Below are 54,350 nucleotides of genomic sequence, written 5' to 3'. Positions count from 1 at the left end.
TTGATGGCGGGCTTGGACTTCGGCAGCGGGGTCTCGATCCGGTCCAGCCGGCTGATCACTCGCTCCACATTACCGTCCACCACGCTGGCGGGCTCGTCAAACGCGATCGCGCGGATGGCGTTGGAGGTGTACTCGCCAATGCCCGGCAAGGCGCGCAGGGCCTCAAGATCGCTGGGAAACACGCCGCCCAGATCATCGGCCACCACTTGCGCGCATTTATGAAGATTGCGCGCCCGGGCGTAATAGCCAAGGCCCGCCCAGGCCGCGAGCACATCGCCGCGCGGCGCGGCCGCGAGATCGCCCACGCCTGGCCAGCGCGCCAGAAACCGCTCCCAGAAGGGCGCGGCGTGGGGGGCGGTGGTCTGCTGCAGCATGATTTCGGACAACCAGACCGCATAGGGATCGGCGCTGCGCCCCGCGCTGCGGTCTTCCGGGCGCACCCGCCAGGGCAATGTGCGCCCCGTGCGGTCGTACCAGGCCAGCAGCGCGGCGCGCAGCTTTGCGGTCTCACGGGAGTTTGACAGGGCATTCTTCCTTGCATGCTTGCGCCGGGGCCATCCGCGCGCGATCCTTGAAAGCATGAGCCGATCACGCCCGCCTTCAAGTCCGACGTCACGCCCCGGCGCAGCTTCGCTACGCCGCCGGGTCGCGCGCGTCGAGGCGGGATCGGAGGACGACGCCTGGGCCTGGGCCCAGACCCACCGGGCGCGGCCCGCCGCCAAAGCGCCGCCGAGCATAGGCCGCGCCGCGGTGAAAGTCGTGCGTCCGCTGGAAAAACAGCTGAGCCCCGCTATGGCGGAGCTGGAGGCCAACTGGGCCGAAATCGTCGGTGCGGCGCTCGCTCAGTACACCCGGCCGGAGAAATATCATTCCGGCGCAGGCGGGCTGACCTTGCGTATCCGGGCCAAAGGCCCGGCGGCGGCGCTGGCCGAGGCTCAGGCGCCGCGAATCCTCGAACGCGCCGCGCGCTACTCGGGCAAGCCGGCGAAAAAGCTGAAGATCGTGCAGGGGCCCATCACCGAGTCCTTTGCGCCCAAGCCGGTGCGCCAGCCGCGCATCACCAAAGTGGCCAGCCTTGACGGCGGCCGTAAAAGCCTTGAGGCCTTGCTTGAAGACTGGGCCGAAGCGGTCGCGCGGCGCGAAGGCGCCCCGGTCGCCGGCCTGCGTCCGCCTCGCCTTGATGATGAAAACGGGAAGACCTGACATGATGACAAACCGCATCGCCGCTCTCGCCGCCACCGGCTTCGCCGCCCTCGCCCTCATTGCGTGCGGCGACGGATCGGCCGCCTCGGACGGGCGCAGCCAGTATGAAGTGGCGGGCGACCACGCCAAGGGGGCGCCCGATGCGCCCGTGACGTTGATTGAGTACGCCTCGGTGGCCTGCGGCGGGTGCGCCGCCTGGCATGAAGCGGCCATGCCGACCGTCCAGGAGTATGTGGACAGCGGCGATGTGCGCTATGTCTTCCGCGAAATGGTCACCGGCCAGCCCCAGCTCGCCTTCGCTGGCTTCATGCTGGCGCGGTGTGCGCCGGAAGAGCAGTATTTCGACGTCGTCGACGTGCTTTTCGAACAGCAGCGCGCCCTGTTCACGGCGATGCAGCAAGGCCAGGCCCAGACCCAGTTCCAGCAGATCGCCCGCACGCTGGGCTTCTCCAACGACGAATTTCGCGCCTGCATGGCCAATGAAGAGCTGCTGAGCCAGGTTCAGGCCGCCAACGAGGCCGCAGTGGCAGCGGGTGTGGGCGCCACGCCGACCTTCTTCGTCAACGGCCGGCTTCTCGAAGCGGTGTCCAACCCGGACGGGTCCGGCCAGGCCTATGGCGTCAACGGCCAGGCGCTGGTGGACGATCAGGGCGCCATTCCCGCCACGTTCGAGGGCGAGACTTTTGAGCGAATCATTCTTTACTTCAAAGCTCGCGCCGAAGAGTAGGCGCGGATGGATGGTGGCGCGGGTCACGACCGGAAAACCGGCGGCCGGCGCCCGTGGAGGCGCTGATTGAAGTTCACCCAGCTCAGACTGGCCGGCTTCAAGTCGTTCGTGGACCCGGCCGAATTGCGGATCGATCCCGGCCTGACCGGGGTGATCGGTCCCAACGGGTGCGGCAAATCGAATCTGCTTGAAGCGCTGCGCTGGGTGATGGGCGCCACGTCCGCAAAATCCTTGCGCGGCGGCGGCATGGAAGACGTGATCTTCGCAGGCACAGATAACCGGGCCGCGCGCGAAACCGCGCAAGTGACGCTGACCATCGACAATAGCGACCGCCGCGCCCCGGCCCAGTTCAACGACGCGGAAATGCTGGAGATCGTGCGCCGGATCGCGAGGGGCAAAGGATCTGATTACAAGATCAACGGCGAAGAGGTGCGCGCCAAGGACGTGCAGCTCCTGTTCGCCGACGCCGGCACCGGGGCGAACTCGCCGGCGCTGGTGCGTCAGGGCCAGATCTCCGAACTGATCAGCGCCAAGCCGGAAAACCGCCGGCGGGTGCTGGAGGAAGCCGCCGGCGTCGCAGGCTTGCGCGCCCGCCGGCGCGAGGCGCAGCTGCGCCTCAACGGCGCGGAGACCAATCTGGAGCGCCTGCAGGAGATCGTCACCGATCTGGATAATCGCTTCGCCAGCCTGCAGCGCCAGGCCAGACAGGCCGGACGCTATCGCGAGCTGTCCCAGTCCATTCGTAGCTTTGAGTCGCTGCTCTGGCTGCGCCGCTGGAGCGAAGCGAAAGAGAGCGCACAAACCGCCGAGGCGGCTCTAAAGGACGCCGACGCCGTGGCCGAAAAAGCCATGGTGGAGGCGGCTGTGAAGACTCGCGAGAGCGAAGCGGCCCAGGCGAAGGTCCAGCCGCTGCGCGAGGCCGAGGCCGAAGCCGCCGCCGCCCTGCGCCTGGCCGAGCGCACCCGCGATCAGCTCGACCGCGATCTTGAAGCCGTCCACGAGGCGATCACACGCCTTTCGGGCCGGCTGGGGGAGCTGGCCCAGGGCGAGACCCGGGAAGCCGAGCTCCACGCCGAAGCGGCCCAGGCGCTCGCCCGCCTGAAATCCTCGCTGTCAAAGCTGCGCGACGAAGCGGAAGCCGACGCCGCCGCGCAAGCGCGCGCCGAAGCCGCGCTTGCAAATGCAGACGCGGCGCGCGCCAAGGCGGAAAGCGAGCTGGACGCCGCCGGCGCTGCCAGCGCCGAGATCCGCGCGCGGCGCGAGAGCGCCAGACGGGCCGCGGAAACCGCCCGCCAGCGCGCCGACGCGCTGGCCGGTGAGGCTGAACGCGCCCGCAATTCGCTTGAGACGTTCAACGCCGAATCCCTGCCCGATCTGGACGCCTTGCAGGCCGAAGCCGAAGCCGCCGCCACCGCCCTGGATGACGCCCGCGCCGCGCTGGAAGCCGCCGACGCCGAGCTTGAAACCCGGCGCGCCGAAGTCGGCGAGGCGAGCCAGGCCGCCCGCGAAGCCGACGGTGAGGCTGGCGCCCTGTCGCGCGAGAAGGCGAGTCTTGAGCGCTTCCTCTCCGCCGGCGACGCCGAGGATCAGGCGCTGGAGGCCGTGCGCGCGGAGGCGGGTTATGAAAATGCGCTGGCGGCGGCGCTTGGCGAGGATCTTGAAGCGAGCCTTTCCGCCGCCGCGCCCCGGCGCTGGGCCGGCTCCGGCGCTGGCGGCGGTGCGAGCGCCGGAGCGCTGCCCGAAGGTGCGACACCGCTGTCTGATCTTGTGAGCGCGCCCGACGCGCTGAAACCCCGTCTCGCCGCCATCGGCGTGGTGGAGGACGACCAGCTTGAGGCCCTCGCCAGAACCCTAAAAGCGGGTCAGCGCCTTGTGACGAAGTCCGGCGCCCTGCGGCGCTGGGACGGGTTCGCGGCCGAGGCCGGTGCGCCCTCCCCGGCGGCGGTGCGTCTGGAGACCCGCAACCGGCTCACCGAAATCGAAATCCAGCTGGACGAGGCGAGTCGCGCCGCCAATCAGAAGCGCGACGCGGCGCAGGCGCTCAAAGCCGGGCTCGTCGAGGCTGAAACCACCGCCGAGACCACGCGCACGGTCGCCCGCGACGCCGAACGCAGCCTGCGCGGCGCCGAGCGGACCCTGGCCCAGGCCCAGGCCGAAGCGGCGCGCGCCGAAGCGAAGAAAGCCGGTCTCGTCGACGCTCTGGAGCGCGCCGAGGCGCGGCTTACGGGCGCGCGCGGCGAGTCTGAAATCGCGGAGACCGCCTGGCGCGAGGCCATGGAGGCCGATGACGGCCATGGCGCGCTGGAGGCCGCGCGCACCAAAGCCGAGCGGGCCCGCGGCGCCGCGGCGGATGCGCGCGCCGCGCTGGAGACCGCCAAGCGCGAAGCCCAGGGCCGCCGCCACCGGATCGCGGCGCTGGAGCGCGAACACGCCGACTGGACCCGCCGCGAGGTCAGCGCGCGCGAACGCCTCGATACGCTGAAGAGCCGCAAGGCCGAGACCGAAACAGAGCTGGAGGCCGCAAAGGCGCGCCCCGGCGAGCTGGACGCCCGGCGTCCCGACCTGATCGAAGCGCTGCAAGAGGCGGAGAAACACGCTGAAGACGCCCGCGCGCGCGTCGCCGAGGCTGAAACCGGCCAGCGCGAGTTCGACGCCGCCCTGCGCGCCGCCGAGAAAACCGCCGCCGAGGCCCGCGAATCACGCGCCGCCGCCCATGCCCGGCTGGTGGCGGCCAGAGAGCGTCTGGAAGAAACCGTCGAGCGCCTCACCGACGCCACGGGAGAGCCCCCGGAGACGCTGGCGCAGCGCGGCGTGTCCAGCGAGTTCAAGGATCTGTCCTCCACTGAGCTGGAGCGGCGCGTTGACGAGGCGCGCCTCGCCCGTGAGCGGCTGGGCGCGGTCAATCTGCGCGCCGACGAGGAATCGCGTGAACTGGACGCCGAGCGCGAGCGCCTCAAGCGCGAACGCGACGACCTCACCGAAGCGGTGGCGCGCCTTCGCAAGGCGGTGGACACTTTGTCGCGCGAGGGCCGCGCCCGCCTGCTGGAGGCGTTCGAGACGGTGGACGGCCATTTCCAGAAGCTGTTCTCCACCCTGTTCGGCGGCGGCCACGCCCGCCTGGAGCTCACCGAAAACGATGATCCGCTGGAGGCGGGACTGGAAATCTTCGCATGCCCGCCGGGCAAGAAGATGGCCACCATGAGCCTGATGAGCGGCGGCGAGCAGGCCCTCACCGCCACGGCGTTGATTTTTGCGGTGTTTCTGGTCAATCCGGCGCCGGTCTGCGTTCTGGACGAGGTGGACGCCCCGCTCGACGACGCCAATGTGGACCGCTACTGCACCATGCTTGAAGAGATGCGCTCCATGACCGAAACGCGCTTCCTGGTGATCACTCATAACCCGGTCACCATGAGCCGCATGGACCGGCTCTTCGGCGTCACCATGGGCGAGCGCGGCGTCTCCCAGCTGGTGTCCGTCAATCTGAAGGCCGCCGAAGCGCTCGTCGCCGCCGAGTAAGCGGAAAATATCAATATTTTCAATGCGGAAGCCACGCGCCAAGCTTGCTTGACTTGGTATAGGCCCGCTTATAGGGTGCGCGCGCCTGAAGGGGAGGTCTTCTTCAGGCCGCTGATGATATATGTCCAATAGAGACGATCCGACACAGAACGCATCCGACCGTGACGATTTCGAGCGGCGCCTCGCGGCAAAGCTTGAAAAACGGCGGGCCGAGCAGGCCGAAACGGCTCCGACGAACTGGAGCCAGGGTGTGCGTTACGGCTCGGAGTTCGCGGGAGGGGTTCTCGCGGGGGCCGGTTTGGGTTATCTCGCCGATCGAGTGTTCGGCTGGACACCCTGGGGGCTCCTAATCGGGGTGCTGGCGGGTTTCGCGGCGGGTACGCTGAATGTCGTACGCGCAGCTTCGAATATGAACCGCGACGGTTCGCCCTGACGGGCGCGGCGCGGATGGTGAATGCAGGCTGGCGCACGCGCGCCGTGAAGGAAAGGGCCGGGTGTGGCGGAAGCGACGAACCCGATCAAGCAGTTCGAGATCCATCCGATCGCCCCGTTCAATATCGGCGGCGTGGATCTGTCTTTCACGAACTCCAGCTATTTCATGGTCGTCTCGGCCGTGCTGGTGGCCGGCCTTTTGTGGCTGTCCATGTCCAAGCGCGCCCTGGTGCCAGGCCGCGCCCAGTCGGTCGCGGAAATGACCTACGAGTTCGTCGCCGGCATGATCCGCTCGACCACCGGCGATGCGGGCCTGAAATTCTTCCCCTTCGTGTTCACGTTGTTCACCTTCATCCTGATGGGCAACTTGCTGGGTATGATGCCGTATTTCCCGGCGCCGGAGTTTCACGGCTTCACTTTCACCAGCCACATCATCGTCACCTTCGCCATGGCGCTTCTGGTGATGGGGATCGTGGTGGGTTACGGCGTGTTCAAGAACGGGCTGAAGTTCTTCTCGATCTTCTTCCCCGCCGGCGTGCCGTGGCCGCTCTATATTCTACTGACCCCGATCGAGCTCATCTCCTTCCTGTCACGTCCGGTGACTCTCGGGGTTCGTCTTTTCGCCAACATGCTGGCCGGCCACATTCTTCTGAAAGTGTTCGCCAGCTTCATCGTGATGCTGGGTTCGGTGGGGGCGCTTGGCGTCCTGGGCGCCGTGGCTCCGCTGATCATGGTCGTCGCGTTGACCGCGCTGGAATTCCTGGTGGCTTTCCTCCAGGCCTACGTGTTCGCCGTGCTGACCTGCATCTATCTCTCTGACGCGCTCCATCCTGGACATCACTAGGGCGCGCCGGGCAGATCCATCCTTTCTATCCAACCGCACCGTTCATCTACGAGGAGTATCACCATGGACGCGGAAGCCGCCAAATACATCGGCGCTGGTCTGGCCACCTTTGGCATGCTGGGCGCCGCTCTGGGCGTGGGCAACATCTTTTCCAGCTTCCTGGCTGGCGCCCTGCGCAACCCCTCCGCAGCTCAGGGCCAGTTCGGCAACCTGATCTTCGGTTTCGCCGTGACCGAAGCGCTGGGCATCTTCTCGCTGCTCATCGCGCTTCTCCTGCTCTTCGTCGTCTAACACCTTCGACGAGCGTTGCGGTTTGAGTCCGCCGGGCGGTCTGCAGCAGCAGTCCGTCCGGCGCAAACCGTTCCCGACAAAGCCTTGCTGCTCTTAAGGGAGGCCGCCCGTGACGGCGCCGCAAACACCTGCAGGCGCGGACTACGCCGCTGAAGCTGCGTTCCCGCCCTTCGACCCCACCTATTTTGCGTCGCAGCTTTTCTGGCTGGCGATCAGTTTCGCGCTGCTTTACTTGCTGCTGTCGCGTTTCGTTCTGCCGCGCATCGGCGGAGCCATCGAGGAACGCCGTGATCGCATCGCGGACAATCTCGACGCCGCCGCCGACATGAAGGCCCAGGCCGACGAGACGGTGAAGGCTTACGAAAAAGAACTCGCCGACGCGCGTGCACGCGCCTCGGCCTTCGCCGCCGAGGCCAAGGCCGACGCGGACAAGGACATTGCTGACGCGACCCGCGAAGCCGACGCCGAGCTGGACGCCAAGCTTGAAGACAGCGAAAAGCGCATCAAGGAAAGCCGCGACAAGGCTCTCGCCGAAGTGCGCACCATCGCAGCCGGCGCGGCCGCCGCCGTGGCCAGTCATCTGGCCGGGCTGGACGTCAGTGAAGCCGACGCGGAAAACGCCGTCGATCAGGCGCGGAGCTAGACCATGCAATACATGCTCTCCGACACGACATTCTGGGCCTTTGTGGGCCTGGTGCTCTTCTTCATCGTGCTGTTTATTTTCGGTGCGCCGAAGATGATCGCCAAATCCCTCGACGACCGGTCCGACCGGATTCGCACCGAGCTGGACGAGGCGCGCCGCCTTCGTGAGGAAGCCCAGGAGCTCCTGGCCTCCTACAAGCGCAAGCAGTCCGAAGCGGCCAGGAACGCCGAAGAGATCATCAAACAGGCCAGATCCGAGGCCGAATATCTGCGCGAAAGCGCCCAGAAAGAGATCGCCCAGCGCATCGAGCGCCGCACCGCTCTGGCCGAGCAACGCATCGCCCAGGCTGAGGCGCAGGCCTCCAAAGAGGTGAAGGCCCTGGCCGCCGACCTCGCCGTAGACGCCGCGCGCATGCTGCTCACCGATAAGATGACGAAGACCCAGCGCAACGCGCTGCTGAAGACCGACATCTCCAGCGTCAAGGATCGCCTGAACTAAGGCCCCCTGGCCAAAGATCGGCCTTCATCACTGAACCAAACAAGCCTGGACGCCTGCGCGTCCAGGCTTTTTCTTGGGCGGGCGCCGTGCGTGTCTCTCGATACGCTCAAGACGGGGCCGGGGGTTTGGCTGGCGTGCCGAACGGCCCGAAGCGCCGGATCCGGCTCGGGCGGGATCAAGGTCCGCGCAAGAGCTTTTCAAGCCTGAGCGCCATCACCCTCCTCGTACGACGACGCCGGCCCCCTCCCCCATCGAGGGGAGGACGGAAAAGCCGAGGGCTCTGTCCCTCCCCTGGATGGGGAGGGTGTCAGGCGAAGCCTGACGGGTGGGGTGAGAGGGCGGGCGCAAATTCCGACGAGGTCGGAGCAGCACCTCCTCCCCCGAACTGGCACACGGCCCACGGCCACCTCACCACCACCCATGAAAAAACCCGCCGCAGAAGCTCTGCGGCGGGTTCTTTGTTCGGCGCGGCGTTGAAAGCTTATGCTTCGGGAGCCGGCGGCGGCGCGACGGAGCCGGCGGCGCCGGACCCCTGCTGGCGGCGGGCGGCCTTGAACATCAGCACGTCCCATTGGGACATGGACAGCATCTGGGCGTAGATCGCGCCGAGATAGGTGTTATCGCGCAGCTCGGCCAGGATGTTCGGCTCGAGCTTCTGCAGCTTCTCCCCAGAAATTCCCCAATAGCTGGCCACCACCTGCGGCTCGCCGACCGGCTGGCCCTGAGCGTCGCGCGGCTGGAAGTTCACCTGCTGCTGATCCAGCAGGTCCAGTTCTTTCACACGGTCCATGAAGGTCTGCGTGACAGCCACGTCGGACTCAAACCGGCGCACGAAATCAATGGCGCGGTTGGTGAACTCGGACGGCTGGCCGGCCTCGGTGAAGAAGGGCTCGTCAGGCGTGCTGGAGAACAGAGCCGACCCGGTGTCCACACAGACCGTGAAGCGGTCCTTGCTGTCAGTGTGCGTTGCGGACACGAAAGGATAGCGGCGCACATAGGCCGGCACGTAGACGCCCGCTTCGTAGTGACCGTCCTCGTTCACGAACAGATTGGCGCCCTGCTGCAAGCCCATGGCCGCCACAGGCGTCTTGTTCTCGCCAAGGAAAATGATCGGGAATCGCGCGCAGGCGCTGGAGAATTCACCGAGCGTCAGCGGCACGAAATGGGTTTCGCGCAGGAAGTCGAACGGGCGGTCGCCGTATTTCAGGCCCTTGCCTTTATGCTGGGCGAGATTGAGCGGCTCGGGCTTCTTGTAAAGCGGAAGCGACCCTTGAACGGTCGCCTGGTTTGCGGGCGCGTCGGCCATGATAATTCCCCCTGGCGGATGATCTGGGGTTTGCTAGCGCAGACCGAGCCTTGAGGCAACAAACCGAGGCGCCGTCACGGTAAACGCGGCGGAGGCGTCAGGGCGGCGAGATCAGCCGGCGCTGCAGCTCGGCGTCCGGCATGGCGCAAAGGTAAGCCCGGCCGAACCATTTGATCCGATTGCGCGCCAGGACCCGGTAGACCGGCTCGCGCAATGGTCCTGGAACACAGGCGCCGACCCAGGCCAGCGCCCGCCAGGGCATGGAGAGCCGACGGCCCGCGGCGATCACCGCCCGGGCGCCGGTGAGCGCCTCGCCATCCTTCAGCAAGAGCCAGCTTTCAGGATCGTCGGGATCAAGCCCGTGCGTGATCAGGAGAGACCGGCCAAGCGCTCCCTGAAGCGGGGCGATGCGGAACAGATCCCGGGGGTCGTGGGCCGCAATCGTGCGGGCTCCCCAACTGCACACCGCGCAGCGGCCGTCCATGACCACGACAAGCTTGCCCGCCGGCGCCTCGGTCTCCATCCCGGCCTCCCTTGCGTAATTGAGCACGCTGTAACGCGCGGCGGACACGCAGGGAAAACCATACCAGACGGCGAAGCGATCGGGGCGCGGCCAGATGTCCCGGCTGTTTGTTGCGGCTGTCTATCCCGGCCCGATGACCAGGCCGGGATCACGGAGGCGTTCAGCCGCCGAAGCGATAGCCCAGGCGCACGCCGAACTCGTCCAGCGCCTGATTGCGGCCCGAAGCGAGGATCTGACCGTGGGAGAAGTGTTCGTAATAGGCGCCGACGGCCCATGTCTCGGTGAGCGCGTAATCGAGACCAAGGCGCGAATGGAACAGCCAGTCCGATCCCAGAAGGGCGCGGGTGCGCGCGGTTTCGATACGCACGGGATCGTCAGGCGGCAGATCGACAATGTCGTCGACGCCGTCATTATAGCTGATCCCGAAGGCGCCCTCGATGGACCAGCGGTCAGAGAACCGCCCGGTCCAGTTCAGGCCCGTGGCCACCAGATTGGTGTAGCCCTGGGTGCTGATGGATGCATAGACGTAGGGCCTCGGCGCGCCGATCGGGGCCAGGAAATCAGGGCTTTTAAACAGCGCCTCAAGGCCGATCTGAGGCCCGTCCTCAGCGTGATCGACCACGTCGTGGGCGACCAGGGCGACGCGGACTTCTTCAACGAGCTGAGCGTGGACAGGTGCGGCGGCGAGCGCGGCGAACGCTCCGGCGACAAGCAAAGCTTTCATGGTGTCATCCCCCAGAGACTACGTGGTTTGCGCGCACCATACGCCGGTGCGCGCCCCCGGCAAAGCGCCTAAAAGCCCTCGGCCTCAAGCGCTTCAGCGTAGGCCCAGTCGAGCCACGGCCCCAGGGCGGCGACATCGTCGGCGTCCACCGTCGGGCCGCACCAGATGCGAAGCCCTGCGGGCGCCTTGGGGTGCGGGGCGATGTCATAGGCCGCGCCTTCGCGGTCCAGCAATGCGGCCATGCGCCGGCTCACCGCCCAGCGCTCGCTTTCCGACTTGCCTTCAAGCTCGGCGCCGGAGAATTTCAGCGTCACCGAAGTGGTGGAACGCGTGGCCGGATTCTGGGCCAGATAGTCAATCCACGAACAGCCCTCCACCCAGTCGGCGAGCGCGGCCGCGTTGGCTTCGGTGCGCGCCACAAGACCACTGAGCCCGCCTTCCTTGGCGGCCCATTTCAGGGCGTCGATATAATCTTCGGTGGCCAAGAGCGAGGGCGTGTTGATGGTGGAGCCCTCATAGAGCTGCGCGTCTTCCTCGCCGGCTTCAAACAGCTGCAGGATGCGCGGCACCGGCCAGCTGGGACGGAAGGTGCGCAGGCGCTCGCGGGCCCGCGGCGAGAATACGGCGATGCCGTGCTGGGCCTCGCCGCCCATGCATTTCTGCCAGCTGAACGTGGTCACATCCAGCTTCTCCCAGGGCATGTGCATGGCGAAGGCGGAGCTGGTGGCGTCGCAGATCGTCACGCCCTTGCGGTCATCGGGAATCCAGTCCGCGTCGGGCATGCGCACGCCGGCCGAGGTGGCGTTCCAGGTGAAGACCTGATCGTTATTGAGCGCATCGGCCTTTGAGTAATCCGGCGCGAGCCCGAACGGCGCCTCATAGGTGGACAGCCCGGCGGGTTTCAGCTCGTCACGCAGATCCACCGTCCAGCGCCGGCCGAATTCGTCGCACGAGAAGACGTCCACGCCCCGTGCGCCGATCATCGACCAGAGCGCGCCTTCCATGGCCCCGGTGTCGGAGGCGGGCAGGATTGCGACCTTGTAGTCGGCCGGCACCTCAAGAACCGCCGCCGTGCGCTCGATCGCCTCGTGCAGGCGCGCCTTGGGCGTTCCGCCGCGATGGGTGCGCCCCAGCGGCGCATTGGCGAGGCAGGCGAGCTCCCAGCCGGGCCGCTTCTTGGTGGGGCCGGAGGAAAAACGCGGATCGGCGGGGCGGGCGGGCGGCTTGGGTCGGCTCATGGACAGGCTCCGGATGGTCGTTTTGAAGCGATACCGGTAGGCGCTTAGACCGCAAGGGTCAAACCTCTTGGCCCCGGTTCCCGCCAAGGCCCGATCAAGGGCGGGGCAAGACCCGGTCAAGGCGATAGTCCGCGTCCGCTTGACCGCCCCGGCGCACCCGCATACCGCTCCTCCCATGATGCTTGACGATCAGCGCGCCCATTTCGACCTGCCCGCGGGCGAGGCCTATTTCAACGCGGCCCAGATCGGTCCCATGCCGATTATTGCGGCCCGGGCGGGCGCGGCGGCCTTCGCCGCCAAGACCCAGCCCTGGCGCTCGACGACCCAGGGCGATTTCTTCGATGCGCCAGAAGCCCTGCGCGCCTCGGCCGCGCGCCTGTTCGGCGCGGGCGCGGAGGATGTGGCGCTGGTTCCGGCCGCGAGCTACGGGCTCGCCACAGCCGCCGCGAACATCACGCTGGCGCCCGGCCAGGAGATCGTGATCCTGGACGGCCAGTTTCCCTCCAATGTCTATACCTGGCGGCGCATGGCCGCAGACAGCGGCGCACGCCTGCGCACCGTCTCGCGCAACGCCGGCGAGACCTGGACCGAGGCGCTGCTGACCGCGATTCGTCCGCAGACCGGGCTTGTGGCCTGCGGCGCGGTGCACTGGATCGATGGCGGGCGCATCGATCTGGAGGCGGTGTCGAAGGCGGCCAGGGCCCGGGGCGCGGCGCTGGTGCTCGACCTCACCCAGTCGCTGGGCGTGATGGCGTTCGACGCCGCGCGCGTCGATCCCGATTTTGCGGTGGCCGCTGCGTATAAATGGCTGCTGGGCCCCTACGCCACCGGCTTTCTTTATGCGGCCCCGCGCCGACAGGACGGCCGGCCGCTGGAGGAGAACTGGATCAACCGGGCGGACAGCGAGGATTTCTCGCGCCTGATCGAGTATCGCGACGCCTATGCGCCCGGCGCGCGGCGCTATGACATGGGCGAGCGGTCCAATCATCAGCTTGTCCCGGCGGCGCTGGCCTCGCTTGAGTATCTTCACGGGCTGGGCGTGACGGCCATCGCCGGCCATATCGCGGCCATGAACACGATGATCTCAGAGCGCCTCAGGGCGTCCGGCTTCGCCGACGACACGCCCGACCGGGCCGGCCATTACCTGTCCCTGGCCCTGCCCGATGGCGCGCCTGGCGATCTCGCCGCGCGGCTCAAAGACGCTGGCGTGCATGTCTCCCAGCGCGGCCCGCGGCTTCGCATCTCGCCCCATATCTACACCAGCGAGGGCGATATCGACCGCCTGGACGACGCCGTGCGCGCGATCCTGTCTTGAGCCCGCAAACACCCGGATTGAAGGGATGGGGCGGGCTGGGCGTTCTGGCGCTGACCTGGGGCTCGGCGTTTGCGTTCATCGCCGTAGGCGTGGAAAGCCTGACGCCCAGCCTTGTGGCGTTCGGACGGCTGGCCCTGGGCGCGGTCCTCCTTACCGCCTTCGCCCTGCATCGCGGCCGAGTCCTGCCGCCGCTTACCGACCGGCGCTGGCTGTGGTTCGGCGCGCTCGGCCTCTTCGGCAACGCGCTTCCCTTCACCCTGATCGCCATCGGCCAGCAAAGCGTGCCGTCGGGCGTGGCGGGCATCCTCATGAGCATGACGCCGCTGGCGATCATCGCGGCGGCCCATTTCGTGCTGCCCGGCGAGCGCCTCAGCCCGCTGAAAACCGCCGGCTTCCTGATCGGATTTTCCGGCGTCGTGCTGCTGATCGGGCCCAGCGCCCTGGACGGCGTCTTGTCGGCGAGCTTTATCGGCCAGGCGCTGATTTTCGCCGCGACGCTCTCCTACGCCACCAACGCCATCCTCTATCAGGCAGGGCCGGAAACGAGCCCAAGCGTGGTGGCCGCCGCCAGTCTGATCTGCGCGGCGGTGCTCGCCCTCCCCCTGGTGGTCTTCGACATCGCCACCGGCCAGCAGGCGGGCGCGCCCACCTTCGCATCCCTCGGCGCGGTGGCCGCGCTGGGGCTCCTGCCCACGGCGCTGGCGGCGATGGTCTACATGGCAATCGCCCGCCAGGTGGGTGCGGCCTTCATCGCGCTGGTCAATTACGCCGTGCCGGTGGTGGCCGCCCTGATCGGATTTTTCCTGGGCGAGGCCATGGGCGTTCGCGCCTGGATCGCGCTCGCGGTGATCCTGGCCGGCGTCTTCATCGCCCGGCGCGGCGATCTCCGTGCACGGGCGAAATCGGCGGCGAGAAAACCCGATCGGTGACCCTTGGCCAGACCGGCCTGTCCACAGCTACAGGCGGCGCCGCCCTGGTGGGCCTCATCCTGTCTTAAGGAATGTGAGTCGAAACGAATTTTTTTAACCATTTGATTCGCCATGATTTCCTTGCCCGACTCAGCTTGCAGGACTCGATTCCATTGAATGAGTCAAATGGCTGTTAACTTCTCCTAAGGGATTCTCGCCTCTCATAGCGAATAAGGTTAACGATTAATGCGTCGGACGGGCTCTTGATTCGTCCGCGGCCTAGGGAGGGGGAACCTGATGCGGGTCCTGCTGATCGAAGATGACCGCGCCACGGCGCAAGGGATCGAGCTGATGTTGAAGTCTGAGGGCTTCAACACCTATGTCACGGACTATGGCGAGGAAGGCGTCGATCTCGGCAAGTTGTACGATTACGACATCATCCTGCTGGATCTGAACCTGCCGGACATGCCGGGCTTCGACGTTCTCAAGACCCTGCGCGTGGCCAAGGTCGACACGCCGATCCTGATCCTTTCGGGCAACGCCGACATTGACAACAAGGTGCGCGGCCTCGGGTCCGGCGCCGACGATTACATGACCAAGCCCTTCCACAAGGAAGAGCTCATCGCGCGCATCCACGCCGTTGTGCGCCGTTCCAAGGGTCACAGCCAGTCGATCATCAAGACCGGCGACATCGCGGTGAATCTCGACGCCAAGACGGTGGAAGTGAACAATCAGCGCGTTCACCTGACCGGCAAGGAATACCAGATGCTCGAGCTTCTTTCCCTGCGCAAGGGGACGACGCTCACCAAGGAGATGTTCCTCAATCATCTCTATGGCGGCATGGACGAGCCGGAGCTGAAGATCATCGACGTGTTCATCTGCAAGCTTCGCAAGAAGCTCTCTGCGGCGACCGGCGGCGACAATCATATCGAAACCGTGTGGGGACGCGGCTATGTGCTGCGCGACCCGGTCGAGATCCAGAAAGCCGCCAGCGCTTAAGGCGCCGGCCTCAGACGATATTGAAAAGCCCCGGCCTCTCGGCCGGGGCTTTTTCGTTTCGGATCGGCGCTTGAGCCGCCGCCTACGCTTCCAGGAACGCTTTCAACGCCTCCACCACGCGGCGGTTATCGTCTTCAAGACCGACCGAGATGCGCAGCGCGTCCGGCAGGCCATAGGGCTGCAGGGGACGCACGATAAGTCCCTTCTCGGCCAGGAAGGCGCCCGCATCGTCGGCGCTCTTGCCCGTGCCCGGCGGGAAATGGACCAGCACGAAATTGCAGACCGACGGCGTGACCTCCAGACCCAGCCCGCCGATCTGCTGGTTCAGAAACGCCAGCCAGCGGTCATTGTGATCCTTGGATTTCTGCAGGAAGGCGTGGTCGCGAATGGCCGCGATCCCCGCCTCCATGGCGGGCAGGTTCACGTTGAACGGGCCGCGCACGCGGTGAATGACGTCAACGATCTCTTTCGGTCCGTACATCCAGCCGAGGCGAAGCCCGGCCAGGCCATGGATCTTCGAGAAGGTGCGCGTGACCACCACGTTCTCATACGCGTCCACCAGCGCCATGGGGTCTTCATAGCCCGGCGCATCGACGAACTCCTCATAGGCGCCGTCGAGCACCAGCAGCGTTTCCTTGGGCAGGTTCTCGCGCAGGCGGCGGATTTCCGAGCCCTTGATCCAGGTGCCGGTGGGATTGTTGGGATTGGCCAGGAAAACGATCTTGGCGTCGTCGCCGGCGGTTTTCAGAATCGAGTCCACATCGGCGGTGTAGCCGGCCTCCGGCGCGGAGACGATATGGGCGCCCGACTGCATCGCCACCAGGCGATAGACCAGGAAGCCGTACTGGGTCTGCACCACCTTGTCGCCGGGATCGAGATAGGCCCGGCCGATGAGCTGCAGCAGCTCATCAGAGCCGGAGCCGCAGACGATGCGCGCAGGATCAAGCTTTTCCGCCTCCGCGATGGCCTCGCGCAGCTTCGCCGCGCCGCCGTCGGGATAGACGTGCAGCTTTTCCATGGCGGCCTTGAAGGCCTCGGCGGCCTTGGGGCTGCATCCCAGCGCGTTTTCGTTCGAGGACAGCTTCACCGCGCCCTGGGGCGCCGCTGCGCCGGGGACGTAGGGCTTGATCTCGAGAATACCTGGGCGGGGCTGCAGCGTCATGGCGCGCCTTTCTTGTCTGTACGGGACTTCGTGTGGGGAGATAGCGCGGGCTTCGCCGCCCCTTCAAGGGATTTGACGCGGGCACGCACAGGCGTGCCGCCCGGACGCACCGCGCCCACATGCTTGACGGCCTCCACCAGGATCAATCCGCCCACCGGCGCCATGAGCGTGTCGCCGGCCTGTTCAAACATATCGGCGGCCTTGGGCTGGCAAGCCCAGCGCCAGGGCGGGGCGTAAAGCGCGCGCGACCAGGCGGTGGGCTCCAGCAGCGAATCGGTGAGCAGGCGCGAGATCTGCGTGCGCGAAAACGGCCGGCCATGGCCGAACGGCGTGGATTCGGCGCGCGCCCACAGCCCGGCCCGGTTGGGCACCACGATCGCCATGCGCCCCTCCGGCGCCATCACCCGCCAAAGCTCGCGCAGGAGCTTTCGAAGATCGCCCGCCTCCTCCAGCGCGTGGACCAGCAGAACCCGGTCAAACAGCGCTTCGGCGAAGGGAAGCCGCGCCTCATCGCCCAGCGCGGTGCGGCAGGGCCGGCGCGCCGGCCAGGCCACGGCCCCCTGGGTGGCGGGCATGTAGGCCACGGCCCGGCGGGCGTCCTTGAACTCGTCCAGCCATGGCGCGGCGAAGCCGTAGCCGAGAATGTCGAGCCCCTTGGTCTCCGGCCACAGCGCGGCGAGGCGCCGGCGCACCATCTCCCGCGACGCCTCGCCGCGGACCGAACGGTGAAAGCGGTCGATTTCAAGCGCGTCGGTGCGCATCCTGTCTGAGGCCTCGCGTGTTGCGTCAGGCCAATGATAGGCTTGCCAGGCCGCCCCGGTAAGGGGCGCACGGAAAAACCGCCTGCAAGATCTCCCGAAAGGAGCGCCATGGCTCTCGATGTGCGTCAATTCGCCTGCCTTGAGGATAATTACGGTTACCTGATCCGCTGCTCGAAAACCGGCGCCTGCGCCGCGATCGATACGCCGGACTCAGGCCGCATCCTGGAGGAGGCCCGCGCCATGGGCTGGGATATCGGCGCGATCTGGAACACCCACCACCATTTCGACCACGCCGGCGGCAACGCCGCGATCCGCGAGGCCACCGGCTGCAAGATCCTCGCGCCAGCCGAGGTGGACAGGATCGGCGATGTGGACCGCGTGCTCGCCCATGGCGACACGGTCCGGCTGGGCGCGCTTGAAGCCCAGGTGATTGATGTGGGCGGCCACACGCTCGGCCATATCGCCTTCTGGTTCAAGGACGCCGGCGCGGCGTTCGTGGGCGACGCCCTCTTCGCGCTCGGGTGTGGCCGCCTGTTCGAGGGCACGCCGCAGCAGATGCACGCCTCGCTGTCGCGCCTGAAGGCGCTGCCGCCGGAGACCGTGATCTATTGCGCCCACGAATACACCGCCGCCAACGCCCTGTTCGCGCTCAGCGTCGACGGCGAGAACCCGGCGCTCAAATCCTATGCCGAGAGGGTCGCGCTGGCCCGCGCCAGAAATAAACCCACCGTGCCCACCGTTCTCTCCGCCGAGCTTGCCGCAAACCCCTTCCTGCGCTGGGACGACCCGGCGCTTCGCGCCAATCTGGGGCTGGAACGCGCCGAAGACTGGGAAGTCTTCGCCGAGGTGCGCCGCCGCAAGGATAATTTTTAAGGGCGGCCGTCTCCGCCCGTTTACAGGGGGCAGAGATCCGTGGGCGAGCTCTATTGGTGAGGTTCGGCCTTTACCGCGAGACGCTATCGATAAGGCCTGCGAGGCGGCGGCGGACTAGCTGCGCCGTGAAAATCCGTAGCGAAGCGAGGACGCCAGCCCGGCGAGATCCGGGATATTGGCGCTGACCTTGCGCCAGCTCGCCTTGGCCTTCTCGATCTGCATGACGTTGCCGATGCGCCGGTCCAGGAAGGCGCGGGTGCGCGCCTTCTCCGGGTCGTCATCATTGATCCAGATCGCCAGCGTCGAGGCGTAGACCCCGGAGAGGATCGCGCGCTTGGAATAGAAATTGGCGTCGGTGCTCTTATCGCCGATCGCCTTCCAGATCATGTCGGACGTGGACCATAAAAGCCGCGAGCCACGGTCCAGCGCGTCAGGCAGAAGCAGGCGGGCGCGGGCGCGCTCGGCGGCTTCCTCCTCACCTTCAATCTGAGACAGCCGGATCATCACGGCGCCCGCGACCTTGTCACGGATGCGGTTGGCGCCGCTCGCCTCGATCTCGGTGCGCGCGTCGGCGTCGGCGGTGCGCGACCAGGTCTCGATCAGGTCGAGCACCCCGCCCGGGCAGTACAGCTCCACCTCGCCCGCGCTGAGGCCCGCCGTCTCGGCGGCGCGTTTGAGCGCGTCGCCGTTCCAGCCGTCAAAGGCGGCTTCGGGAAGAATCGCGTCCAGAAGCGCCTCGCGCGCGGTTTCGGCGCGGGTCTTCTTGCGGGGCTCAAAGGCGGGATCGGTATCGGTCATGGACTGAAACATAGCGCCGGGAGGCCGGGCCGTCGACGGGGCGCGGCGCACCGCCCCACCCTTTCAAAAAAGCTTTGAGGTAAAGAGGGTTAACAAGGCGCATACCGCGTTTCTTACCGCGGCGTTAACGCGCCGGGGCCAGACTTCGCCCCAGATAGCTTGACGAGGCCCCGCCATGATCACACCCATGAAAGCCTTCCTCAAAGAACGCTCGGCCAATGTGGCGCTCATCTTCGCCATGGCCCTGGCTCCGGTCTCGGCGGCGGTGGGCGGGGCGCTCGACTTCACGCGCACCTTCACCATCGGGTCAGAGATCCAGAGCGCGCTGGACACCGGCGTGCTGGCCGCCGCTTCGCTGAGCCAGCGCGGCGAACCCGAAGCGGTGGTGCGCGCCTATCTGGAGGCCGCCATCGCCGAGCACAACGGCGTCATTGAAACCCTGGTGGTCACTGTAACGCCCAATATCGCGCTCAACGCCCGCGAGGTACACGCCACCGCGACGGTGAGCGTGCCCACCACGCTTTTGGGCGTGGCCGGCATTCAAAGCCTCACCATGGGCCGGGAGTCCGAAGCCACCGAGCAGGTGCAGAATATCGAGGTCTCGCTTCTTCTGGATATTTCCGGCTCCATGAAAGGCGACAAGATCGACGCCTTGCGCGCCGCCTCGGCGGAATTCATCGAGACCGTCTTCGCCTCCGACACCGCCAATCTGACCAGCTTCACCATCGTGCCCTATGGCGGGCAGACCCGCGTGGGCGCGCCCATGCTCAGCTTGATCGACCCGGCAGCCGGCGTCGACGCGGCGAGCTGGAACGGGTGTGTGGAGCTGGACGAGGACGCCATCACCGCAGTAAATCTGGACGCCGGCGCGTTCGAGCCGGTGCCCCATTTTCATACCTATCACACCAACCGGATCGAGTTCTGGTGCCCCGGTGCGGACGACACCGAAGTAAGCTGGAATTCCGGCGACGTGGACGCGCTCAAGGCCCAGGTGCTCACCTTCGACGACGCCTCCCTGGTGGACGGCACCGGCACCGGCATCGCCATCGGCTGGGCGGTGCGCGCGCTGGATCCGGCCTGGCGCGGGCGCCTGCCGGGCGATTTCCCCGACCGGCCGGTGGATTATGACGAGGCGGGCACCATGAAAGTGCTCATCGTCATGACCGACGGCGCGGTCACCGATCAGTTCCGCCCGCCCGAAGGCTTTCCTGAAGACTATGACCGCGAGAGCTGGTGGCCGCCCTTCTATCTCCACCCCTCTGACCGCGAGATATTCGTGTCGCGAAATGAGGCGTTCAACGATTTCAGCCATTGGTGCGACTACGCCAAGGACAACGGCGTGACGGTGTACTCCATCGCCTTCCAGGTCTCAGGCGGGGCGAACCGAAGCCGCCTGCAGAACTGCGCCACGGCGCCCGAGCTCTACTACCGGGTGGAGAATCTCGACATCGCCGGCGCCTTCTCGGCGATCGCCGCAGACATGAACCGCCTACGGCTGTCGCGCTGATCGGTTAATCATCTGTAAACCATTGTTTTAACAGCTTTTTGGCATATTCCATGCAAGCTCCCTGATCAGGCGTCCCGCTTTGGGCGCCGGTTCAGGGAGCCTTTTCATGGCCCGCCATATCCGCCGCTTCGTCCGGGACAGCCGGGCCAATGTCGCCATGGTCTTTGCGCTCAGCCTGTCTTCGCTGGCGGCGGCGGTGGGCGGCGGCATGGATTTCTCTCGCTCCACCTCGGTGGGCTTCGAGCTCCAGTCGGCGCTGGATTCAGGCGTACTGGCCGCCGCCTCCCTCAGCCAGGACCGGCCTGCGGACGAGGTGGTGCGCTCCTATGTGGAGGCTGCGCTCGGCGATCATCAAAGTCTGCTGGATTCCCTCACTCTTCAGGTCACCGCCACCACCGGGTTCAACTCGCGCGAGGTGGAAGCCTTTGCCGTGGTGTCGGTGCCGACCACCTTGCTGGGCGCGGCGGGGATCAACACCCTGACCGTGCGCCGCGACGCGCGCGCCATCGAGCAGGTGCGCGATATCGAGATTTCCCTGGTGCTGGATATTTCCGGCTCCATGAGCGGATCGAAGATCGACGCCCTGCGCGAGGCGGCCGAGGAATTCATCGACGTGGTGCTGGCCTCAAACGGCGGGCGCACCAGCATCTCGGTGATCCCCTATAATGGCGGCGTGCGCCTGCCCGACTACGTCAACACGCAGATCGTCGACGGCAACCGGAACCAGCGCGAACGCTCGGGCTGCCCGGAGCTTGGTACGGCCTGGCCGATCTCGATCCCCCTGCCCAATCAGGACCTCGACTGGCTGGAATGGCAGGGTAATGAGCAATACGACAATCGCTCCTCCAGCTTCTGCCCGGAAAGCGACGAAGCCTCGGTCTTCCTGCGAGAGGACCGCGACAGCCTGATCAGCCTCGTGCGCGGTCTGGATGCAGGTGGAAACACCGGGCTGGACGTGGCCACCGCCTGGGGCGCGCGCGCCCTGGACCCGTCCTGGCGCGGCCGGCTTGGCGGTTCGTTCTCAGACCGCCCCGCCGCCTATGACGACGAGGACACGATCAAGGTGCTGGTGGTGATGACCGACGGCGCCGCCACGGCCCAGATCCGCCGCGTCCGCCGCGGCAATAAATGGCGCGACGAAGAACTCTACTCGGCGCGCGACGCCCGCGACAACATGGCGGCCGCCTGCGACGCGGCGGAAGATCAGGGTGTGCACATCTACACCATCGCCTTCCAGCTTTCCGGCTCCACCAACCGGAATCTGATGCAGAATTGCGCGAGCCGGCCGCAGAATTACTATCCGGTGGAGGACATGGACATCCGCGCCGCTTTCTCCGCCATCGCCGCCGACATCAACCAGCTGCGCCTCACCAGCTAGCCCCAAACCGCCCAAGCTTAACGCGATCTTCGCCTTATGGGGTGAGGATCGCGCCTTCCCGGTCCCGAACGGACGCAGACAGCAAGGCCCAAAGCCATGCTCAAGCGACGCATCAATTCGCTACTTCGCGACGCCCGCGGCAATGTCGCCATGGTGTTCGCGCTCACCCTGTCCTCACTGGCTGCGGCAGTCGGGGGCGGCATGGACTATTCGCGCTCAGCCTCCATTGGAACCGAATTGCAGGCGGCGCTGGATTCCGGCGTGCTGGCGGCGGCCTCGCTGACCCAGGAGAGGTCGGCTGAAGACGTGGTGCGCGCCTATGTGGAGGCGGCGCTCGGCGATCAGGCGGCGCTCATCGATGCGCTCGACCTTGATGTGACCGCCACCACAGGTCTGAACTCGCGCCAGGTGGATGCGCGCGCCTCGGTGGCCGTGCCTACGACCTTGCTGGGCGTCGCGGGGATCAATCACCTCACCGTGCGCCGCGACGCCAGCGCCATCGAGCAGGTGCGCGATATCGAGATTTCCCTGGTGATGGATATTTCCGGCTCCATGAGCGGCTCGAAGATCGCGGCGTTGCGCGAGTCCGCCGAGGAATTCATCGAGGTGGTGCTCGCCTCGAACGGGGAGCGCACCAGTGTCTCGGTGATCCCTTACAATGGAGGCGTCCGGCTGCCGCAATACGTCAACGAGCAGATCATCGACGAAAACCGGCGCCGGGACCGGGAGCGCTCCGGCTGTCCGGACCTGGGCGAGGACTGGCCGATCTCGATCCCGCTGCCTGACGAGGGGCTCCCCTGGCTGGAATGGACCGGCGATGCGCAGACTGACGGCCGCTCTTCGAGCCATTGCCCGCAAGAGGAGGCGGCGTCGGTCTTCCTGCGCCGCGATCGCGACAGCCTTCTGAACCTGGTGCGCCGCCTCGACGCCGGCGGAAACACCGGTCTGGACGTCGCCACGGCCTGGGGCGCGCGCGCCCTGGATCCGGCCTGGAGGGGCCGGCTGGGCGGATCGTTCTCCGACCGGCCCGCCGACTATGACGACGAGGACACGATCAAGGTCCTGGTGGTGATGACCGACGGCGCCGCCACGGCGCAGTTTCGCACCCGCTACGAGCGGCGGGGCTGGTGGAGCAGCTGGAACACCTACGAGCTCTATTCAGCCTGGCGGGCGCGCCGGAACATGGGCGATTCCTGCGACGTCGCCGGGGGACAGGGCGTGCACATCTACACCATCGCGTTCCAGCTTTCCGGCTCCACCAACCGAAACCTCATGCGCGACTGCGCCAGCAGACCGCAGAATTATTTCCAGGTGGAGGACATGGACATCCGCGCCGCCTTCTCCGCCATCGCCGCCGACATCAACCAGCTCAGGCTGAGCAGCTGAGTCTCCATCGCGTAATCATGCGTTGCGCGCGCGGTAGATGCCGCTCATGGGCGCATGGTGGTGGGCGATGCGCAGGGCGCTGCGCGACACCGGTTCGGCCACGGTCATCATGTGATGACCGTTGGCGTGCAGCAGCGTTTCGGGATCGGTCATCACACCCACATGGCCCGGCCAGAACACCAGATCGCCGCGCCTTAGACCTTCAAAATCCTCGCCCGGCTCGACCCGGATCCAGTTCGCCTTCGCCCAGGCTTCCTGCTGTCCTGAATTGCGCGGTATCGCAACGCCCGCCGCCTCCATCGCGGTCTGTATGAGGCCTGAGCAGTCCAGCCCCAGGCTCTCCTTGCCGCCCCAGAAATACGGCGCGTGCAGAAAGCGCTCGGCCACAGCCACCCAGTCGGGTTCGAATTCCTCGCCCACGGCGCGCAAATGCGGTTCAAACACCCAGCCCATCCGCTGGGCCTCCACAAAGCGGCCCGAGCGGCGTCCGCCGGCGATCTTGGCGTTCAGCGAGATCAGGCAGACCGGCGCGCTCTTCAGGTCCGGCTCGGAGAACACATAGGTGCGCAGCGCCTTGACCGTGTGGGTGGGAATGAGCGCCGGCGCCGAGAGCGCCGCCATGTCCACCCAGCCCTCATAACCGTCCAGCGCGCTTGTCCCGAACCCGAAGCCGGCCTCCTCGCGCTCAAGCGTGAAGCATTCGCCGGCCAGAAGCTGGGTTTCCTGCATGGCGTCGGGCTGGGGCGCGCTGCGGATCGGCGCAACGCCGGCCGTGACCTGATAAATCTCGCTCAACGTTCAGCCTCCAAATTTCGCCTTCAGGACATTCCAGAGCGCGCGCGAGGCGAGCATTTCCCCGCCCACCGGGCGGCCCGGCCGGGCGCTGGGGTTCCAGGCGAAGATATCGAAATGGGCCCAGGCTTTCGCCTCCGACGCAAACCGGCGCAGGAACAGCGCGGCGGTGATCGATCCGGCGAACCCCCCCTTGCCGGTGGAGGAGAGGTCGGCGATGTCTGAGTCCAGCCAGCTGTCATACCCGCCCCAGAGCGGCATGGGCCAGACTGGGTCGTCGCACGCCGCGCCGGCGTCCTGCAGGCTGCGGGCGAACGCCTCGTCCTCGGTGTAGACCGGCGCCAGTTCGGGACCCAGCGCCACGCGCGCCGCGCCGGTGAGCGTCGCCATGTCAATGACTAGATCGGGATCGCTCTCGATCGCTTTGGTCAGGGCGTCGGCGAGCACCAGACGGCCTTCGGCGTCGGTATTGCCCACCTCCACGGTGAGGCCCTTGCGGCTTTGAAGGATGTCGCCGGGGCGGAAGGCGTTGGACGAGATGGCGTTCTCCACCGCCGGGATCAGCACGTGCAGGCGCACCGGCAACTTGGCGTCCATGATGATGGAGGCGAGCCCCAGCACGTTCGCCGAGCCGCCCATATCCTTCTTCATGAGGAGCATGCCGCTGGCCGGCTTGATGTTCAGCCCGCCGGAATCAAAGCACACGCCCTTGCCCACCAGCGCCAGGCGCGGATGGGACGGATCGCCCCATTCCATCTCGATCAGGCGCGGCGCGTCGGCGCTGGCCCGGCCAACGGCATGGATCATGGGGTAGTTCTGCGTCAGAAGATTGTCCCCGACGATGGCCGTACAGGTGGCTCCATAGGTCTCGGCCAGACCCTCAGCGACCTTTTGCAGATGGCTGGGCAGCATGTCGCCGGCCGGCGTATTCACCAGATCGCGGGTCAACATGGCGCCGGCGGCGACGCGCGAGGCCTCGGCGGTGTCGCATCCCTCGGGCGCCACCAGTCGGGCGGGCTGACGCTTTGCGCTCTTATAGCGGGTGAACTGATAGCCGCCGAGCGCAAACGCGATCGCGGTCTCGGTGGGATCATAGGGCGTCGCCTCCAGCGCCCAGTCGCCTTCGGGCAGGGCCATGGCGGCGCCGGAAATGTCGAACGCGCTGGAGCCGGAACCGGCGCCGATCAGCGCATCCACCCCTGCGCCTTCAGGCAGCATCACCACCTGGCTCGCCCCGCCCTCGAACCCGCTGGCGCGCACATGGCGCGCGGCGGCCTCGGGCAGCGCGTCCAGCGCGGCGTCCAGGTCAGCCGCGGCAACGATGCGGGCGGTGCGCGCATCGGCGCCGGGCTTGGCGAACAGATCGGGGGCGGTCGAGGGGGCGGTCATGGGGGGCGGTCCTTCCGGGTCGGCGGCGGTCTGTGTAACCGGGGCGTTAACGCCTTCTTGAGGCCGGCGCGGGCAGAGTAAGTCCGTCCGCTACGGCGTTAGGCGAGAGGTAGAGCATGCGCGCGCGCCTGTCCGCAATCTGTCTTGCAGGCCTCATGGTGACGGCCTGCGCCACGAGTTCCGAGCTGCAGCCCACCGAGCAGGAGGCGGCGCTGGCCGCCGATATGCAATCGCGCACCATCGTGCCGGCCTCCGCCGGCGAGCGCGCGGCCATTGAAAATCAGGACCTGCTGACCCAGGCCGCGTTCTGGGCCGAAGCTCACCAGATGAACCCGGCTGACCGGGAAGCCGCATTCAAGCTCTCCGACGTCCTGCGCACGCTGAACAATTTTCAACGCGCCGCGGAAGTGGCCCGTCAGGCCCTGGCGCTCTACCCCGAAGACGGCCCGCTTCTGTCGGCCTACGGCATGGCGCTGACCGGGATGGGTCAGGGCCAGAGCGCCATCGAGCCCTTGTCGCGCGCTTTGCGGTCGGACGCCCAGAACTGGCGCCTGGCCAATGCGCTGGGCGTGGCGCTGGAACAGACCGGGCGGGCCGACCGCGCCCGCCTGCAGTTTGAACAGGCGCTGATCCTGTCCGGCGGCGAAGCCACGGTCCTCAACAATCTGGCGCTGTCGCACATGCTGGCCGGCGATCCTGAACGCGCCGAATCGCTTTTGCGCCGCGCCTCCGATCTCAATGAGGCCGGCCCTGAAGTGCGCCAGAACCTCGCCCTCGCCCTGGCTCTGCAGGGCCGGTTTGAAGAAGCCGAGAGCCACGCTCTGGTGGACGTGACCCCGGAGATGGCCGAGGCGAGCCTGGCCTATATCCGAGATCTCATGAGTTCCGGGCGTAGCTATGACCGCTTGCGCGAAATGGAGCGGCAGGGCCTGAGATAGGCCGCCGGCGCCGCAGCGCACGCCTAGAGCGATTTCGGTCGATTTTGATCGACCAATATCGCTCTAGAGCTCGCTTTGCGGCGGGCTCGACATGGGTGGCGGCGGCGAGGTGACGTCCTCCACCTTTTTCAGCGGAAAGCGCTGCTTGAGCTGACGCGAGACCAGCGTCTGGTCAAAGCGGAAATCCTCGGTCTGGGCGCGCAGCTCCGCCGGGGCGCGGCCATCCTTGCTGGCGTCTATTGCGCGGTAGAGCGCGTAGAGCCGAAGATAGCCTTTCTCGTCCCGCGACAGGCTGGTCTCGTCCAGCCCCGCGCAGACTTCAGCCAGGCGCGACAGGCCGGCGCGGCGCTTATTCGTGCTCAGCTCCACAAGCGCCATGGCGAGCGCGGGTTTCCAGCCGCCGTCAGCGAACTGGATCTTCTTGGGGACAGCTTCGAGTTCTTTCTTCGCCCGCTTGGGATCACCCTCGGCGAGCGCGTCAAGCGCATGGTCAGCTGCAGCCTCCGCGAGGCGCATGGCTTCGCGGCGGCGCTCCACCGCTTTGTCCCCACCAAACATGGCGGCGACCCTCCTCAACGCTTCCGGCGGACCGCGTCCACCTGACAAGCCCGCACCCTACCGGGCGCGAAACGCCGCGTCACATGTTTTGGTAAGTGATGACCGCAGGACCCATGATCACCAGGAACAGAACCGGCAGAAAGAACAGGATCATGGGCACGGTGAGCTTGGCGGGCAGCGCAGCCGCCTTTTTCTCCGCCGCGCTCATGCGCATGTCTCGGTTCTCCTTGGCCATGACCCGCAGGGCCTGACCCAGCGGCGTGCCGTAGCGTTCAGCCTGGGTCAGCGCGGTGGACACCGATTTCACGCCCGGGTGATTGGTGCGCATGGCGAGATTTTCGTAGGCCTGCCGGCGTTCCTGGAGAAAGGAGAGCTCGGCGGTGGTGAGCGAAAGCTCCTCGGCGAGCTCCAGCGAGCTGGAGCCGATCTCCGCGGCGACCTTCTGGAATGCGGCCTCGATGCTCATCCCCGCCTCCACGCAGATCAGCAACAAGTCCAGCGCGTCAGGAAAGGCCAGCATGATGGAGTCGCGGCGCTTGCCGGCCATGTTCGACAGATAGAGGCCCGGCGCATAGTAGCCCAGCAGCGCCAGACCCATCATCACAGTCAGTCGCTGAAACAGCTCGAGGCCGAAATCATTGACCAGCGACATATAGAGGAAGCCAGCCGAAAACAGGATGAACGGCATGGCGAAACGGAAAAAATAGAAGGTGTAGACCGGCTGCTGACCACGCATGCCCGCCTGGGTGAGCTTCATCTTCAAATTGGGATCTTCAAGCAGCTTGACCAGGTTCAGCTGCTCCACGACACGGCGATAGACGCTGCGCTTGTCGTCGCCGCGCAGGCTCGCCGCGCCCTTTTCCTTCTCGATCGCCTCACGCGCCCTTCGGCGCAGCTCGTCGCGGCGCTCGGAGACCTGCTTCAAGCGCTTTTGCGTCTGGTCGGTGTTCAGCGCCGGCGCGGACAGGGTCCACACCGTGGCGAACACCAGAAGCGCCGCGATCACCGCGAACAGGTTCTGCGGCTCTGTGATCCAGTCGGCGAACCCAAGAACATTCATCGGCCCGCCCCTTACATCTTGAAATTAATCATGCCGCGCATGGTCAGGATGCCCATGAGCATCCAGAGCCCCCCGCCGATCAGCATCATCTGACCCAGCGAGGTGGTGAACATGGGCTGCATGTATTCGGGCGAGATGATCGACACCATCGTGCCCACGCCCGGCGGCAGCGACCCGATGATCATGGCCGAGGCCTTGGCTTCAGCCGAGAGGGCGCCGACTTTTTCGCGCATCATCTTGCGTGCGCGCAGAACCACCGAAAGATTGTTCAGCGCCTCGGCCAGATTGCCCCCGGTCTTGCCCTGAATGGCCAGCACGATGGCGAAGAAGGACAGCTCCGACAGCGGCACGCGGCGCAGCATGCGGCGCATCCCCTCATCGATGTCCACGCCCACCGCGATGCCTTCCACCAGCATCTGAAACTCCTGCCTGACCGGCGCCTCGCCCTCGCGCGCAATGATCTTCAGGCATTCGTTCAGCGGCAGGCCGGACTTGATCCCGCGCACGATCACGTCGAGCCCGTCAGCAAAGTTCTCGGTGAATTTCTTCAGCCGGCGCGCCTTCATCATCCCCAGAAGCCAGCGCGGCAGGCCCAGGCCCGCCACCACGCCGGCGGCCAGCACGATGAGCGGATTGAGCCCGGTGAAGAGCACCAGAAGCGCCGTCACCACGCCCAGAACAGCGGAGATGATCCAGAATTTCGCCGGGCTCCAGGTCAGCCCCGCTTGCTCGATGCGCGCGCGCAGAGTCAGCGATTTCTTGCGTTCAGCCTTCTGGCGATCCTCGATCTCCTTCAGGGAGTCCTGGATCTGCTTGCGCTTGTTGGCCTGGCCTTCCTGGGCGCTGGCGCCGCGGCGCGGCTGGTTCTTCGCCGGCGCGCCCACGGCGGCGTGGAGCCGGCTCTTCCTGGTTTTCGGCTCGCCGGACGGGGTCAGCGCCAGGCCGACGCCCGCCACCGCGACGAAGGCGCAGGCGGCGGCGGCGATGAAGGCGATATCCGGGGTCATGCCCGCCTATCCTTCCGCGGCTTCGAGCGCGTCGGCGAGCTGGCCTTCCAGGCCGAAATAGCGCGCCCGGTCCCAGAACGCCGGACGGGCGATGCCGGTGGAGACGTGCTTGCCGATGATGTCGCCGTCCGCGTTCTCGCCGGTCATTTCATACAGGAACAGGTCCTGGGTGATGATCACGTCGCCCTCCATCCCCAGCACTTCGGTGATGTGGGTGATCTTGCGCGAGCCGTCGCGCATGCGCGCGGCCTGGATCACCACGTCGATGGAGCCGGAGATCATCTCACGGATCGTTCTGGTGGGCAGGTTGTAGCCGCCCATGGTGATCATGGATTCAATCCGGCTCAGCCCCTCGCGCGGCGAGTTGGCGTGCAGCGTGCCCATGGAGCCGTCATGGCCGGTGTTCATGGCCTGCAACAAGTCGAAGGCTTCCGGACCGCGCACCTCGCCCACGATGATGCGTTCAGGCCGCATCCGCAGGCAGTTCTTCACCAGATCGCGCATGGTGACCTGGCCGGTGCCCTCAAGGTTCGGCGGACGGGTTTCCAGGCGCACCACGTGGGGCTGCTGCAGCTGCAGTTCGGCGGCGTCCTCGCAGGTGATGATGCGCTCGTCCTCGCCGATGAAGCCGGTGAGGCAGTTGAGAAGCGTCGTCTTGCCCGAGCCGGTGCCGCCGGAGATCAGCACATTGCACCGGCTCGCCCCGATGATCTCCAGGATGCGCGCGCCCTCAGGCGAGATCGACCCAAACTCCACCAGGTTGGAGAGCTTCAGCTTGTCCTTCTTGAATTTCCGGATCGTCAGGGTCGGCCCGTCAAGCGACAGGGGCGGCGCGATGACGTTGACGCGGCTGCCGTCAGCGAGGCGCGCGTCGCAGATCGGGCTGCTCTCGTCCACGCGCCGGCCCACCTGGGACACGATGCGCTGACAGATATTCATCAGCTGGCCGTTATCGCGGAACTTGATATTGGTCTTCTTCACCCGGCCCGCGACTTCGATGAACACGTCCCCGGCGCCGTTGACCATGATGTCGGCGATGTCGTCGCGCGCCAGCAAGGGCTCCAGCGGGCCATAGCCCAGAACGTCGTTGCAGATGTCCTGCAGCAGCTGTTCCTGCTCGGCGATGGACATCGCCACGTTCTTGATCGAGATGATCTCGGTGACGATGTCGCGGATTTCGTCGCGCGCGGTGTCGTTGTCCAGGCGCGCCAGCTGCGACAGGTCGATCGTGTCGATCAGCGCGTTGAAGATCGTCGTCTTGACCGCGTAATATTCCGCCGAGCGCTCGGCCCCGACGGTTTCGGTCGCCCCGGTCTTGCGCGGCTTGGCGGCGGACATCTGCTTCTTGGCGGGTGCGGCCGGCGCGGCGCTGTCAGCCGGCGCTGCTCCGCCGGCGCTCGAACGCATGGTGGCGGACTCGACCGGGCGGCTCTTGGTGGCGACGCCGGCGCCGCTCTGGCCAGAACCCGAACCCGAAGCCGGGCGCGGCGCAGCCGGCTTCGGCGCGGCGGCCGTATCGCCGGCCTGGCCGAAGCCCTTTGCGCCGCCGCCGGGCTGGGATGTGGGTCGTTTGCCGAACATGGTCGCGCCTTACTTCTTGCCGAACAGGGAACCGAAGAGGCTCTTGGACTTGGCCGCCGGCGCCGCGCGCCCGGTAAGCAGACCGGCAAGATGGGCGAAGCCTTCGGCGGCCTTGGACTTGGGATCCACCTCGGCGATCATCTGGCCGTTATTGGCCGCCTTGCCGAACAAGGCCGGCTCGAACGGCAGCACCAGGACCGGCGCCGCGCCCAGCGCGTCGGAGAAGTCCTTGAGCGGGATGTCCGGCTTTTTCGGGCAGCCGGCCATGTTCACCACGATCCGCGGCGGCTCGTCATTGGGCCGCTTCTGACGCACCAGATCGAACAGATTCTTGGCGTTGCGCAGGCACGCCAGGTCCGGCGTCACCGTAACCACGACCTGGTCTGCGGACAGGATCGTCCGGCGTACCCACGGGCTCCAGGCGTGAGGCAGGTCCAGCGCCACGAACGGCGCCTGGCGGCGCACCACCTCCAGGACGGTCTCAAAATGCTCGGGCTGGAAGTCCCAGTCGCTTTCAAGGCTCGACGGCGCGGAGAACAGGCTCAGCCGCTCGGTGCAGCGCACCAGCAGCCGGTCCAGCAGCGCCTGATCCAGGCGGTCAGGCTGGGCCAGCGCCTCGGCGATGGTCTGGGGCGGATCCTGATTGAAATCGAGACCCGCCGTGCCGAACGACAGATCCAGATCCACCAGCACGGCGTCGGTGCGCAGCGACTCGGTGAGATGCCAGGCGACATTGTGGGCGATGGTGGAGCTGCCCACCCCGCCCTTGGCGCCGACAAAGCACAGAGATTTGCCCGCAAACGGCTGCTCGGGGTCGAGAAACAGGCCCGAGATCGTCTTGATTACATGCAGCGGCGTCATGGGCGGCACGAGATACTCGCTGACGCCCCGGCGCATCAGCTCGCGATAAAGCGCGATATCATTGGCGGCGCCGACGATGATCACCTTGGTGTCGCCGTCGCAGACCGTGGCCAGCTCGTCGAGTTGCTGGAACAGTTCGCGGCCGCGCATTCCGGTCTCGATGATCAGGAGCTCCGGCGTGCTCTCGTCATGGAAGCGCTCGATCGCCGCCGCCAGGCCGCCGAGTTCCACGGTGACGTGGGCTTTTTGAAGCCGCCGGTCGGTGCCGGCGCGGTGGATCAGCTGGCCAGTGTCGGGAGATTCGCAGAAAGCGTGGATGGCGATGCGCGGGACCGGCTGGGTCAATAGCGAATCATCACCCTCTGACAGGCCCTCGACCTCGCCGTAATCCCCGCCGGAAATCACCGTTTCCGGCTCAAAGCGCGCAGATTTCGGGCGCGCGTCCTCGAACGGATCGGATTCCTCAAAGTCGTCAGCGTCGCCGAACGGATCATCGACGCGGGCCTGCCGCCTGGAAGGCGCCTGGGCCCGCGCAGCAGGCCCCCGCGCCGCCGGATGGGGCGGGCGCGGCGGGCGGCGCGTCTCGTAGGCCTCGTCATCATAGCCGGCGTCACCAAACGGGTCGGAGTCCCCGTCAGAGGCGTTCGCCTCGGCCAGGCGCGCACCGAACGGGCGGTGCACATCCTCGGCCTGCGCAGGTCTGCGAGGCGCGTCCTCCTCTCCCAGAAGCCGGCGCTCAACAGCCTCTGCGTCGAGGAAGGGATCTTCCGGCGCATCCTCGGAGGCGTCCAGGAAGTCATCGTCGGCGTCAAAGTCCTCGAAGGCGTCGGCGGTTTGACGGTTCATGTGATGCGCCTCCCTAATTATTGACCGCGGTGGACACGGTTCCGGATTCGCCCGCCCCGCGCTCGGTGGCGGTGGCCTCACCGCGGCGATACTGATCCAGGACGGTCTGACGGCGCGCCGCGTCGGGATCGCCGAAGGTGCGCGGCGTCGTCAGATCGCGCGGGTCGGCGACCATGGCGGCCAGATTGGCCGCGGTGGCGCAGCCGAAGCGGGCGTGCGGCTCACCGGCCCGGACATTGCGCAGGTTCTCCCACCCTTCAGGGCAGGCGGGCGTAACGGCGCGGTAGCGGGTGAAGGAAAAGATCACCGGGGCGTTCACGAGGCCCTGGGCGTTATAGGCGCCGCCGGAAATCTGGCGCCAGGACAGCCCCGCCTCATAAAACTGCGTGCGCGCATGGGCGATGGCCTGGATGGCCGCGTCCGAATTGGCCGCATCGCGCGGGTAGGAGATCACCAGCGGGCCGTGGCCGCGCGCCTTGTACTCGCCGGCGAGCGCGCCGATCAGCTCAAGCTGGTCCCAGGTCAGCCCGTTGTCGCGGCCGTCCACGGGCATTTCAACACGCACCGTTTCAGGCACGGCGCTGGCTTGCGGGAGCGAGCGCGGCGCCTGCCCGGCGCAGGCGGCCAGGCTGAGTGCGGCGATTGCGCAGAGAAAGAGTTTCATCGTCGTCATGGCGCTTACTCCAGCACGAAGCCAACGGGACCAAGCCAGCCGCGGCCCTCCACCTGCGCACCGGGCGAGGCGTAGACACGGTTGAGGCGGCCCAAAAAGATGCTCGACGCAGCCGACGCAGCCGCGAACCCGTCACCGGGATCGGCGAGTGCGTCGGGATCGGCCGGGTCCACCAGGTAAGGCGTCACCACGATCACCAACTCGGTCTGATTGTTGGCGAAATCGCGAGAGCGGAACAGCGAGCCCAGAACCGGCAGGCGCTCCATGCCAGGCACGCCGTCCAGCGCCTGGCGGGTCTCTTCCTTGATCAGGCCGGCGATCACCAGCGAGCCGCCCGACGGCATTTCCACGGTGGTCTCGGCCCGGTTCACGGTAAGCGCGGGGATGGAAAGCGAGGGCTGGCTGCCCACGATATCGCCCTGGTCGTTGAAGACCGGGCTGGAGCCCAGCGTGATCGCGCCTTCATTGGACAGTTCCGACACCTCGGTGGAGATGCGCAGCGAGATGCGGCCCTCGCTCAAGACCACCGGAGTGAAGCCCAGTCCGACGCCGAAGGGTTTGAATTCGATGGCCAGCGCGCCGTCATCGTCGCGGCCCACCGGCACGGGAAACTCGCCGCCGGCCAGAAATTGCGCGGACTCGCCGGAGATCGCGGTGATGTTGGGCTCCGCCAGGGTGCGCACCAGGCCCACGCGCTCCAGCGCGTTCAACGTGGCCGAAACCGAGCTTTGCAGCACGCTGCCGACGAAATTGGTGGTGCTCACCGTGCCGGCCAGACCGCCCAGAGCGGCCCCGGCGACGCCAAACCCGTTGTCGGTGCTGAAGCCTGACCCGTTCTGATAGCGTCCCGGCTGGAAAACTTCATAGATCGGCGCGCCGAACTCATCGACCAGAGGCTGGCCCAGATCGTTGGTGGACTGGATTCGCCGTGCCGGGGTGAGATCGCCGAAATTCTGGGCGCCGGAGAGATTCACCCCCAGCTGGCGGACGATATTGCGCTCCATCTCCACGATGCGCACGCGCAGCATGACCTGATCGCGCCCTTCCACGGTGAGGAAGCTGACCACCTGGGTGGGATCCTCCACCCAGCGCCGCGCCACCTGCAGCGCCTGGTCGGCGGCGCTGGCCGAGGGCACCGCGCCGGACAGCACGATATTCGAATTCATGCTTTCGGCGTTGATGCGGCCGTCCGGCACGAAGCGCAGAAGCGCGTCGTTCAGCGCCGCCATGTCACGCTCCACCCGCACGTCGAGATCGAGGATCAGTTCGCCGTCGGGATCGAAAAAGAAAACATTGGTGCGGCCCACCTGCTGACCCAAAAGCAGGGCGCGGCGCGGCGTGCGTACCACGGCATCGGCGATGGCGTCGCTGGCCACCATGACCTCGCCCGCATCAACGGGCAGGTGAATGATGGCGGCCTGGCCGAGGGGCAGATTGATACTGCGCGACACCGGGCCGTCGCCGGGCTCGCGGATCACGACTTGCAAGGTGTTGTTGCGCTCCACCGCCGGTCCGGCGAGCTGCGCTGCGGCCTGCGGCGCTAAGGCGGCGCCGGCGATCAGCGCTGCAGCAAGGGTGAGTAAGCGGATCATTGACCACCTCCCAGCGCGATGCGCTGCTCCTGGCCGTACCGGAACACGCGAACCGTGCCCGGTCCTGACTGGCTGGCGTCCGGGCTCTGGCGTGCGTCGCCGGGCAGGCGGGGTCCGCCCTCGGTGTCGGCCACCGAGCGCAAGGCGAGCGAAACGTCTCCGGCCGCGACGGCCAGCGCCACGGCGCGCGCCTGTTCCGGAAGCAGCTCCACCGTGGCGGTGGAGCCCACCACCGCGCCGTCGCCCTCGTCGCTGTAGGACTGGTCGATGGCCAGAACGCGGGTGTTCTCCACCACCACATCGGTGCGCATGCCGGAATCGCTGTCGGTGGAGACCAGAATATCGACCCGGTCATTGGGCAGGATGAAGCCGCCCGCCCCGGCGCGCGCCGAGGTGGGCACCGCCACCGCGCGCATGCCCGGGGTGAGGACGGCGGCCATGAAGCCCGCCTCCCCGGCGAGCACCAGGCGGCCTTCGTTCAGCGGTTCGCCGGAAGAAATCTGGGTGCGGGCGATGGCGCCGGTCATGCGCTCCATGCCGTCGGCGTCGGCGCTGCGCACCACATGGAAGGGAAGCACCGCCTCTTGCGGCCAGGGCGTCCAGCGCATGTCGGAGGCGGTGAGGCGTTCACCCGCCGCGATGTCGCGTGAGGCGGCAAGCACCCGGGCTTCGGACGGCGCCGGCGCCTCCACCTGCTGGGGAGCGGCGGGCGCGGGCTGCATGGCGCCGCGCACGAAGACGGCGGCGACGACGGCGGCGAGGCCGGCGACGATGAGCACGATGATCCGGACGATGTTCATTTTGGGACTGCCCCTGGCCCGTAGATTGCTTTGCGTGCCGAATCTGGCCGGTAAAACCTCAAAGCCGCGTTAATTATCGAGGTTAAACAAACCTGCAGACCCGAATCGTGTCGGCGGACGTGGCCAAAGTCGCGCATCGACAGGCCTGGAGCGAACCTGCGCAAGACTGCGCCCGAACCTTGAGCCGGACCTGGATCAGACCTGATAGGCGGCGAAAATCGCGCTGGACGGAAGAACCAGGAGCGCGCCGGCTGCGATCGCCACGGCATAGGGTGCAGGCGCACCAGCAGCCAGCGGGGTCTTTCCCAGCGCATGGGAGCTGACCGGCAAAACCGGGCTGAGCTTGCGCAACGCGATGAGCACCACGGCGAGCACGCCGCCGGCGACCATGGCGTAAAGAAGAAACGTCAGCGCGTCCGGCCAGCCGAACCAGAGCGCGCCGGCCGCCAATAGCTTCACATCGCCGCCGCCCACCCAGCCCGGCGCCCACAGCGCCATGCCCGCCGCCAGAACCCCGGCGAAGGTGAGTAGCGACCAGCCGGCGCCGGCCCAGCCCAGCTGCAGAAACGGGGCCGCCAGGATCCACAGCGCGATCAGCATGGCGGGAATCCAGTTTGGAATCGTGTAGCGCCGCACATCGCACCAGGCCGCCCAGAGCATCAGGCAGGCGAACGCCATAAGGGCGGTGTTGGCGATGATCATGGCGAACGACATGGCGAACCTCGAAATAGGTGCGAACCGGAATTCAAGCTTCTCAAGGCGTGCTTAACGCGAGGTTCACGGCCCATGTGAATTCACGGGTCAGGAGCGATCACGGATGTCGAGACGCAACCAGCCATGCGAAAAGGGCCGCTCCTGCGGGAGCGGCCCTTCACGTCGGCGTTATTGAACGCGTCAGCGGTCTTAGCTGCCGGTCAGGCCGGCGTTCACGTCCTCGAAGGTCGTGGTCAGCGTGCCGCCGAGCGTGGTGACCGCAGTGATGATCACAACAGCGATGAGGGCCGCGATGAGGCCGTACTCGATGGCCGTGGCGCCAGACTCGTCTTTGATGAACTTCGAAACCAGGTTTTTCATCCCATCCACTCCGTTTGCTTTTTTAAGCCCAGGTGACCGATCCGCATGACCCGTCCTGAACGATGAGCAGTAGACCGCAAGACGATTTAGGAGGCGTAAAAATCCATGCTTTATTTTTGGTAAATGTGATTCGGTGGTCCTATAGTGAACAAATGGCTAATATATCAGTTCCAAATATCCCTCTATATTAGATAGAGGCCAGAGGCGTAGCCGTTTAGAACTTCTTCATCCGCAAGCGCGACAAAGAGCGGTCTCTGGATCGATGGGGAGTCTCGTCATGATCATCCGCAGCCTTGCCGCCGCCCTCACCGCCACCGCCCTGTCCGGCGCTTGCGCCTCGGCGGCGCTGGCGGACAGGCACACCGTGCGCATTCCCAGCAATCACGCCGGCGTGGTTCGGCTGCCCGAAGCGGCCGCCACTGTGATTGTCGGCAATCCGGCGATCGCGGATGCGGCGCTTTATGATCAGCGCACGCTGCTGGTGTCGGGCCGGGCTTTTGGTCAGACCAATGTGATCGCCATGAACCAGGCCGGTCAGGTGATCTACACCGCCGACCTTTCGATCACCGAAAGCAATCGAAACCATGTGCGGGTCTATCGCAATAACGTGCAGTACTCCTTCGTATGCGACCCCGAATGTCAGACCGCGCCCACGGTTGGCGACCAGGTGGACTGGTTTGATGATATGAGTGGACAGCGCGCCACCCAGGCCGGTCAGGCCGCAGGCGCCGCGGAGGCCGCGAGCGAAGGCGGTTAACGGCGCGGACATCATCCTGCTTCACGCGCCCTTAAGCGCCCCGTGAGATGGTCGTGGCATGAACAGGATCGGTTCCCTTCTGCGTCGCCTGACGCCGCGCACGGCGCGCAGGTTCGCCCGCGACCGCAACGGGTCGGCGGCGACGGAGTTCGCTCTGGTGGCGACGCCGTTTTTCTTTTTGCTGTTCGGGATCCTGGAGATCGCCCTGATCTTCTTCGCAACCGCGATCATTGAAGATTCGGTCAGCGAGGCCGCCCGCGACATCCGCACCGGCGCGCTGCAGGCAGACGGCGGAACCGAAGCTGATTTCCGCGCCACCATCTGCCAGCGCATCACCACGATCGCCGATTGCGGCCGGCTGCGGGTGGACGTGCGCCCGTTCGACAGTTTCTCCAGCGCCGAAATGGGCGCGCCCATGACAGGCGGCGGGGAGCTGGACGACCAGAACTTCACCTTCGACCCCGGCCAGGCCGGCGAAGTGGTGGTGGTGCGTGTGTTCTATGACTGGCAGCTTCTTGGGCCGGGCTTTATCAACGGGCTGTCGAACATGTCGGGCAATCGCCGGCTGATCAGCGCCGCCACCGCGTTCCGTAACGAACCCTTCGGAGCGGGGTGATGCGCCGTCTGATCGCCCTCCTCGCCCCGGTTTCGTGGTTCAAGCCTTTTTCCCGCTTCATGGGGGCCCGCTTCATCGCGGACCGGCGCGGCGTGTCCGCGGTGGAGTTCGCGCTGGTCGCCCCGCTCATGGTGGCCATGTATCTGGGCGCAGCCGAGCTGACCCAGGTGCTCACCCTGGACCGCAAGGTGACCAGCGCCGCCAACGCCGTCGCCGACCTCGTGGCGCAGGACGATTTCGTCACCGATAACGAGCTCGCCGACATCATGGCTTCGGCCGACGCCATTCTGGCGCCCTATCGCACCGCCCCGCTGTCCATGCGGATCACATCGGTGCGCATGGACGCAGACGGCGAAGTGTTCGTGGACTGGAGCGAAAGCGAGACCATGGCGGCGCTGTCCACCGAGAGCCTGCCGGCCATGCCCGCCGGCCTTCTGGCGCCCATGAGTTCGGTGGTGATGGTCGAAGCGCTTTATCCCTATGACAGCCCGTTCAATTCCAGCATCGAGACGCCGATCACCCTGACCGATACGGCCTATCTGCGCCCGCGCCGCTCGCCCTGGGTGCGCCGGCAGAGCTAAAGCGTTTTTTAGCGGAAGCGGGAACCGGTTTCACGCTTTAAAAAAAGGCGGCTGAACCGGCGTTAGCGCGCGCTCGCTTCAAGGGCTCTCGCCGCAAGCACCATCGGATGGCGCGCATCAAGCGCACGCCCGTCCAAACGGCCGGCTGCAACCACCCCTGACACCGCGTTGGTCACGAAGACCGCCTCGGCGCGGGCGATGTCGGCTTGCGCCAGCGCCCGCTCCACGATCGGAGCGCCCTGCTGCATCCAAGCCTCCAGCAGCGCGGCGCGCGCCGTGCCCGGAAGCGCCCCGGCGCTCACCGGCGGCGTCACGACAAGGCCGTCCAGCACGGCGAACACGTTCGCGCAGTCGGCGCACACCACCGCTCCGTCCACAGCCGACACCATCAGCGCCATATCCGCGCCCGCCCGCTTCGCCTCCCGGCGCGCGGCCAGCGGCTCGGCATAGCTTGTCAGCTTGTGACGCTCGCTTTGAAGGCCCGCCCGGCGCGCGCCTTTGGCGACCATCAGCGACACGCTGTCGCGCGGGACCGGTAGCGGCCTTGCGGTGAGCAGCACAGTGCCGGCCTCGCCTGACGGCGCGTCCGGTCCCGCGCCATGGCTCCCGCGGCTCACCGTCAGGCGCAAAACCGCATCGGCCAGACCTTCTTGGCCGCAAAGGCGCACGGCGGCGGCCTCGATGGCGGCGAAATCCGGCGCGGCGATCTCCAGCCAGGACAGCGCGCCCTCCAGCCTTGCCCGATGACGCGCCCAGCGGAGGATCGCGCCGTGTTCAAAGCGCAGGGTCTCGAACGCGCCGTCGCCCAGCAGGAAGCTGCGATCCGACGGGGCGATCCCCGCCTCACCCGCGTCCGCAAACGCGCCGTTGAGCCAGACCCGGCTCATGACAGTCCCTCGATCGCCTGGCGCAGCGCCCCGGCCTTGGCGCGGGTTTCGTCAAGCTCGCTGACCGGATCGGAGTCGATCGTGATCGCGCCGCCCGAACGCACCTCGCACGCCCAGCCTTCGCCTTCGCGCACCATCGCAGCCGTGCGGATCATAACGTTGAAATCGGCTGCGCCGTCCGGCCCGATCCAGCCCAGCGCGCCGCAATAGGGCCCGCGGCTTTCCCCTTCCAGTTCGGCGATGATCTCCATGGCCCGCAGCTTGGGCGCGCCGGTGATGGAGCCCGGCGGAAAGCTGGCGGCCAGCATATCAAAGACGTCGCGCCCCGCCGCCAGAGCACCTGTCACCGTGGACACCAGATGATGGACATTGACGTAGCTCTCCACCGCGAACAGCTCGGGCGCGCGCACGGTGCCGGCAGCGCAGACCCGCGCCAGATCATTGCGCATGAGATCCACGATCATCAGGTTTTCCGCCCGGTCCTTGATGGAGCGCTCAAGCGCGACGGCGGCGGCCGCGTCCTCGGCCGGATCGGCGCGGCGCGGCGTGGTGCCCTTCACCGGCCGGGCCTCAACCGCGCCGTCCGCGGTGAGTTTTACAAACCGCTCGGGGCTGTTGGTGACCAGTGCGCGCGCGTCGTCGAGGCGCATATAGGCCGAGAAGGCCGCCGGGCTGGACGCGGCCAGAGCGCGCGCCAGCGCCGCCGGCGCGCCAGCGCCGGAGATGACGCCGCGAAACGGATGGGAGAGATTGACCTGAAACACGTCGCCGGCGCGCACATAGGCGATCGCCCGGCGCGCAGCCTCCAGATAGCGCTCATCGTCCCAGACTTGCTCCAGTACGCCCGGGCGAGCGTCCAGTTCGCGCGCCGGACCTGAAACCGCTTCGGCCAGGCGCGCCGCCGCGGCTGCTTCACCGCGTGCGGCCAGCATCTCGGTCTGATGATCAAACACCAGCGCCGCGCCGTACCAGTTCATCGCCAATGACGGCCAGGCCGAGATCCCGCCCCCCAGCGCCGGCAGGCGTTCAAACGCGCGACCCAGATCATAGCTGAGAAGACCCGCATAGCCGCCGGAAAAGCCCGGCGCGCGGGGGCTGGAAGACGCGCGATATCCCGCCCGCAGGGCTGCAAAGCCGGCGGCCGGATCATCGCCGGTGACGGTGAATTCAGGAAAGGCGGTGAAATAGCTGTACCGGCCCGCGCTCGACGGTGAGCCGCCCTGCATAAGGAGCGCGCCCGGCGCATGGGACAGTCGCGTCAAAGCCTCGCCCGGCGGTGTCCAGGCCAGCGCGATCTCCACGCCGGGCGTGCGCGCCTGGCTCGCCATGGCTATCCGGCCAGCAGGCGGTCGCGCATGGCGGAGAGCTCGGCTTCAGTCAGGCCCAGCTCCTCGCGCAGATAGGTCTTGGGGTCGCCCATGACGCCCATGGCCGCGACCAGATAATCGCCGTCCACACCCAGGAACGCCTTCAGCTCGGCGTCACCGAATTCGCGGCCATATTTGACCGACAAGCGTTCGCGCATGACCTCGGCGATACGGTCGAAATCCACAACCGTGTTGGTCATCAGATAGTCGTCCACCACCGTGTCGTGATCGACGCCCAGCTCCCACAGAACCAGGGCGCAGAAAATGCCCGTGCGGTCCTTGCCCGCGGCGCAGTGCACCACGAAAGCATCGTCCTGGCCGCCCGACGCCAGCGCCCGGATCCCTTCGCGGAAGACATGCTGATTGCCCTCGTCAAAGGGCAGCCGGCGATAGGTTTCGGTCATGAACTGGCGGATGGAATCGAACGTCAGCTCCGCTTCGCGCAGGAAGCGCAGATGGGGCGCTTCGGCCGGGCCGCCATGGTCGCTTTCGATGACCCTTACCCCCTCCACCTGCGGCCAGTGGGACGGCTCGGTCTCGCGCTCGCTGGGACGGCGCAGATCGGCCACCGTCTTCACGCCAAGCCCGGCCAGCGTCTCGCGGTCGCCTTCAGTGGCGCGCGAAAACTGGCCAGAGCGGTAAAGCCGGTCGACAACGGTTCGCCCGCCGGCGGCCTCGTAGGCGCCGAAGCGGCGGAAATTGTGAACGCCGGAAAGCGGGATCAAGCGGGTCTGTGTCATGGCGGTGGAGGTAGCCGGGCGCGCCCGCCCCGGCAAGGAAAAAGGCGCCCGGCCTGTCCGATGCAGGCCCGTTCCGCACCCCAGGGGTCCGGCCGGTGCTTTCCTTGCCTGCGGACTCGCGCTTGGATAAGCCGCAACAAGACAGGGAGGCTGAATTTGATGGGCGCGACGATCCTGACGCCGGTGCTGGCGCTGGCCAGCTGGAGCCTGGTGATGTTCGTGTGGATGTACGCCACGCGCATTCCGGCGATGCAGAAAGCCGGTATCAACCCGGCCAGGCTGAAGGAAAAATCAGAGCTGGACGCCCTGCCCCGCGCGGCGCGCCAGGTGGCGGACAATTACAATCACCTGCACGAGCAACCGGTCGTTTTCTATGCGCTGGCGGTCTACAGCCATCTCGTGGGCGTGGAGACGTCGCTGACCATCATGGCGGCCTGGACCTATGTGATCTTGCGCGTCGCGCATTCCATTTTCCAGGCGACGGTGAATTTCATCCCCGTACGCTTTGCGCTCTTCATGCTCTCAAGCCTGACGCTTTTCGTGATCGCCGGCGCGAATATCTACGCGCTGCTCGCCTGAGGACCCGCCATGCCCCTCACCCTTTACGGCCTGAAATCCTGCGACACCTGCAAAAAGGCGCTCAAAGCCCTTCAGGCCGCCGGCCATGACCCCGCCTTCGTGGACGTGCGCGCAGAGGCGGATCTGGGCGCCAAGCTCCCAGCCTGGCTCGCCGCCGTCGGAGCGGACGCACTGATCAACACCCGCTCCACCACCTGGCGGGGCCTGAGCGAGGCCGAGCGCGCCCGGGCGCAGAGCGATCCCCAAGGCCTTCTCAAATCCCATCCCGCGCTCATCAAACGACCGGTGATCGAGCGCGGCGACGCGGTGAGCGTGGGCTGGACGAAAGACGTTCAGGCCGCCTTCGCGGTGTAGCTCCCGGTCGCTCAGGCAGGAACACAGACCGGCCCTGCGGTATTGAAGCATTGGCGCGCGCCCGCGCCGGCCCTAGAACCAGGCTTATGAAACTCACATCGATTTGCGTGTATTGCGGCTCCAACACCGGGGCCTCGGAGGATTACCGCCTGGCTGCGAAAGCCATGGGCGAGGCGCTCGCTGAAGCGGGCGCGCAACTGGTCTATGGCGGCGGACAGGTCGGGCTCATGGGCGTGCTCGCCGACGCCTGCATCGACGCCGGCGGCCAGGTCATCGGCGTCATCCCCGACTTTCTCCACCACAAGGAAATCGCCCATCCGCGCGTCCCCGACATGCGCATCGTCAAATCCATGCACGAGCGAAAGCTGATGATGGCGGAGGAAAGCGACGCCTTCATCGCGCTCCCAGGCGGGCTGGGCACGATGGAGGAATTGTTCGAGGTGTGGACCTGGTCCCAGCTCGGCCGCCACAGGAAGCCCGTCGGCGTGCTGAACGTGAACGGCTATTACGATCAGCTGCTGGGCTTCCTCGATCACATGAAGGGCGAGGGCTTTGTCGAGGACAAGCACCGCACCATGCTGAAAACCGGCGAAACGCCCAAGGCGGTCATCAAAGCGCTGGAGGCCTATGTCTTCCCCGGCATGATCGCGAGCCTGGAGCGACGGCAGACTTAAAGGGCGCTACGGCCCCGCCCCCTTCCCAAATCAGCGCTTCGCGCGTAACTCATCGCCCATGAGCATTCAGAACGCCAAGCTTGACCAGGTCATCGACCGGTTCGATCAGATCGAGGCCCGTCTGGGCTCGATTTCCGACCCCAACGAGATCGTCAAGCTTTCGAAAGAACACGCCGAACTTAAAACCGTCGCGGAGAAGGCGCGCGAGTTGAAGATCGCGCGCAATGATCTGGCCGAGGCCGACGCCATTATCGAAGCCGGCGAGGACCGCGACATGGTCTCGCTCGCCGAGGACGAGCGCCAGGAGCTTAAGAAACGCCTGCCCGCGCTGGAGCGCCAGCTGCAGCTCATGCTGATCCCGAAGGACAAGGATGACGACGCCTCCATCATGCTGGAGATCCGCGCCGGCACCGGCGGTGATGAAGCCGCGCTGTTCGCCGGCGATCTCTACCGCATGTATGAGCGCTACGCCGCGGGTCGCGGCTGGAAGGTGGACCTGGTGGAAGCCAGCGAAGCGGAAGTCGGCGGCTATAAGGAAATCATCGCCTCGGTCACCGGATCAGGCGTGTTCGGCCGGCTGAAATGGGAATCCGGGGTGCACCGGGTGCAGCGCGTGCCCGTCACCGAAAGCGGCGGGCGCATCCACACGTCGGCCGCGACTGTCGCCGTGCTCCCCGCGCCCGAAGACGTGGACATCGTGATCAAGGACGACGATCTGCGCATCGACACCATGCGCGCCTCCGGCGCCGGCGGTCAGCACGTGAACAAGACCGAATCCGCCGTGCGCATGACCCATTTGCCCACCGGAATCGTGGTGGTCAGCTCGGAGAAATCCCAGCACCAGAACCGCGCCATCGCCATGGAGGTGCTCAAAGCCCGCCTCTATGAAAAGGAGCGCAGCGAGAAAGACGCCGCCCGCGCGGCGGAGCGTAAGGGCCAGGTGGGCTCCGGCGACCGCTCCGAACGCATCCGCACCTACAATTTCCCGCAAGGCCGGGTGAGCGATCACCGCATCAATCTCACCCTCTACAAGCTGGAGGAGATCCTCTCCGGCGAGGGCCTCGACGAGGTGATCGACGCGCTGATCTCCGAAGACCAGGCCGCCAAGCTGGCGGCGATGGAAGAGGCGTAGAGCTTGGCGATCCGGGCCGAGGCCGTGCGCGCGGCTTCCAACCGCCTCGCCGCGGCGGGACTTGAAGACGCCGCGGACGAAGCCCGCCGCCTCCTCGAATACGCCAGCGCCCTCTCCCGCGCCGGGCTTGTCGCGGCGATGACCGAGCCCATGCCGCCTCATGAAGCCGCGCGCTTTGACGCCGCGCTGGACCGCCGCGTCGCGCGCGAACCGCTCTCCCATATTCGCGGCTCGGTTGGCTTCTGGACGCTGGACCTGAGGGTCAACGCCGATGTGCTCACCCCGCGCGCCGACACCGAGACCATAGTGGGTGCGGCGCTGGCCTCGGTCGGCGATCGCACAGCGCCCTTGCGCATTCTCGACATCGCCACCGGTTCGGGAGCGATAGCCCTTGCCTTGCTCAGCGAACTGCCGAACGCCAGCGCTATCGCAACGGACCTCTCCGCCGCCGCGCTGAACGTGGCGCGCGAGAACGGCGCGCTGACCGGGCTTTCCAGCCGGATCGAGTTTGTTGAAACAAGCTGGGCGGACGGCGTGGACGGCCCGTTTGATCTTGTAGTCTCCAACCCGCCCTATATCGCCAGCGCCGTGCTCGACACGCTGGAGCCGGAGGTGAAGACCTTCGAGCCGCGCCTCGCGCTGGACGGCGGACCGGACGGGCTCGCCCCCTACACCCACCTCTTCGCCGAGGCGGGGCGCCTGCTTGGGCCGGGCGGAAGCGGCGTGTTCGAGATCGGCTATGATCAGGGCGAGGCGGCGCTGGCGCTGGCGCGCGGCGCCGGGTTCAACGCGTCCCTGCGCCGCGATCTTGGCGGCAATGACAGGGCGGTGGTGTTCGCGCCCACATAGGCGGGACGCCATGCAAAAAAGTCTTGGAATCGCAAGCCGGATGCGTCTAGTGTGCATCCATTCGGTAAGCGCTGAGGATCGGGACAGGGACTGACCCGGTATTTGACGGCGGATCCCAGCGACCGGCAACCAGGCCCACACGAGATCGCCCATAGCCGATAGCCTGCAAAGGCTGACGCTGAAACGATAAGGCCCGCGACAGAGCGGGGCGCGCGTGTGCGAAGCCGAAGAAACGATCAACGGACCCATCACCGCCCGAACAGATCAGGTTTTCAGAGACATGAAGCGGCAACGCGGACGCGGGCGCAAGCCCGGCAACCAACATCACAATAACTCCAATCGCAATTTCGAGAGCAACGGTCCGGACGTCAAAGTCCGCGGCAACGCCTCGCATATTTATGAAAAATACATGCAGATGGCGCGGGACTCCACGTCCTCCGGCGACCGGGTGATGGCGGAAAACTATTTCCAGCACGCCGAGCATTATCTGCGCATCGTCCAGGCCAACCAGCCCCGGCGCGACGACAATCAGCACAACGACCAGAACGATCAGAACGACGGCGGAGACCGCTCCGACAATCGCTCTGACAACCGGAACGACAATCGTCACGACAACCGCCCGGACAATCGCGCTGACAATCGCGGCGATAACCGGAGCGACAACCGGGGCGACCGCCAGGACAATCGCGGCGACCGTCATGAGTCCCGCGGCGATGATCAGCGCGACGGGCAACGTGAGGGTCAAAGAGACAGCCAGCGCAATCAGCCGCGGCGCGATGATCGCCAGAATGAGCGTCAGCATGAGCGTTCGGGCGAGCGCCGCGACGCCTCCGACGACCGCTCCGGCGAGAGCGAGGACGACCGCTCGCGTAACCGCGCTCGCCGTGGCCGCCGCCGGCGCGACGAGGATCAGCGCGACGACTCCTCCAGCGCCAGCGATCCGCTTCAGGTGGTTGATCCTGAAGCAGACGCCGCCTCTTCGGCTGGCGCGCCCTCGAACGGAGCAGACAGCGCTGCCGCCGCAGCCGAGCCGGAAAAGCCCAAGCGCACCCGCCGCAAGAAAGCCGACGCCGAAACCGGTGACGCCGACACCAATGCGGTCGCTGACGCTGAGCCGAAAAAGCGCACCCGCCGCCGCGCCGCCGATCCGGATGCGGAAAACGCGCTGAAAGCCGCCGTATCCAAATCCGGCGACGGCTCGGGAGACGCGGCGGCCTAACCCGCCGCCGTCCCGGCGCGCGTCAGGCGCACCGCATTGCGCAAGCGCCAGGCTGCGCCCGGATCAGAACGCACCTCCTTGACCTGCGAGAACGTGTCGCCCGCATATGTCCAGGTGTAGCGCGCTTCGGCGCGCGCACCCTCGTCTATCGTGTCCCCTGACAGGGTGGCGATCCAGCCATAGGCGTCATGCTGCAGTGTGAGCAGATCGAGGCGGCTACGCGTAAGGTCGCCACGCACCGAGGTCGCGACCACCCCGGTGGCCCCGAACACAATGAGCTCGGCGTCGTATACGGTCGTGTCACGATCAGCGAAGGTCATCGTCTGCAGCGCATAGGACCGGTCCGGCGCCAGCGTGATGTCGCGTGTATGGGGGATCGTGTCGGGCTCGCCCGTTGTATAGTCGATATATTCGAGCCGCCCCTCCCATCGTCCCTCAAGGCTCGCGAGCGAGTCCGCAAAGCCAGATGTCTGCGCACTGGCTGCAAAGGGAAGCAGAGCGGTCGAGGCGGCGACGGCGAATAGAGTTCTCATGATAGTCTCCAGCATGGTGAGCGCCGCTCCGGGGATCGGTGCGGCGCCCTCAGACCCTGGTCCCGTCAATCATCTCTGGCGTCCCGAAACCGGGCGAAAATCTACTGTCTTGCGGGATTTGAGACGTTTTGCGCCGCCCGACCCTGCCGCTCGCGTCCGGATCGGCTAAGCTGATTCAGTCGGGCCTATCCGGCGGGCGGAACCAGGACCATGACCGAAGCAAGCCTGATGCTGAGCTGGCGAACCGCGATTCTTCTCGTGGTGATGAGCCAGCTTTTGATCATTGCGGGCGTTCTCGTGTTTCGCGGGCCGGATCTGCGGGCGAACCGATTGCTGGCGGCGTTGCTGGTGTCGATATGCGTCGTGACCACGCCCACCATGATCGGCTTTGCGGGATTCTATAACGCCTATCCCTGGCTGAGCTTTGCACCTTTCAACGCCGAGCTTCTGATCGGCCCGCTGATTTATACGTATTTCACGCAGCTGATCACTGGGCGGCATCCGCGCCACTTCGCTCTCACCTTGGCGCCAGGAATCGCCTATCTCGCCTATCAGGCCTACTGGTTCGTCCAGCCCCTGCAGGACAAGTGGAGCTGGGTCGCCGCCGGCCACAATCCCTATATCGCCCCCGCCGCCACCGCGCTCGCCATTCTCTTTGCGGGCGCCGGCCTCGCCCTCTCCGCGCACCGCGTGCTGGGCTATCGCGCCTGGCTCGCCGCCCAGAGCTCCGCCAAGGCGGCCTATGACTTGCGCGGCGCTTTGTTCATGCTGGCCGCCTTGGCCCTTCCGTTCGCGGCCTTGGTCGCAATGGACCTGATCGAGGCGGTTCGTGGCCCGTTAAGCTATGTCCAGGAATACCCCGTCCACGTTCTGCTGGCGCTTGCGGGCTGCGCTCTGGGGGTCGCGGCCCTCGCCCAGCCAGCCGGCGAGTTGCCGCATCCAGACGCGGCCCCGACGCCGTCAGCCCGGCGCCCAGATCCCGATCCTATACCGGAGGCTGAGCCCGACTGGGCGTCGATCGCAGCGAGCCTTCGTAATCAGCTCAAGACTCAGGCCTGGTACGCCGAACCCCGTCTATCGCTCGCCCAGCTTTGCGACCGGTCGGGATTGTCTGAGTACTATGTATCGCGCGCGATCAATGTTGGGGCCGGAATGAACTTCAACCGCTTCGTCAACAGCCTGCGCGTCGAGGCGATCAAATCCAGGCTGGAAGCCGGAGCGCCTGACTTGCTGCGCGCCGCGCTGGAGTGCGGGTTTAATTCCAAAGCGTCGTTCAACCGCGTGTTTCGTGAGATCGTCGGCGAAACTCCCAGCGCCTACCGCCGCCGGATCAGCTCATCCAGCCGGCCCAAGTCCTCCACCTCCGGCGCGGCGCGATAGGTCAAGCGCAATGCGCGCCGGCTACTCGCCGGCGTCGCCGCAGGCTCGCCCGGCCAGCGCAGAGACCGCGTCGCCGATCACTTGAAGCGCTTCGGGCGCCATGGCGTGGCTGGCCGATCCATACTCGGACGGCGCGCCGGTCGCGCTGACCTGAAACAGATGATTCACGCCGGCGAGAACGCGGATCTCGGTGGGTTTCCCGGCGCGGGCGGTTTCAAGCGCGGCGCTGTTTGCACCCGCCAGGACCTGCGTGTCGTTCTCTGCAAAGAGCGCCAGCAGCGGGCCGCCATAGGCCGCCGCCTCAGCCCCCGGATCAAGGCGAAAGCTCGCCGCCACATAGGGCTGTCCCCAGATCGCGGCCTGCTGGGCGGCGACTGCGGCGGGCGCACCGGCGTCGATCAGGGCCGTTTCAAGCGCCGCGGCGAGATCGCCGCCAGCCTCGAGGGTTTGAAACACCTCAAACATCGCCTCCTGCAGCTCGCGATTGGCGGCGATCTGCGCGTCGGTTCCGCCGGACGCCCGGATGATCGCCTCCGACTGGCCTAGGAGCGTCTCCTCCATACTCAGATGCATGCCGGCCAGCGACACGATGAAGGCGGGCCGGGCCTCAGGCGCGGCGAGCAGAGCCAGCATCGCGCCTTCAGAATGACCAGCGAACCCGGCGCAGCGAATCTCCGGCTCGCTGCGAAGAGACGCAAGCGCCGCCGCCGCGTCGGACGCCAGATCTGACGGCGCGCGGGGTACCGGTCCGGTGCTCATCCCCACCCCGCGATCATCCAGGCGCAGCGAGGCGATCCCGGCCCGGGCCAGGCCGTCAGCCAGCGCGGCATAGACCGGCTGGCCGGCGATCATCCCGTCGCGGTCCTGCGGGCCGGAGCCGGAGAGGATCACCACGCCGGGAACCGGGCCGGCGGCCGCCGCCCCTGACGGCGTGCGCAGCACTCCGGCAAGGCGCACCGGGCCGGATTCAATCACGACCGCCCGTTCGTTGTCGCTGAGGCTCGCCTCCGCCGGCGTCCCGCCGGCTTCGGCGGGTCCGCGCTCGAACATGAGATCCACCGCCCCGGCGTTTTGCTGGAAGCGGCCGGTGATGGCGCCGCTTTCCAGCTCGCCCTCATAGGAAAAGCCGGGCGGATCGGCCTCGAAGGCGATGCGGTCGCCCTCAATGGTGAGCGCCGTCAACGCCATGCGCACACCGCCCTGATCAATCGAGATGAGCGCACCTTGAGGGCCGGCTTCGCCTTCAGTCTCAAGCTCCAGCTCAAGCGTCAGCGTCTGGGCGCCGAGATCCAGTACGCCATGCCAGCTCCCGTCGAACCGCTCGGCGCCGGCTTGTGGCGCGTCCTCAACCGGAGGCGGCGCGCAGGCGGTCAGGACCGCGAGCGCCGAAACCATGGCGACACCGGCGGAGCGGATAGCAAAACGGATGACGGGCATGGCGAAACTCCCTGCAGCGAGACACGGCGCTCGCAGTCACGCTAATTAGCATTGACGCTAATTAGCGTCGAGTCTAAACAATCGCCATGACCGATATCTTTCAGGCTCTGGCGCACCCGGTGCGACGGGCCGTGCTGAAAAAACTCAAGGGCGGCCCCCTGAGCGCAGGGGCGCTCGCCGACGCCTTCCCGGTATCAAAGCCGACAATGTCGCGCCATTTCGCGGCGCTCAAAGACGCCGGGCTGATCCGGGCCGAGCGCGTAGGCACGACGATCCGATACCGGCTGAATGTTTCGGTCGCCGAGGAGGCCGTGGCCCTGGTGCTCGGCCTTCTGGGCTCGGCGGGGGCTGAGCCGGAGGACGGCATCGAGGAGGAGCACGTTGAGGACGCCGACGAAGACAATGGAGACCTAAGATGACCGCCAAGGGATTGCTTGCATCGGCCGGCCTGCTGGCCGTCATGGCCGCGTTGTCGGCCTGGGGCTGGCTCGCCACGCCGCAGGGCGCTGAGTTTCCTGTGCACTGGAACGCCGCCGGAGAGCCCGACCGTTTCGGCGGCAAGGCCGAAGCCTTTCTGGTGTTGCCGGGGATCGGGCTGGTCCTGACGATCGTGTTCGCCGCGGCGCCCCATATCGATCCGCGCGGACAAAATCTCGCCCGCTCCTTCACCGCCTTTCTGGTGGGATGGATCGGCGTGATGGTCGTCCTCACCCTCGTCCATCTGGCGCTGATCCTGGCGGCGACCGGCGTGATCGCGTCGCAGGGTCAGGCCATGCCGAAGCTTGTCCTGCTGGCGGTGTCGGCGCTTCTGGTGGTTCTTGGAAACGTGCTGGGCAAGGCGCGCCCCAACTGGTTCTTCGGCGTGCGCACGCCCTGGTCTTTGTCCTCGGACAAGGCCTGGGACGTGACCCATCGCTGGGCCGGGCGCGCCTTCGTTCTGGCCGGGATCGCCGGCGGTGCGGCGGTGCTTCTGGCGCCGCTGGAGGCGGGCGTGGCCGTCTTCACCACGCTGGCCCTGCTGGCCGGGCTGGGGCCGATCCTGATCTCCTATCTGGTCTGGCGGCGCGATCCGGACCGGGAAACGTTCAGCGAAGAGGGGTGAACCGCGAAACTCGCTCCTCGCTTCAGGCCTGCTCTACGTCCCGGCCACGATGGGCGCGTAGACATGCCAGGGGAACGCCTCCACCAGGCGCTTGGAGAATTCCACTCCGCGTTCGGGATTGCCCTGAACCCCGAGCCGCGGCGAATAGAGCGCGAAGCCGCACACGCCGGGCGCCACGATCATCAGCGCGCCGGAGACGCCCGATTTCGCAGGCAGGCCCACGGTGAAGGCGTATTCGCCGGAAAAATCATACATGCCGCAAGACAGCATCAGCGAGAGCACCGCCTTCACGCTCTCGCGGCTGACCACCTGACGCTCGGTCACGGGGCAGACGCCGCCATTGGCCAGCGTCGCCGCCACCGCCGACAGGCGGCGCACATCTGTGGTGATGGCGCAGCAGCGAAAATACAGCTCCAGCGCGGCGTGCATGTCGGAGTCTTCAGGAAAGCAGCCGTGCTCGCGCATGAAATAGGCGAGGGCGAAATTGCGGTCGGCGTGGCGGCGTTCGCTCTCGAACACCTCCGCGTCGAAGCCCGGCGCGTCGCCGCCGGCGGCCGCGCGCCACAGCCGGACGATCAGGTCGAACCGCTCTTCGACCGTGCAGCCGGGCCGGATCAGCGCGGCGGTGAGGATCGCGCCGGCGTTGATCATGGGATTGTGCGGCCGGCCATAGGCGTTCAGCGTGATCTCGTTGAAGCCCTGCCCCGACGGTTCACGCCCCACATGGGCGTGCACGGTGTTCTGGCCCATGAGCTCCAGCGCCAGGGCGTAGTTGAGCGGCTTCATGGCCGATTGCACACAGAAGCTGCGAGCGGCGTCACCCTCGCGCAGGCCCAGTTCAAAGCGCTGGCCGTCGATCGTGCAGCAGCCCAGCGAAAACGCGTCAGGATCGGCCTTGGCGAGCTCGGGTATGTAGCGGGCGACATCGCCGGAGGTTTCCCCTGCGGCATGGTGGAACAGATTTGCGATGCGTCCGCGAAAACCCTGAAAATCACCGGCCACCAACCGGCCGGTGAGCGCCGCGCGCACCAGCTGCGCCTCTTCGGCGGGCAGCGCCTCGGCGAGGGTCTCCGCGGTCAACGCGCCGCCCCCGGCGAACGCCTTGCGCGTGCCGGACAGGCGCGGATCGCCGGTTTCAAGCCCGGCCGCCTCCAGCGCGGCGCACAGGGCCGTCCCGGTTGCGGCGCCGCGCTTTGACAGGGTCTCGACCACCTCTTGGGCTGCGCGCTCGCGCGCAGCGCGTGCGGCCGCCGGACGCTCGAACTGGGCGGGCCGTGTGCGGAAAGCGCCAGGCGCAAGCGCCGGCGCGGTGCGGGGTTCAGGGGGATTCAAGGGCGTCACCGGATGCGGCGGAGAACAAGGCGGGGAGCTTCACAGGGCGCGTCCCACTGCGCAAGTCTCAGGCCGCGTCGCGTAAGTCCGCCTTTAAGCTGATCATGCCCAGCGCAATCCCGGCGAAGCGCTCCAGCGCTTCAAGATCCTGCGAACCGAAGCGGAAGCTCGGCTGTTCGTTCAGCACCGCGAAGGCCCCGAGCACGAAGCCTGATTCAGAGCGGACCGGAACGCCGGCATAGAAGCGCGCATAGGGCGGCTGGGCCACGAAGACGTTGTCGGCATAGTCCGGATCCAGGGAAAGATTCGTAGCGATAAAGGGCGCGCCGGTCTCCACCACGCGGCGGCAGAACGCAAGGCGCGTCGGAACGGTCGGCTGCGCCGTCCCGGAAAGGCCAACGAAAGCAGTGTTCTGCGGCCCCACGCAGCTGAGCACGGCCAGCGATCCGCGAAACGCATAGCGCGCGGCCTCAAGAATTTCGGGCAGACGCGATCCGGACGAAAGCGCGGCATTGCGAAACCGGGCGAGCTGCGCAAGACGTTGCGGATGGTCAAGCGGAACGGGCGGCTGGGTCATCGCGGGACTCTCCATGAGTACATTCGGCGAGCACAATCATCCGGCTTATCCCCTGACAATCAATTAAACCTGACAGCGATTAGCGGGGATCGGCGCGCGGGTCGCCGCGGCCCGGCGCGATGCATCCCTGGACAGACAATGCTTCCATCCGCCGCGCCCCCGCCCTAGATTGCCGCGCCGCATCATAAGGAGTTCGCGCCATGTCCAAGAAGCCCGTGAAAAAGATCGTTCTGGCCTATTCCGGCGGGCTGGACACCAGCGTGATCCTGAAATGGCTCAAAGACGCCTATGACGCCGAAGTCGTCACCTTCACCGCCGATCTGGGACAGGGCGAGGAGCTGGGCCCGGCGCGCGAGAAGGCTGAAAAGGCCGGCATCAAGGAAATCTATATCGACGATCTGCGCGAGGAATTCGTGCGCGATTACTGCTTCCCCATGGTGCGCGCCAACGCGGTGTATGAAGGCCAGTACCTTCTGGGCACCTCCATCGCGCGCCCGCTGATCTCCAAGCGGCTGGTGGAGATCGCCCACGAGACCGGCGCCGACGCGGTCGCCCACGGCGCCACCGGCAAGGGCAATGACCAAGTGCGCTTTGAGCTGGCGGTGGCGGCGCTGGATCCGGCGCTACGCGTCATCGCGCCTTGGCGCGAATGGGATCTCACCTCGCGCACCAAGCTGATCGCCTACGCCGAAGCCAACGGCATCCAAGTTCCCAAGGACAAGCGCGGCGAGGCGCCCTTCTCGGTGGACGCCAATCTCTGGCACACCAGCTCTGAAGGCAAGATGCTGGAGGATCCCAGCGAAGAGGCCTTTAACGAGGTGTGCCTGCTCACCGTTCACCCCGAAGACGCGCCTGACAAACCCGAATACCTCACCGTCCAGTTTGAACGCGGCGACGCCACCCATGTGAACGGCGAGAAGCTGAGCCCGGCGATGCTGCTGACCAAGCTGAACGAACTGGGCGCCAAACATGGCGTGGGCCGGCTGGATCTGGTGGAGAACCGCTTTGTGGGCATGAAGTCGCGCGGCATTTACGAGACGCCCGGCGGCACGATCCTGATGCTCGCCCATCGCGGGATCGAGCAGCTCACACTGGATCGCGGCGCCATGCATCTCAAAGACGAGCTGATGCCGAAATACGCAAAGCTGGTCTATGAAGGCTTCTGGTTCTCCCCCGAGCGCGAAATGCTCCAGGCCGCCATCGACCATTCCCAGCGCCATGTCTCCGGCGAGGTGCGCATCAAGCTCTACAAGGGGAACGCCATGGTGGTCGGCCGCTCCTCGCCCAACTCGCTCTACTCGCTGGCCCACGTGACATTTGAAGAAGACGAGGTCTATGACCAGAAGGACGCCCAGGGCTTCATCACCCTGAACGCCCTGCGCCTGCGCCTCCTGGCCGACCGCAAGAAGCGCCTGGGCGAGAACGAGTAGGGGCCCCGCCTTCGCCATAGCATCGCCCAGAGCCCGCCCTTCCCCGCCGCTTGCGGCGAGCTGGCGGCGCGGGCAAGGTCTGCCTCATGATCACACTGTTCGCATTCGCCTCGCTGGCTCTGTCCCAACCCGCCGAGACCGCCGCTCCGTTCGAGCTCTCCCGCGAGCTGCGCGGCGCCGCACGCGAGTCGGCGATGATGGAGGACTGGGAAAGCGCGCGGCGGCTCACCAGCGCGGCGCGCGCGGTGCAGCCCGGCCATCCGGGCCTCATTAACAATGCGCTGATCATCGCACGCTATTCCGGCGATCTGGACGCCGGGTTCGCCGCGCTGGAGGAGGCCGCCGCGTCGGGCCTGTCCTGGGATTTGTCCGGCGTGGGCCAGATTGATGAGCTGCGCACCGCCGACCCGGAGCGTCTTTCCGCCATCGAAGCGGCGCTGGCCGCCAACGCCGTTCCGGCGGGCGCGGCGAGCCTTGCAGCCCGGCCGCCGCTGGCCGACGCCCTGATCGAGGCGCTGGCGGTGGATAGCGAGACCGAGCGGCTGTATCTGGGCTCGGTGGCCGACCGGCGCATCTACCGCATCGAGCCGTTTGACCCTGA

General features: G+C 66.6%; 57 protein-coding genes (2 of these 57 running past the window's edge). 30 read left to right on the top strand and 27 right to left on the bottom strand.

Annotated elements, in window-relative coordinates:
* Positions 1-581: the 5' portion of an A/G-specific adenine glycosylase gene (mutY, locus tag ACWCOP_RS03450; RefSeq protein WP_478249839.1), read on the bottom strand. The gene continues 562 nt to the left of window position 1, outside the view; the window shows 581 of its 1,143 coding nt (coding positions 1-581); it begins with the start codon at positions 579-581; the stop codon falls past the left edge of the window.
* On the opposite strand from mutY, the gene ACWCOP_RS03445 reads away from it, so the two are divergent.
* From ACWCOP_RS03445 to ACWCOP_RS03410, 8 genes are all read left to right on the top strand, one after another.
* Positions 580-1,203, top strand: coding sequence for a DciA family protein (locus tag ACWCOP_RS03445; protein WP_478249838.1), 624 nt, complete (start codon positions 580-582; stop codon positions 1,201-1,203). The two genes, mutY and ACWCOP_RS03445, sit on opposite strands and share 2 nt — an antisense overlap.
* Before the next feature lies 1 nt (position 1,204).
* Complete coding sequence (locus ACWCOP_RS03440) at positions 1,205-1,930, top strand: thioredoxin domain-containing protein (protein WP_478249837.1); 726 nt, start codon at positions 1,205-1,207, stop codon at positions 1,928-1,930.
* 66 nt (positions 1,931-1,996) lie between these two features.
* The gene (gene smc, locus ACWCOP_RS03435) at positions 1,997-5,446 is read left to right on the top strand and encodes a chromosome segregation protein SMC (protein ID WP_478249836.1); all 3,450 of its coding nucleotides are present in this window, start codon (positions 1,997-1,999) and stop codon (positions 5,444-5,446) included.
* Positions 5,447-5,567: 121 nt separating this feature from the next.
* A complete protein-coding gene (locus tag ACWCOP_RS03430) occupies positions 5,568-5,879 on the top strand; it encodes an AtpZ/AtpI family protein (protein WP_478249835.1) in 312 nt (103 codons plus the stop codon).
* A 63-nt stretch (positions 5,880-5,942) separates the two neighbouring features.
* The gene (locus ACWCOP_RS03425) at positions 5,943-6,722 is read left to right on the top strand and encodes a F0F1 ATP synthase subunit A (protein ID WP_478249834.1); all 780 of its coding nucleotides are present in this window, start codon (positions 5,943-5,945) and stop codon (positions 6,720-6,722) included.
* Positions 6,723-6,785: 63 nt separating this feature from the next.
* Positions 6,786-7,013 carry a F0F1 ATP synthase subunit C gene (locus ACWCOP_RS03420; RefSeq protein ID WP_478249833.1) on the top strand — a complete coding sequence of 76 codons (228 nt, stop codon included), beginning with the start codon at positions 6,786-6,788 and terminating at the stop codon, positions 7,011-7,013.
* Positions 7,014-7,122: 109 nt separating this feature from the next.
* Positions 7,123-7,656: a F0F1 ATP synthase subunit B family protein gene (locus ACWCOP_RS03415; RefSeq protein WP_478249832.1), complete on the top strand. Its 534-nt coding sequence runs from the start codon at positions 7,123-7,125 to the stop codon at positions 7,654-7,656.
* Positions 7,657-7,659: 3 nt separating this feature from the next.
* On the top strand, positions 7,660-8,154 hold the full coding sequence (locus tag ACWCOP_RS03410) for a F0F1 ATP synthase subunit B family protein (protein ID WP_478249831.1): 495 nt from the start codon (positions 7,660-7,662) through the stop codon (positions 8,152-8,154).
* Between the two features lie 481 nt (positions 8,155-8,635).
* On the opposite strand, the gene ACWCOP_RS03405 is transcribed toward ACWCOP_RS03410, so the two are convergent.
* From ACWCOP_RS03405 to ACWCOP_RS03390, 4 genes are all read right to left on the bottom strand, one after another.
* Positions 8,636-9,460 carry a SapC family protein gene (locus ACWCOP_RS03405; RefSeq protein WP_478249830.1) on the bottom strand — a complete coding sequence of 275 codons (825 nt, stop codon included), beginning with the start codon at positions 9,458-9,460 and terminating at the stop codon, positions 8,636-8,638.
* A 97-nt stretch (positions 9,461-9,557) separates the two neighbouring features.
* A complete protein-coding gene (locus ACWCOP_RS03400) occupies positions 9,558-10,031 on the bottom strand; it encodes a thiol-disulfide oxidoreductase DCC family protein (protein ID WP_478249829.1) in 474 nt (157 codons plus the stop codon).
* Between the two features lie 112 nt (positions 10,032-10,143).
* On the bottom strand, positions 10,144-10,707 hold the full coding sequence (locus ACWCOP_RS03395) for an acyloxyacyl hydrolase (protein WP_478249828.1): 564 nt from the start codon (positions 10,705-10,707) through the stop codon (positions 10,144-10,146).
* Between the two features lie 68 nt (positions 10,708-10,775).
* Positions 10,776-11,945: a phosphoserine transaminase gene (locus ACWCOP_RS03390; protein WP_478249827.1), complete on the bottom strand. Its 1,170-nt coding sequence runs from the start codon at positions 11,943-11,945 to the stop codon at positions 10,776-10,778.
* 175 nt (positions 11,946-12,120) lie between these two features.
* Between ACWCOP_RS03390 and ACWCOP_RS03385 the strand changes: the two genes are divergently transcribed.
* The 3 genes from ACWCOP_RS03385 (at position 12,121) to ctrA (ending at position 15,167) form a co-directional block, all read left to right on the top strand.
* The gene (locus ACWCOP_RS03385) at positions 12,121-13,260 is read left to right on the top strand and encodes an aminotransferase class V-fold PLP-dependent enzyme (RefSeq protein ID WP_478249826.1); all 1,140 of its coding nucleotides are present in this window, start codon (positions 12,121-12,123) and stop codon (positions 13,258-13,260) included.
* Entirely contained in the window at positions 13,257-14,189 is a 933-nt protein-coding gene (locus ACWCOP_RS03380) for a DMT family transporter (RefSeq protein WP_478249825.1), read from the top strand. The genes ACWCOP_RS03385 and ACWCOP_RS03380 overlap by 4 nt, the downstream gene beginning before the upstream one ends.
* Before the next feature lie 276 nt (positions 14,190-14,465).
* The gene (gene ctrA, locus ACWCOP_RS03375) at positions 14,466-15,167 is read left to right on the top strand and encodes a response regulator transcription factor CtrA (protein WP_478249824.1); all 702 of its coding nucleotides are present in this window, start codon (positions 14,466-14,468) and stop codon (positions 15,165-15,167) included.
* Between the two features lie 82 nt (positions 15,168-15,249).
* Here ctrA and hisC read toward each other — a convergent pair whose 3' ends face one another.
* Together hisC and ACWCOP_RS03365 are read right to left on the bottom strand one after the other, a co-directional pair.
* On the bottom strand, positions 15,250-16,329 hold the full coding sequence (gene hisC, locus ACWCOP_RS03370) for a histidinol-phosphate transaminase (protein ID WP_478249823.1): 1,080 nt from the start codon (positions 16,327-16,329) through the stop codon (positions 15,250-15,252).
* A complete protein-coding gene (locus ACWCOP_RS03365; protein WP_478249822.1) occupies positions 16,326-17,090 on the bottom strand; it encodes a class I SAM-dependent methyltransferase in 765 nt (254 codons plus the stop codon). The genes hisC and ACWCOP_RS03365 overlap by 4 nt, the downstream gene beginning before the upstream one ends.
* A 108-nt stretch (positions 17,091-17,198) precedes the next feature.
* Between ACWCOP_RS03365 and gloB the strand changes: the two genes are divergently transcribed.
* Entirely contained in the window at positions 17,199-17,963 is a 765-nt protein-coding gene (gloB, locus tag ACWCOP_RS03360) for a hydroxyacylglutathione hydrolase (RefSeq protein ID WP_478249821.1), read from the top strand.
* Between the two features lie 114 nt (positions 17,964-18,077).
* Here the strand turns inward: gloB and ACWCOP_RS03355 are convergent, their stop codons facing one another.
* Positions 18,078-18,761 carry a COQ9 family protein gene (locus tag ACWCOP_RS03355; protein WP_478249820.1) on the bottom strand — a complete coding sequence of 228 codons (684 nt, stop codon included), beginning with the start codon at positions 18,759-18,761 and terminating at the stop codon, positions 18,078-18,080.
* A gap of 175 nt (positions 18,762-18,936) precedes the next feature.
* On the opposite strand from ACWCOP_RS03355, the gene ACWCOP_RS03350 reads away from it, so the two are divergent.
* The 3 genes from ACWCOP_RS03350 to ACWCOP_RS03340 all read left to right on the top strand — a co-directional run bounded on the left by ACWCOP_RS03350 (position 18,937) and on the right by ACWCOP_RS03340 (position 23,032).
* Positions 18,937-20,268, top strand: coding sequence for a hypothetical protein (locus tag ACWCOP_RS03350; RefSeq protein WP_478249819.1), 1,332 nt, complete (start codon positions 18,937-18,939; stop codon positions 20,266-20,268).
* A gap of 106 nt (positions 20,269-20,374) precedes the next feature.
* Entirely contained in the window at positions 20,375-21,646 is a 1,272-nt protein-coding gene (locus tag ACWCOP_RS03345; RefSeq protein WP_478249818.1) for a vWA domain-containing protein, read from the top strand.
* Between the two features lie 96 nt (positions 21,647-21,742).
* Positions 21,743-23,032: a hypothetical protein gene (locus ACWCOP_RS03340; protein ID WP_478249817.1), complete on the top strand. Its 1,290-nt coding sequence runs from the start codon at positions 21,743-21,745 to the stop codon at positions 23,030-23,032.
* 15 nt (positions 23,033-23,047) lie between these two features.
* Here ACWCOP_RS03340 and ACWCOP_RS03335 read toward each other — a convergent pair whose 3' ends face one another.
* On the bottom strand, positions 23,048-23,827 hold the full coding sequence (locus ACWCOP_RS03335) for a C40 family peptidase (RefSeq protein WP_478249816.1): 780 nt from the start codon (positions 23,825-23,827) through the stop codon (positions 23,048-23,050).
* A 3-nt stretch (positions 23,828-23,830) separates the two neighbouring features.
* Positions 23,831-25,213 (bottom strand): leucyl aminopeptidase family protein, encoded by a 1,383-nt coding sequence (locus tag ACWCOP_RS03330; RefSeq protein ID WP_478249815.1) that lies wholly within the window; start codon positions 25,211-25,213, stop codon positions 23,831-23,833.
* Positions 25,214-25,329: 116 nt separating this feature from the next.
* Here ACWCOP_RS03330 and ACWCOP_RS03325 point away from each other — a divergent pair, with 116 nt between their 5' ends.
* Positions 25,330-26,151, top strand: coding sequence for a tetratricopeptide repeat protein (locus ACWCOP_RS03325; RefSeq protein WP_478249814.1), 822 nt, complete (start codon positions 25,330-25,332; stop codon positions 26,149-26,151).
* Positions 26,152-26,214: 63 nt separating this feature from the next.
* On the opposite strand, the gene ACWCOP_RS03320 is transcribed toward ACWCOP_RS03325, so the two are convergent.
* The 10 genes from ACWCOP_RS03320 to ACWCOP_RS03275 form a co-directional block, all read right to left on the bottom strand.
* A complete protein-coding gene (locus ACWCOP_RS03320; protein ID WP_478249813.1) occupies positions 26,215-26,709 on the bottom strand; it encodes a hypothetical protein in 495 nt (164 codons plus the stop codon).
* 79 nt (positions 26,710-26,788) lie between these two features.
* Positions 26,789-27,769: a type II secretion system F family protein gene (locus tag ACWCOP_RS03315; protein WP_478249812.1), complete on the bottom strand. Its 981-nt coding sequence runs from the start codon at positions 27,767-27,769 to the stop codon at positions 26,789-26,791.
* Positions 27,770-27,780: 11 nt separating this feature from the next.
* Positions 27,781-28,776: a type II secretion system F family protein gene (locus ACWCOP_RS03310; RefSeq protein WP_478249811.1), complete on the bottom strand. Its 996-nt coding sequence runs from the start codon at positions 28,774-28,776 to the stop codon at positions 27,781-27,783.
* A gap of 6 nt (positions 28,777-28,782) precedes the next feature.
* The gene (locus tag ACWCOP_RS03305; protein WP_478249810.1) at positions 28,783-30,357 is read right to left on the bottom strand and encodes a CpaF family protein; all 1,575 of its coding nucleotides are present in this window, start codon (positions 30,355-30,357) and stop codon (positions 28,783-28,785) included.
* Between the two features lie 9 nt (positions 30,358-30,366).
* Positions 30,367-32,064 carry a cellulose synthase operon protein YhjQ/BcsQ gene (locus ACWCOP_RS03300; RefSeq protein WP_478249809.1) on the bottom strand — a complete coding sequence of 566 codons (1,698 nt, stop codon included), beginning with the start codon at positions 32,062-32,064 and terminating at the stop codon, positions 30,367-30,369.
* A gap of 13 nt (positions 32,065-32,077) precedes the next feature.
* Entirely contained in the window at positions 32,078-32,737 is a 660-nt protein-coding gene (locus tag ACWCOP_RS03295; RefSeq protein WP_478249808.1) for a CpaD family pilus assembly protein, read from the bottom strand.
* A 5-nt stretch (positions 32,738-32,742) separates the two neighbouring features.
* Positions 32,743-34,329 carry a type II and III secretion system protein family protein gene (locus ACWCOP_RS03290; protein WP_478249807.1) on the bottom strand — a complete coding sequence of 529 codons (1,587 nt, stop codon included), beginning with the start codon at positions 34,327-34,329 and terminating at the stop codon, positions 32,743-32,745.
* Complete coding sequence (gene cpaB, locus ACWCOP_RS03285; RefSeq protein ID WP_478249806.1) at positions 34,326-35,129, bottom strand: Flp pilus assembly protein CpaB; 804 nt, start codon at positions 35,127-35,129, stop codon at positions 34,326-34,328. The genes ACWCOP_RS03290 and cpaB overlap by 4 nt, the downstream gene beginning before the upstream one ends.
* Before the next feature lie 195 nt (positions 35,130-35,324).
* Positions 35,325-35,843: an A24 family peptidase gene (locus ACWCOP_RS03280; protein WP_478249805.1), complete on the bottom strand. Its 519-nt coding sequence runs from the start codon at positions 35,841-35,843 to the stop codon at positions 35,325-35,327.
* A gap of 189 nt (positions 35,844-36,032) precedes the next feature.
* Complete coding sequence (locus ACWCOP_RS03275) at positions 36,033-36,203, bottom strand: Flp family type IVb pilin (RefSeq protein WP_478249804.1); 171 nt, start codon at positions 36,201-36,203, stop codon at positions 36,033-36,035.
* Positions 36,204-36,480: 277 nt separating this feature from the next.
* On the opposite strand from ACWCOP_RS03275, the gene ACWCOP_RS03270 reads away from it, so the two are divergent.
* The 3 genes from ACWCOP_RS03270 to ACWCOP_RS03260 are packed head-to-tail and all read left to right on the top strand — an operon-like array spanning position 36,481 to position 38,157.
* Positions 36,481-36,960 (top strand): pilus assembly protein N-terminal domain-containing protein, encoded by a 480-nt coding sequence (locus ACWCOP_RS03270; protein WP_478249803.1) that lies wholly within the window; start codon positions 36,481-36,483, stop codon positions 36,958-36,960.
* Between the two features lie 58 nt (positions 36,961-37,018).
* Complete coding sequence (locus ACWCOP_RS03265) at positions 37,019-37,576, top strand: TadE/TadG family type IV pilus assembly protein (RefSeq protein WP_478249802.1); 558 nt, start codon at positions 37,019-37,021, stop codon at positions 37,574-37,576.
* A complete protein-coding gene (locus ACWCOP_RS03260) occupies positions 37,576-38,157 on the top strand; it encodes a TadE/TadG family type IV pilus assembly protein (protein ID WP_478249801.1) in 582 nt (193 codons plus the stop codon). The genes ACWCOP_RS03265 and ACWCOP_RS03260 overlap by 1 nt, the downstream gene beginning before the upstream one ends.
* 62 nt (positions 38,158-38,219) lie before the next feature.
* Here ACWCOP_RS03260 and ACWCOP_RS03255 read toward each other — a convergent pair whose 3' ends face one another.
* Genes ACWCOP_RS03255 through ACWCOP_RS03245 form a run of 3 tightly spaced genes read right to left on the bottom strand, consistent with a single transcriptional unit; the run spans position 38,220 to position 41,151 of the window.
* Positions 38,220-39,044, bottom strand: coding sequence for an aminotransferase class IV (locus tag ACWCOP_RS03255; protein ID WP_478249800.1), 825 nt, complete (start codon positions 39,042-39,044; stop codon positions 38,220-38,222).
* Entirely contained in the window at positions 39,041-40,372 is a 1,332-nt protein-coding gene (locus ACWCOP_RS03250; RefSeq protein WP_478249799.1) for an anthranilate synthase component I family protein, read from the bottom strand. The genes ACWCOP_RS03255 and ACWCOP_RS03250 overlap by 4 nt, the downstream gene beginning before the upstream one ends.
* Before the next feature lie 2 nt (positions 40,373-40,374).
* Complete coding sequence (locus ACWCOP_RS03245) at positions 40,375-41,151, bottom strand: tyrosine-protein phosphatase (RefSeq protein WP_478249798.1); 777 nt, start codon at positions 41,149-41,151, stop codon at positions 40,375-40,377.
* 159 nt (positions 41,152-41,310) lie between these two features.
* Here ACWCOP_RS03245 and ACWCOP_RS03240 point away from each other — a divergent pair, with 159 nt between their 5' ends.
* The 6 genes from ACWCOP_RS03240 (at position 41,311) to ACWCOP_RS03215 (ending at position 45,958) form a co-directional block, all read left to right on the top strand.
* Positions 41,311-41,730: an MAPEG family protein gene (locus ACWCOP_RS03240; protein WP_478249797.1), complete on the top strand. Its 420-nt coding sequence runs from the start codon at positions 41,311-41,313 to the stop codon at positions 41,728-41,730.
* Between the two features lie 9 nt (positions 41,731-41,739).
* Positions 41,740-42,084: an ArsC/Spx/MgsR family protein gene (locus ACWCOP_RS03235; protein ID WP_478249796.1), complete on the top strand. Its 345-nt coding sequence runs from the start codon at positions 41,740-41,742 to the stop codon at positions 42,082-42,084.
* 86 nt (positions 42,085-42,170) lie between these two features.
* Positions 42,171-42,758, top strand: coding sequence for an LOG family protein (locus tag ACWCOP_RS03230; RefSeq protein WP_478249795.1), 588 nt, complete (start codon positions 42,171-42,173; stop codon positions 42,756-42,758).
* Between the two features lie 58 nt (positions 42,759-42,816).
* Positions 42,817-43,890: a peptide chain release factor 1 gene (gene prfA / locus ACWCOP_RS03225; RefSeq protein WP_478249794.1), complete on the top strand. Its 1,074-nt coding sequence runs from the start codon at positions 42,817-42,819 to the stop codon at positions 43,888-43,890.
* Between the two features lie 3 nt (positions 43,891-43,893).
* The gene (gene prmC / locus ACWCOP_RS03220) at positions 43,894-44,739 is read left to right on the top strand and encodes a peptide chain release factor N(5)-glutamine methyltransferase (protein WP_478249793.1); all 846 of its coding nucleotides are present in this window, start codon (positions 43,894-43,896) and stop codon (positions 44,737-44,739) included.
* Between the two features lie 280 nt (positions 44,740-45,019).
* Positions 45,020-45,958, top strand: coding sequence for a DUF4167 domain-containing protein (locus tag ACWCOP_RS03215; protein WP_478249792.1), 939 nt, complete (start codon positions 45,020-45,022; stop codon positions 45,956-45,958).
* Here ACWCOP_RS03215 and ACWCOP_RS03210 read toward each other — a convergent pair.
* The gene (locus tag ACWCOP_RS03210) at positions 45,955-46,491 is read right to left on the bottom strand and encodes a hypothetical protein (RefSeq protein ID WP_478249791.1); all 537 of its coding nucleotides are present in this window, start codon (positions 46,489-46,491) and stop codon (positions 45,955-45,957) included. The genes ACWCOP_RS03215 and ACWCOP_RS03210 overlap by 4 nt on opposite strands.
* Positions 46,492-46,701: 210 nt before the next feature.
* Between ACWCOP_RS03210 and ACWCOP_RS03205 the strand changes: the two genes are divergently transcribed.
* Positions 46,702-47,871 (top strand): helix-turn-helix domain-containing protein, encoded by a 1,170-nt coding sequence (locus tag ACWCOP_RS03205; RefSeq protein WP_478249790.1) that lies wholly within the window; start codon positions 46,702-46,704, stop codon positions 47,869-47,871.
* 21 nt (positions 47,872-47,892) lie between these two features.
* Here the strand turns inward: ACWCOP_RS03205 and ACWCOP_RS03200 are convergent, their stop codons facing one another.
* Positions 47,893-49,308: an alpha/beta hydrolase family protein gene (locus tag ACWCOP_RS03200; protein ID WP_478249789.1), complete on the bottom strand. Its 1,416-nt coding sequence runs from the start codon at positions 49,306-49,308 to the stop codon at positions 47,893-47,895.
* An 86-nt stretch (positions 49,309-49,394) separates the two neighbouring features.
* Between ACWCOP_RS03200 and ACWCOP_RS03195 the strand changes: the two genes are divergently transcribed.
* Positions 49,395-49,727 (top strand): ArsR/SmtB family transcription factor, encoded by a 333-nt coding sequence (locus ACWCOP_RS03195; RefSeq protein WP_478249788.1) that lies wholly within the window; start codon positions 49,395-49,397, stop codon positions 49,725-49,727.
* Complete coding sequence (locus ACWCOP_RS03190) at positions 49,724-50,410, top strand: SdpI family protein (RefSeq protein ID WP_478249787.1); 687 nt, start codon at positions 49,724-49,726, stop codon at positions 50,408-50,410. Before ACWCOP_RS03195 ends, ACWCOP_RS03190 begins: the two co-directional genes overlap by 4 nt.
* A gap of 33 nt (positions 50,411-50,443) precedes the next feature.
* Here ACWCOP_RS03190 and glsA read toward each other — a convergent pair whose 3' ends face one another.
* Both glsA and ACWCOP_RS03180 read right to left on the bottom strand, forming a co-directional pair.
* On the bottom strand, positions 50,444-51,742 hold the full coding sequence (gene glsA / locus ACWCOP_RS03185) for a glutaminase A (protein ID WP_478249786.1): 1,299 nt from the start codon (positions 51,740-51,742) through the stop codon (positions 50,444-50,446).
* A 67-nt stretch (positions 51,743-51,809) separates the two neighbouring features.
* Positions 51,810-52,319 (bottom strand): GAF domain-containing protein, encoded by a 510-nt coding sequence (locus tag ACWCOP_RS03180; RefSeq protein ID WP_478249785.1) that lies wholly within the window; start codon positions 52,317-52,319, stop codon positions 51,810-51,812.
* A gap of 200 nt (positions 52,320-52,519) precedes the next feature.
* Here ACWCOP_RS03180 and ACWCOP_RS03175 point away from each other — a divergent pair, with 200 nt between their 5' ends.
* Both ACWCOP_RS03175 and ACWCOP_RS03170 read left to right on the top strand, forming a co-directional pair.
* Positions 52,520-53,749 carry an argininosuccinate synthase gene (locus tag ACWCOP_RS03175; RefSeq protein WP_478249784.1) on the top strand — a complete coding sequence of 410 codons (1,230 nt, stop codon included), beginning with the start codon at positions 52,520-52,522 and terminating at the stop codon, positions 53,747-53,749.
* Positions 53,750-53,835: 86 nt separating this feature from the next.
* Positions 53,836-54,350 carry the start of an SMP-30/gluconolactonase/LRE family protein gene (locus ACWCOP_RS03170; protein WP_478249783.1) on the top strand. It continues 751 nt past the right edge of the window, so the window shows 515 of its 1,266 coding nt (coding positions 1-515); its start codon is at positions 53,836-53,838; its stop codon lies off the right edge, out of view.

The sequence above is a fragment of the Apolloniradiicaulis salifontis genome, from assembly GCF_053756655.1.
The sequence above is the reverse complement of the archived record's forward strand: the minus strand, read 5'-3'. Positions and strand labels throughout refer to the sequence as shown.

Bases quoted from the DNA above. Each gene is read 5' to 3' on its own strand.
- ACWCOP_RS03445 (WP_478249838.1), top strand. From the start codon at position 580: ATGAGCCGATCACGCCCGCCTTCAAGTCCGACGTCACGCCCCGGCGCA.
- ACWCOP_RS03440 (WP_478249837.1), top strand. From the start codon at position 1,205: ATGATGACAAACCGCATCGCCGCTCTCGCCGCCACCGGCTTCGCCGCC.
- ACWCOP_RS03430 (WP_478249835.1), top strand. From the start codon at position 5,568: ATGTCCAATAGAGACGATCCGACACAGAACGCATCCGACCGTGACGAT.
- ACWCOP_RS03420 (WP_478249833.1), top strand. From the start codon at position 6,786: ATGGACGCGGAAGCCGCCAAATACATCGGCGCTGGTCTGGCCACCTTT.
- ACWCOP_RS03410 (WP_478249831.1), top strand. From the start codon at position 7,660: ATGCAATACATGCTCTCCGACACGACATTCTGGGCCTTTGTGGGCCTG.
- ACWCOP_RS03405 (WP_478249830.1), bottom strand. From the start codon at position 9,460: ATGGCCGACGCGCCCGCAAACCAGGCGACCGTTCAAGGGTCGCTTCCG.
- ACWCOP_RS03395 (WP_478249828.1), bottom strand. From the start codon at position 10,707: ATGAAAGCTTTGCTTGTCGCCGGAGCGTTCGCCGCGCTCGCCGCCGCA.
- ACWCOP_RS03390 (WP_478249827.1), bottom strand. From the start codon at position 11,945: ATGAGCCGACCCAAGCCGCCCGCCCGCCCCGCCGATCCGCGTTTTTCC.
- ACWCOP_RS03385 (WP_478249826.1), top strand. From the start codon at position 12,121: ATGATGCTTGACGATCAGCGCGCCCATTTCGACCTGCCCGCGGGCGAG.
- ctrA (WP_478249824.1), top strand. From the start codon at position 14,466: ATGCGGGTCCTGCTGATCGAAGATGACCGCGCCACGGCGCAAGGGATC.
- hisC (WP_478249823.1), bottom strand. From the start codon at position 16,329: ATGACGCTGCAGCCCCGCCCAGGTATTCTCGAGATCAAGCCCTACGTC.
- ACWCOP_RS03365 (WP_478249822.1), bottom strand. From the start codon at position 17,090: ATGCGCACCGACGCGCTTGAAATCGACCGCTTTCACCGTTCGGTCCGC.
- gloB (WP_478249821.1), top strand. From the start codon at position 17,199: ATGGCTCTCGATGTGCGTCAATTCGCCTGCCTTGAGGATAATTACGGT.
- ACWCOP_RS03355 (WP_478249820.1), bottom strand. From the start codon at position 18,761: ATGACCGATACCGATCCCGCCTTTGAGCCCCGCAAGAAGACCCGCGCC.
- ACWCOP_RS03350 (WP_478249819.1), top strand. From the start codon at position 18,937: ATGATCACACCCATGAAAGCCTTCCTCAAAGAACGCTCGGCCAATGTG.
- ACWCOP_RS03345 (WP_478249818.1), top strand. From the start codon at position 20,375: ATGGCCCGCCATATCCGCCGCTTCGTCCGGGACAGCCGGGCCAATGTC.
- ACWCOP_RS03340 (WP_478249817.1), top strand. From the start codon at position 21,743: ATGCTCAAGCGACGCATCAATTCGCTACTTCGCGACGCCCGCGGCAAT.
- ACWCOP_RS03330 (WP_478249815.1), bottom strand. From the start codon at position 25,213: ATGACCGCCCCCTCGACCGCCCCCGATCTGTTCGCCAAGCCCGGCGCC.
- ACWCOP_RS03325 (WP_478249814.1), top strand. From the start codon at position 25,330: ATGCGCGCGCGCCTGTCCGCAATCTGTCTTGCAGGCCTCATGGTGACG.
- ACWCOP_RS03320 (WP_478249813.1), bottom strand. From the start codon at position 26,709: ATGTTTGGTGGGGACAAAGCGGTGGAGCGCCGCCGCGAAGCCATGCGC.
- ACWCOP_RS03315 (WP_478249812.1), bottom strand. From the start codon at position 27,769: ATGAATGTTCTTGGGTTCGCCGACTGGATCACAGAGCCGCAGAACCTG.
- ACWCOP_RS03310 (WP_478249811.1), bottom strand. From the start codon at position 28,776: ATGACCCCGGATATCGCCTTCATCGCCGCCGCCGCCTGCGCCTTCGTC.
- ACWCOP_RS03305 (WP_478249810.1), bottom strand. From the start codon at position 30,357: ATGTTCGGCAAACGACCCACATCCCAGCCCGGCGGCGGCGCAAAGGGC.
- ACWCOP_RS03300 (WP_478249809.1), bottom strand. From the start codon at position 32,064: ATGAACCGTCAAACCGCCGACGCCTTCGAGGACTTTGACGCCGACGAT.
- ACWCOP_RS03295 (WP_478249808.1), bottom strand. From the start codon at position 32,737: ATGACGACGATGAAACTCTTTCTCTGCGCAATCGCCGCACTCAGCCTG.
- ACWCOP_RS03290 (WP_478249807.1), bottom strand. From the start codon at position 34,329: ATGATCCGCTTACTCACCCTTGCTGCAGCGCTGATCGCCGGCGCCGCC.
- cpaB (WP_478249806.1), bottom strand. From the start codon at position 35,129: ATGAACATCGTCCGGATCATCGTGCTCATCGTCGCCGGCCTCGCCGCC.
- ACWCOP_RS03280 (WP_478249805.1), bottom strand. From the start codon at position 35,843: ATGTCGTTCGCCATGATCATCGCCAACACCGCCCTTATGGCGTTCGCC.
- ACWCOP_RS03275 (WP_478249804.1), bottom strand. From the start codon at position 36,203: ATGAAAAACCTGGTTTCGAAGTTCATCAAAGACGAGTCTGGCGCCACG.
- ACWCOP_RS03270 (WP_478249803.1), top strand. From the start codon at position 36,481: ATGATCATCCGCAGCCTTGCCGCCGCCCTCACCGCCACCGCCCTGTCC.
- ACWCOP_RS03265 (WP_478249802.1), top strand. From the start codon at position 37,019: ATGAACAGGATCGGTTCCCTTCTGCGTCGCCTGACGCCGCGCACGGCG.
- ACWCOP_RS03260 (WP_478249801.1), top strand. From the start codon at position 37,576: ATGCGCCGTCTGATCGCCCTCCTCGCCCCGGTTTCGTGGTTCAAGCCT.
- ACWCOP_RS03255 (WP_478249800.1), bottom strand. From the start codon at position 39,044: ATGAGCCGGGTCTGGCTCAACGGCGCGTTTGCGGACGCGGGTGAGGCG.
- ACWCOP_RS03250 (WP_478249799.1), bottom strand. From the start codon at position 40,372: ATGGCGAGCCAGGCGCGCACGCCCGGCGTGGAGATCGCGCTGGCCTGG.
- ACWCOP_RS03245 (WP_478249798.1), bottom strand. From the start codon at position 41,151: ATGACACAGACCCGCTTGATCCCGCTTTCCGGCGTTCACAATTTCCGC.
- ACWCOP_RS03240 (WP_478249797.1), top strand. From the start codon at position 41,311: ATGGGCGCGACGATCCTGACGCCGGTGCTGGCGCTGGCCAGCTGGAGC.
- ACWCOP_RS03235 (WP_478249796.1), top strand. From the start codon at position 41,740: ATGCCCCTCACCCTTTACGGCCTGAAATCCTGCGACACCTGCAAAAAG.
- ACWCOP_RS03230 (WP_478249795.1), top strand. From the start codon at position 42,171: ATGAAACTCACATCGATTTGCGTGTATTGCGGCTCCAACACCGGGGCC.
- prfA (WP_478249794.1), top strand. From the start codon at position 42,817: ATGAGCATTCAGAACGCCAAGCTTGACCAGGTCATCGACCGGTTCGAT.
- ACWCOP_RS03215 (WP_478249792.1), top strand. From the start codon at position 45,020: ATGAAGCGGCAACGCGGACGCGGGCGCAAGCCCGGCAACCAACATCAC.
- ACWCOP_RS03210 (WP_478249791.1), bottom strand. From the start codon at position 46,491: ATGAGAACTCTATTCGCCGTCGCCGCCTCGACCGCTCTGCTTCCCTTT.
- ACWCOP_RS03205 (WP_478249790.1), top strand. From the start codon at position 46,702: ATGACCGAAGCAAGCCTGATGCTGAGCTGGCGAACCGCGATTCTTCTC.
- ACWCOP_RS03200 (WP_478249789.1), bottom strand. From the start codon at position 49,308: ATGCCCGTCATCCGTTTTGCTATCCGCTCCGCCGGTGTCGCCATGGTT.
- ACWCOP_RS03195 (WP_478249788.1), top strand. From the start codon at position 49,395: ATGACCGATATCTTTCAGGCTCTGGCGCACCCGGTGCGACGGGCCGTG.
- ACWCOP_RS03190 (WP_478249787.1), top strand. From the start codon at position 49,724: ATGACCGCCAAGGGATTGCTTGCATCGGCCGGCCTGCTGGCCGTCATG.
- ACWCOP_RS03180 (WP_478249785.1), bottom strand. From the start codon at position 52,319: ATGACCCAGCCGCCCGTTCCGCTTGACCATCCGCAACGTCTTGCGCAG.
- ACWCOP_RS03175 (WP_478249784.1), top strand. From the start codon at position 52,520: ATGTCCAAGAAGCCCGTGAAAAAGATCGTTCTGGCCTATTCCGGCGGG.